The sequence below is a fragment of the Bacillus sp. B1-b2 genome (genome assembly GCF_009183415.1).
Lineage (GTDB): Bacteria > Bacillota > Bacilli > Bacillales > Cytobacillaceae > Niallia.
The window spans coordinates 1-57,671 of the sequence record NZ_WEHU01000014.1 but is presented as its reverse complement, the minus strand read 5'-3'; the positions used below and the strand labels follow the sequence as shown (position 1 = coordinate 57,671).

General features: G+C 35.5%; 55 protein-coding genes and 2 pseudogenes (1 of these 57 running past the window's edge). 7 read left to right on the top strand and 50 right to left on the bottom strand.

The annotated features are described in order from the left end of the window. The 7 genes from F9279_RS14530 to F9279_RS14500 all read right to left on the bottom strand — a co-directional run. A protein-coding gene (locus F9279_RS14530; RefSeq protein WP_152114254.1) for a PucR family transcriptional regulator ligand-binding domain-containing protein crosses the window boundary here: on the bottom strand, positions 1-180 show its 5' portion. It extends 87 nt beyond the left edge of the window; 180 of the gene's 267 nt are visible here — the first part of the coding sequence; it begins with the start codon at positions 178-180; its stop codon lies off the left edge, out of view. A gap of 343 nt (positions 181-523) precedes the next feature. Further along, entirely contained in the window at positions 524-946 is a 423-nt protein-coding gene (locus tag F9279_RS14525) for a hypothetical protein (protein WP_152114252.1), read from the bottom strand. Further along, a complete protein-coding gene (locus F9279_RS14520) occupies positions 933-1,259 on the bottom strand; it encodes a hypothetical protein (RefSeq protein ID WP_152114250.1) in 327 nt (108 codons plus the stop codon). The genes F9279_RS14525 and F9279_RS14520 overlap by 14 nt, the downstream gene beginning before the upstream one ends. 34 nt (positions 1,260-1,293) lie before the next feature. Further along, entirely contained in the window at positions 1,294-1,980 is a 687-nt protein-coding gene (locus tag F9279_RS14515) for a hypothetical protein (RefSeq protein ID WP_226793544.1), read from the bottom strand. A 186-nt stretch (positions 1,981-2,166) separates the two neighbouring features. Continuing rightward, positions 2,167-3,393: a Bcr/CflA family multidrug efflux MFS transporter gene (locus F9279_RS14510; RefSeq protein WP_152114246.1), complete on the bottom strand. Its 1,227-nt coding sequence runs from the start codon at positions 3,391-3,393 to the stop codon at positions 2,167-2,169. Between the two features lie 395 nt (positions 3,394-3,788). Next, complete coding sequence (locus tag F9279_RS14505; RefSeq protein WP_152114244.1) at positions 3,789-4,901, bottom strand: alpha/beta hydrolase; 1,113 nt, start codon at positions 4,899-4,901, stop codon at positions 3,789-3,791. A 226-nt stretch (positions 4,902-5,127) separates the two neighbouring features. Then, complete coding sequence (locus tag F9279_RS14500) at positions 5,128-6,480, bottom strand: MmgE/PrpD family protein (protein WP_152114242.1); 1,353 nt, start codon at positions 6,478-6,480, stop codon at positions 5,128-5,130. A gap of 523 nt (positions 6,481-7,003) precedes the next feature. On the opposite strand from F9279_RS14500, the gene F9279_RS14495 reads away from it, so the two are divergent. Continuing rightward, the gene (locus F9279_RS14495) at positions 7,004-7,381 is read left to right on the top strand and encodes an aminotransferase class I/II-fold pyridoxal phosphate-dependent enzyme (protein WP_152114240.1); all 378 of its coding nucleotides are present in this window, start codon (positions 7,004-7,006) and stop codon (positions 7,379-7,381) included. A gap of 199 nt (positions 7,382-7,580) precedes the next feature. On the opposite strand, the gene fni is transcribed toward F9279_RS14495, so the two are convergent. The 6 genes from fni to F9279_RS14465 form a co-directional block, all read right to left on the bottom strand. After that, positions 7,581-8,600 carry a type 2 isopentenyl-diphosphate Delta-isomerase gene (gene fni, locus F9279_RS14490; RefSeq protein ID WP_152114238.1) on the bottom strand — a complete coding sequence of 340 codons (1,020 nt, stop codon included), beginning with the start codon at positions 8,598-8,600 and terminating at the stop codon, positions 7,581-7,583. Between the two features lie 26 nt (positions 8,601-8,626). Next, positions 8,627-9,694 (bottom strand): phosphomevalonate kinase, encoded by a 1,068-nt coding sequence (locus F9279_RS14485; protein ID WP_193224583.1) that lies wholly within the window; start codon positions 9,692-9,694, stop codon positions 8,627-8,629. A gap of 34 nt (positions 9,695-9,728) precedes the next feature. Then, on the bottom strand, positions 9,729-10,721 hold the full coding sequence (gene mvaD / locus F9279_RS14480) for a diphosphomevalonate decarboxylase (RefSeq protein ID WP_152114234.1): 993 nt from the start codon (positions 10,719-10,721) through the stop codon (positions 9,729-9,731). 22 nt (positions 10,722-10,743) lie between these two features. Continuing rightward, positions 10,744-11,694 carry a mevalonate kinase gene (mvk, locus tag F9279_RS14475; RefSeq protein WP_152114232.1) on the bottom strand — a complete coding sequence of 317 codons (951 nt, stop codon included), beginning with the start codon at positions 11,692-11,694 and terminating at the stop codon, positions 10,744-10,746. A gap of 73 nt (positions 11,695-11,767) precedes the next feature. Further along, the gene (locus F9279_RS14470) at positions 11,768-13,117 is read right to left on the bottom strand and encodes a tripartite tricarboxylate transporter permease (RefSeq protein ID WP_152114230.1); all 1,350 of its coding nucleotides are present in this window, start codon (positions 13,115-13,117) and stop codon (positions 11,768-11,770) included. After that, entirely contained in the window at positions 13,117-13,362 is a 246-nt protein-coding gene (locus F9279_RS14465; protein ID WP_152114228.1) for a hypothetical protein, read from the bottom strand. The genes F9279_RS14470 and F9279_RS14465 overlap by 1 nt, the downstream gene beginning before the upstream one ends. A gap of 459 nt (positions 13,363-13,821) precedes the next feature. On the opposite strand from F9279_RS14465, the gene F9279_RS14460 reads away from it, so the two are divergent. Continuing rightward, positions 13,822-14,295, top strand: a complete 474-nt coding sequence (locus F9279_RS14460) for a hypothetical protein (protein ID WP_152114226.1) — start codon at positions 13,822-13,824, stop codon at positions 14,293-14,295. An 86-nt stretch (positions 14,296-14,381) separates the two neighbouring features. Here F9279_RS14460 and F9279_RS14455 read toward each other — a convergent pair whose 3' ends face one another. The 13 genes and pseudogenes from F9279_RS14455 to F9279_RS14395 form a co-directional block, all read right to left on the bottom strand. After that, positions 14,382-15,176 (bottom strand): uroporphyrinogen-III synthase, encoded by a 795-nt coding sequence (locus F9279_RS14455; RefSeq protein WP_319020765.1) that lies wholly within the window; start codon positions 15,174-15,176, stop codon positions 14,382-14,384. 126 nt (positions 15,177-15,302) lie between these two features. After that, positions 15,303-16,058 (bottom strand): sirohydrochlorin chelatase, encoded by a 756-nt coding sequence (locus F9279_RS14450; RefSeq protein ID WP_152114222.1) that lies wholly within the window; start codon positions 16,056-16,058, stop codon positions 15,303-15,305. A 13-nt stretch (positions 16,059-16,071) separates the two neighbouring features. Beyond that, complete coding sequence (gene cobA, locus F9279_RS14445) at positions 16,072-16,854, bottom strand: uroporphyrinogen-III C-methyltransferase (RefSeq protein WP_152114220.1); 783 nt, start codon at positions 16,852-16,854, stop codon at positions 16,072-16,074. A gap of 29 nt (positions 16,855-16,883) precedes the next feature. Continuing rightward, positions 16,884-17,723, bottom strand: coding sequence for a formate/nitrite transporter family protein (locus F9279_RS14440; RefSeq protein WP_152114218.1), 840 nt, complete (start codon positions 17,721-17,723; stop codon positions 16,884-16,886). Positions 17,724-17,744: 21 nt separating this feature from the next. Beyond that, positions 17,745-18,065 carry a nitrite reductase small subunit NirD gene (gene nirD, locus F9279_RS14435; RefSeq protein WP_152114216.1) on the bottom strand — a complete coding sequence of 107 codons (321 nt, stop codon included), beginning with the start codon at positions 18,063-18,065 and terminating at the stop codon, positions 17,745-17,747. 15 nt (positions 18,066-18,080) lie between these two features. Further along, a complete protein-coding gene (gene nirB, locus F9279_RS14430) occupies positions 18,081-20,492 on the bottom strand; it encodes a nitrite reductase large subunit NirB (protein WP_152114214.1) in 2,412 nt (803 codons plus the stop codon). A gap of 572 nt (positions 20,493-21,064) precedes the next feature. Further along, positions 21,065-21,442 carry an iron chaperone gene (locus tag F9279_RS14425; RefSeq protein WP_152114212.1) on the bottom strand — a complete coding sequence of 126 codons (378 nt, stop codon included), beginning with the start codon at positions 21,440-21,442 and terminating at the stop codon, positions 21,065-21,067. A 341-nt stretch (positions 21,443-21,783) separates the two neighbouring features. After that, positions 21,784-21,969, bottom strand: a pseudogene (locus F9279_RS14420) (recombinase family protein); the annotation flags it as partial. A gap of 392 nt (positions 21,970-22,361) precedes the next feature. Continuing rightward, positions 22,362-22,904 (bottom strand): T6SS immunity protein Tdi1 domain-containing protein, encoded by a 543-nt coding sequence (locus F9279_RS14415; protein ID WP_152114211.1) that lies wholly within the window; start codon positions 22,902-22,904, stop codon positions 22,362-22,364. Positions 22,905-22,922: 18 nt separating this feature from the next. After that, entirely contained in the window at positions 22,923-23,393 is a 471-nt protein-coding gene (locus F9279_RS26070; protein ID WP_319020768.1) for a polymorphic toxin type 15 domain-containing protein, read from the bottom strand. A 1,370-nt stretch (positions 23,394-24,763) separates the two neighbouring features. Further along, a complete protein-coding gene (locus F9279_RS14405; protein WP_152114209.1) occupies positions 24,764-25,072 on the bottom strand; it encodes a hypothetical protein in 309 nt (102 codons plus the stop codon). Between the two features lie 23 nt (positions 25,073-25,095). Then, positions 25,096-25,305, bottom strand: coding sequence for a hypothetical protein (locus tag F9279_RS14400; RefSeq protein ID WP_152114207.1), 210 nt, complete (start codon positions 25,303-25,305; stop codon positions 25,096-25,098). After that, positions 25,305-25,916: a DUF4176 domain-containing protein gene (locus F9279_RS14395; RefSeq protein ID WP_152114205.1), complete on the bottom strand. Its 612-nt coding sequence runs from the start codon at positions 25,914-25,916 to the stop codon at positions 25,305-25,307. Before F9279_RS14395 ends, F9279_RS14400 begins: the two co-directional genes overlap by 1 nt. An 855-nt stretch (positions 25,917-26,771) precedes the next feature. On the opposite strand from F9279_RS14395, the gene F9279_RS14390 reads away from it, so the two are divergent. Continuing rightward, on the top strand, positions 26,772-27,275 hold the full coding sequence (locus F9279_RS14390) for a hypothetical protein (protein ID WP_152114204.1): 504 nt from the start codon (positions 26,772-26,774) through the stop codon (positions 27,273-27,275). Positions 27,276-27,429: 154 nt separating this feature from the next. Here the strand turns inward: F9279_RS14390 and F9279_RS14385 are convergent, their stop codons facing one another. The 4 genes from F9279_RS14385 to F9279_RS25225 all read right to left on the bottom strand — a co-directional run bounded on the left by F9279_RS14385 (position 27,430) and on the right by F9279_RS25225 (position 31,325). Continuing rightward, positions 27,430-28,299: a phosphorothioated DNA-binding restriction endonuclease gene (locus tag F9279_RS14385; RefSeq protein WP_152114202.1), complete on the bottom strand. Its 870-nt coding sequence runs from the start codon at positions 28,297-28,299 to the stop codon at positions 27,430-27,432. A gap of 87 nt (positions 28,300-28,386) precedes the next feature. Then, positions 28,387-29,649 carry a plasmid pRiA4b ORF-3 family protein gene (locus F9279_RS14380; protein WP_152114200.1) on the bottom strand — a complete coding sequence of 421 codons (1,263 nt, stop codon included), beginning with the start codon at positions 29,647-29,649 and terminating at the stop codon, positions 28,387-28,389. A gap of 244 nt (positions 29,650-29,893) precedes the next feature. Beyond that, on the bottom strand, positions 29,894-30,874 hold the full coding sequence (locus tag F9279_RS14375) for a tRNA dihydrouridine synthase (protein WP_193224582.1): 981 nt from the start codon (positions 30,872-30,874) through the stop codon (positions 29,894-29,896). A 301-nt stretch (positions 30,875-31,175) separates the two neighbouring features. Then, entirely contained in the window at positions 31,176-31,325 is a 150-nt protein-coding gene (locus tag F9279_RS25225) for a hypothetical protein (RefSeq protein ID WP_193224581.1), read from the bottom strand. Between the two features lie 65 nt (positions 31,326-31,390). Here F9279_RS25225 and F9279_RS14370 point away from each other — a divergent pair, with 65 nt between their 5' ends. Both F9279_RS14370 and F9279_RS14365 read left to right on the top strand, forming a co-directional pair. Continuing rightward, positions 31,391-32,671, top strand: coding sequence for a phytoene desaturase family protein (locus F9279_RS14370; protein WP_152114196.1), 1,281 nt, complete (start codon positions 31,391-31,393; stop codon positions 32,669-32,671). Further along, positions 32,658-33,551, top strand: a complete 894-nt coding sequence (locus F9279_RS14365) for an RNA polymerase sigma-70 factor (protein WP_319020764.1) — start codon at positions 32,658-32,660, stop codon at positions 33,549-33,551. The genes F9279_RS14370 and F9279_RS14365 overlap by 14 nt, the downstream gene beginning before the upstream one ends. Positions 33,552-34,125: 574 nt before the next feature. On the opposite strand, the pseudogene F9279_RS14360 reads toward F9279_RS14365, so the two are convergent. From F9279_RS14360 to F9279_RS14315, 11 genes and pseudogenes are all read right to left on the bottom strand, one after another. Further along, a pseudogene (locus F9279_RS14360) lies at positions 34,126-34,583 on the bottom strand (DUF4274 domain-containing protein). A gap of 36 nt (positions 34,584-34,619) precedes the next feature. Next, the gene (locus tag F9279_RS14355; protein WP_152114194.1) at positions 34,620-34,994 is read right to left on the bottom strand and encodes an immunity 22 family protein; all 375 of its coding nucleotides are present in this window, start codon (positions 34,992-34,994) and stop codon (positions 34,620-34,622) included. Positions 34,995-35,006: 12 nt separating this feature from the next. Then, positions 35,007-35,408 carry a hypothetical protein gene (locus F9279_RS14350; protein ID WP_226793538.1) on the bottom strand — a complete coding sequence of 134 codons (402 nt, stop codon included), beginning with the start codon at positions 35,406-35,408 and terminating at the stop codon, positions 35,007-35,009. Then, a complete protein-coding gene (locus F9279_RS25715) occupies positions 35,335-35,631 on the bottom strand; it encodes a hypothetical protein (RefSeq protein WP_226793535.1) in 297 nt (98 codons plus the stop codon). Before F9279_RS25715 ends, F9279_RS14350 begins: the two co-directional genes overlap by 74 nt. Positions 35,632-35,795: 164 nt before the next feature. Then, on the bottom strand, positions 35,796-36,305 hold the full coding sequence (locus tag F9279_RS14345) for an ankyrin repeat domain-containing protein (protein WP_152114192.1): 510 nt from the start codon (positions 36,303-36,305) through the stop codon (positions 35,796-35,798). A gap of 26 nt (positions 36,306-36,331) precedes the next feature. Next, positions 36,332-37,498, bottom strand: a complete 1,167-nt coding sequence (locus F9279_RS25710) for an AHH domain-containing protein (protein ID WP_226793532.1) — start codon at positions 37,496-37,498, stop codon at positions 36,332-36,334. Further along, positions 37,471-38,163, bottom strand: coding sequence for a hypothetical protein (locus tag F9279_RS14335; RefSeq protein WP_152114190.1), 693 nt, complete (start codon positions 38,161-38,163; stop codon positions 37,471-37,473). The genes F9279_RS25710 and F9279_RS14335 overlap by 28 nt, the downstream gene beginning before the upstream one ends. Further along, positions 38,160-38,468 carry a hypothetical protein gene (locus tag F9279_RS14330; protein WP_152114188.1) on the bottom strand — a complete coding sequence of 103 codons (309 nt, stop codon included), beginning with the start codon at positions 38,466-38,468 and terminating at the stop codon, positions 38,160-38,162. The genes F9279_RS14335 and F9279_RS14330 overlap by 4 nt, the downstream gene beginning before the upstream one ends. 26 nt (positions 38,469-38,494) lie before the next feature. Further along, entirely contained in the window at positions 38,495-38,704 is a 210-nt protein-coding gene (locus F9279_RS14325; protein ID WP_152114186.1) for a hypothetical protein, read from the bottom strand. Continuing rightward, the gene (locus F9279_RS14320) at positions 38,685-39,155 is read right to left on the bottom strand and encodes a DUF4176 domain-containing protein (RefSeq protein ID WP_193224580.1); all 471 of its coding nucleotides are present in this window, start codon (positions 39,153-39,155) and stop codon (positions 38,685-38,687) included. Before F9279_RS14320 ends, F9279_RS14325 begins: the two co-directional genes overlap by 20 nt. Beyond that, positions 39,091-39,417, bottom strand: a complete 327-nt coding sequence (locus tag F9279_RS14315) for a hypothetical protein (protein ID WP_152114183.1) — start codon at positions 39,415-39,417, stop codon at positions 39,091-39,093. Before F9279_RS14315 ends, F9279_RS14320 begins: the two co-directional genes overlap by 65 nt. Before the next feature lie 792 nt (positions 39,418-40,209). Between F9279_RS14315 and F9279_RS14310 the strand changes: the two genes are divergently transcribed. Further along, positions 40,210-40,917, top strand: a complete 708-nt coding sequence (locus F9279_RS14310) for a hypothetical protein (protein ID WP_152114181.1) — start codon at positions 40,210-40,212, stop codon at positions 40,915-40,917. Positions 40,918-41,120: 203 nt separating this feature from the next. Here F9279_RS14310 and F9279_RS14305 read toward each other — a convergent pair whose 3' ends face one another. The 4 genes from F9279_RS14305 to F9279_RS14290 all read right to left on the bottom strand — a co-directional run bounded on the left by F9279_RS14305 (position 41,121) and on the right by F9279_RS14290 (position 45,846). Next, positions 41,121-42,491 carry a homoserine dehydrogenase gene (locus tag F9279_RS14305; RefSeq protein WP_152114179.1) on the bottom strand — a complete coding sequence of 457 codons (1,371 nt, stop codon included), beginning with the start codon at positions 42,489-42,491 and terminating at the stop codon, positions 41,121-41,123. A 63-nt stretch (positions 42,492-42,554) separates the two neighbouring features. Continuing rightward, positions 42,555-43,826 carry an SLC13 family permease gene (locus tag F9279_RS14300; protein ID WP_152114178.1) on the bottom strand — a complete coding sequence of 424 codons (1,272 nt, stop codon included), beginning with the start codon at positions 43,824-43,826 and terminating at the stop codon, positions 42,555-42,557. 153 nt (positions 43,827-43,979) lie between these two features. Further along, the gene (locus F9279_RS14295) at positions 43,980-44,561 is read right to left on the bottom strand and encodes a class II aldolase/adducin family protein (protein ID WP_226793529.1); all 582 of its coding nucleotides are present in this window, start codon (positions 44,559-44,561) and stop codon (positions 43,980-43,982) included. Next, positions 44,551-45,846, bottom strand: a complete 1,296-nt coding sequence (locus F9279_RS14290) for a four-carbon acid sugar kinase family protein (RefSeq protein WP_152114174.1) — start codon at positions 45,844-45,846, stop codon at positions 44,551-44,553. Before F9279_RS14290 ends, F9279_RS14295 begins: the two co-directional genes overlap by 11 nt. 252 nt (positions 45,847-46,098) lie before the next feature. Here F9279_RS14290 and F9279_RS14285 point away from each other — a divergent pair, with 252 nt between their 5' ends. Further along, entirely contained in the window at positions 46,099-46,719 is a 621-nt protein-coding gene (locus F9279_RS14285) for a GntR family transcriptional regulator (protein WP_152114172.1), read from the top strand. A gap of 518 nt (positions 46,720-47,237) precedes the next feature. Here F9279_RS14285 and F9279_RS14280 read toward each other — a convergent pair. The 5 genes from F9279_RS14280 to F9279_RS14260 all read right to left on the bottom strand — a co-directional run bounded on the left by F9279_RS14280 (position 47,238) and on the right by F9279_RS14260 (position 56,802). Next, positions 47,238-52,316 (bottom strand): 5'-nucleotidase C-terminal domain-containing protein, encoded by a 5,079-nt coding sequence (locus F9279_RS14280; protein ID WP_152114170.1) that lies wholly within the window; start codon positions 52,314-52,316, stop codon positions 47,238-47,240. 704 nt (positions 52,317-53,020) lie between these two features. Further along, a complete protein-coding gene (locus F9279_RS14275) occupies positions 53,021-53,758 on the bottom strand; it encodes a LytR/AlgR family response regulator transcription factor (protein WP_152114168.1) in 738 nt (245 codons plus the stop codon). Positions 53,759-53,772: 14 nt separating this feature from the next. Further along, on the bottom strand, positions 53,773-55,077 hold the full coding sequence (locus F9279_RS14270) for a sensor histidine kinase (RefSeq protein WP_193224579.1): 1,305 nt from the start codon (positions 55,075-55,077) through the stop codon (positions 53,773-53,775). Positions 55,078-55,329: 252 nt separating this feature from the next. After that, a complete protein-coding gene (locus tag F9279_RS14265; RefSeq protein ID WP_152114164.1) occupies positions 55,330-56,070 on the bottom strand; it encodes an ABC transporter permease in 741 nt (246 codons plus the stop codon). Between the two features lie 12 nt (positions 56,071-56,082). Further along, complete coding sequence (locus F9279_RS14260) at positions 56,083-56,802, bottom strand: ABC transporter ATP-binding protein (protein WP_152114162.1); 720 nt, start codon at positions 56,800-56,802, stop codon at positions 56,083-56,085. Positions 56,803-57,671: the final 869 nt, after the last annotated feature.

Genomic DNA, 57,671 nt, shown 5'->3' with positions numbered 1-57,671 from the left:
ATTTTGTATGGTATAAAAAGCTGTCAAAAAAAGCTCATTTCCCCGAAACCATTCATGTGCATCAGGTACTTCAATAACACTAACATGATTAATAATATTATTTAAGCCCTCATGACCAGCAAGCAACTTTCCATTTGTTAGTGCACCAATTCCCAACGCATCTCTCACCATTATCCCCATGACCCCACCTCAAAATTAGAAAATTCCCATTATTTATTTCATATTATATCATATGGAAGTTATCTTATTTAACATGTAGTGTCAGAATTATTAGTCATTTATAAAAGAAGAAAGATATGGGGTATTCCCGTCAAAGGTAATCCAAACACATGAAAACTTACAATCCATAGGCTTATTTTTTCCCAATGATGAACCAGAAGTTTTTACTGGAATATTCCTAATAATAATATGTCCTTTCACGCAAAAAATTGTTGATATAAATAAGTAGAGTATTGAATATAAGAAGGGGAAATTGCAGCTCTATCCACCCTCCCCTGCTATTCTAATACTGATAAAGAAATAATTATCGATAGATCTTCTTCCCATCCCAATTCATAGGCGCTTCTTGATTGACCGTTTTATAGGCTAACTCGATCTCTCCTGTTTCTTCTGGATACTTTTTCTTCTTCATCGTGTCATAATCGTCTAATGTTAAATCTTTTAAGAACGTATTTGTATAGTAGAGAGGCACATGATGTTGTTGAAACTGCTCGATCCATTGTTCTATTTCATCTGGATTTTTCAGCGGGAATTTTTTTAAAACTAGCTGACCATCAGCTGTGTATCCTTTCATTGCTAGTTCGATACTGAGCCAGTAGGTACCCGTACCATATTTTTTTGGTGTTATTAAATAGAGGAAACGTCCCATTGTCACACTGTCCATTTTTTCAAAAGGTAAATGAATTTCTTGTACCTGATTCGTTTTTCTATTCCTAATGGTTTGCATAAAACCATTTTGTGCTAGTTCTATGAAGACTTCGTGATTTATATTTTTTTCTGAACCCGGTTAATACAATGACGGCTATAGCTGACACCAATAGTGCTCCTAATCCAATAATCAATACTGGCCAAAATAGAGATTGCCAAAAGATGACGTAGAAAATATACCCAATAAGGGTAGCTGCTACACCAAAAAAAAATGCACAAACTGCAATACCTGCCCATTTCTCCTTCCATGTATGGCGATTAGAATAGGTTAACCCTTCTTCTTTTACATAGTAAGCATCAAAAGCATAATGCTCGTTAATATCATAAGCCAAACGAAATCCTCCTATCTACTGTTTTAGTAAGCTATTAATCCCTTATAACTTGCTCGATCATTTGATATATTTCCTTATCTTCTCTTCCATAACCCTCCTTTATCTCCATTTCATTAGGGGGTACATTTACCTCTTTAGGAATCCCCATTTCCCTAATCCTATCATCTACTAGCTTTAATTCATCTATATGCATTCTTGTTGATCCCCATATATCTAAAGTAGTATCGTCTTTAAAGTAAAGATAGTAATCAAAATCTTTAGACCGGTCACTCGCTTCGTCAATTACCACCCATTCAATATCTCCCCAGGCATATACCTGCTTCTCCCCAAACCAAAACGGGTCATAAGTAATGGTTTTCTCTGTAATATCCGTATAACTATAAAAGGATAAGAACAGAACACCAATAGTGAAAATGGCGATCGGTAAAAATATTTTCAAATATTGCTTTACAGTCCGTTTAAACGAATTGATAAAAATAAATTCCAAGAAAGTTGGTATAAGGAAAACACCAATTAGAATAACCATGAAAAAATCTAAAAAACTGATATTAGGAGTTGTAACAAGGGAATTATCTGTAGAAAATGTTTCTACTTGCAAGTATTCTAACCCCATAAATATTCCAAATGCTGAGCCTAATCCAATTACTAAGAAAAAAAACATTGGTACGTTTTCTTTCCAAGAACGCTTTTTCTCTTCTTTTTGTGCCTGCTCTAAAGTCATTCTATTCATCATTGATTCCTTTCTGAAAGTGTCTTTGTATTTGGAAATGCGATGATGAGTATCGAAAGTTTCTAGTTAAAAGGAACTGTTTTCAATGGTTATTTCTTTGAGATACTCCTCTTTGGCGCTAAAATACAAAAAAGACGCCTCCATAATGGAAAGCGCCTTTTCTAATTACCTATAAAATCAATGCTGATTCGTAACATGCTCTGCTGCATTCACCTTCACAGAACCCTTTCGAACCAACATAAAGTAAGACAGAGAAGCTAATAAACTAGATACAAATATAGTAATACCCATAGGCAGTGCTGTTTCTTCTCCTCCGATACCAACTAATGGTGCTGTTAAAGAACCAAGTAAGAATGGCAATAAACCTAATAAAGCAGAAGCACTTCCAGCCACATGTCCTTTTGTTTCCATTGCTAGAGAGAAGGACGATGTACCAATAATACTAATCGACATAACGAAAAGGAATATTGGAATTGCTACTGCAAGTAATGGCGCATGCATTAGAATGGCAAGTACTAATAAAGCAGCAGCAGATACGGATAAAATCAAACCACTCTTCAAGAAGGTTCTCTCGGAATATCTTGAAACCCTTCCAACAATTTGAGTTCCGATAATCAGCCCAACTCCATTTATTCCGAACAATAAACTAAATACTTGTGGAGAAACGCCATAGATATTTTGGTAAACAAAAGAAATACCAGATACATAGGCAAATATTCCGGCTGTCGTAAATCCTTGTGTAAAAGCATAACCCGCAAACTCACGGTCTTTTAATAACGTACCAAAATTGCTCACTACTTGTTTGAAATTACTAGGCACACGTTTCTCAGCTGGTAATGTTTCTTCTAGCATAAACGAAACAACGACCATTAAGATAACCCCTACCAATGTTAGAACAAGGAAAACCACTTTCCACTGTGCAAAGGAAAGAATCGCACCACCAATGATTGGTGCCACAATTGGACCTAAGTTTCCAACAAGCATCAATGTTGCGAAAAACTTGGTCAGTTCTTTTCCACTATAAAGATCTCGAACAACCGCTCTAGAGATAACAAGACCACCTGCTGCCGCGAAGCCTTGGATAAAACGAGCAACAATCAATAAGTAAATATTTGGTGCTACTGCACAAATTAAGGAAGAAACTAAATACAAGCCGAGGAAAATAAGTAATGGTTTACGACGTCCCTGTACATCACTCATTGGCCCGATCACTAATTGCCCTAACCCAAGTCCTAGTAAGCATGTTGTTAAACTTACCTGCACAAGAGAAGCACTTGTGCCAAATTCTTCTACAATTGTTGGAAACGCAGGCAAATAGGTATCAATTGTAAAAGGTCCTAAAAGCGACAGAGACCCTAAAAGGAGAGCAATCTGTAACCGTTTTGCGTTTGATATGGAATTCAAGCTATAACCGCCTTCTTTCTAATTGAATAAATATATATATACGAACAGAATAATATATGACTTACCTATTGTATTATGAATAGGAAATTATTTCATTAGTTATTCTAATCTTTTTTGAATAATCGTAATAGTGACTTGGCACTTCACTTATTTTTATAAATCTATTCCTTCCCAATTGATATGCATGTCCATTTAAACAAACAAAGTCAACACTCTGATTGCTCAAAGTATTGACTTTGTTAATTTCAAACATTATATAAAAGTGTTCCGAACATGATAAACCTAGCAAATATAAATCAGTAAATATTTTTTTCATTATAGAACTAGAATTCATCCTATTCATGTTAATTACAAGCAAAAAAGATTACTCCATGACTTCCACATTTCATCTAATTCTATAAATCCCTCAATTCATTCGCAATGACCATGCACAGATCTTCTGCTTGAGGCAAGTAGCCCAATTTATCAATAAAAGCATGGGTCATTCCCTTATACCGATAACAGGTGGTATCTACTCCCGCAGCTTGTAGCTGTTTCGCATAAGCTTCATTTTGAATTCGTAATCCATCGAATTCTGCTGCAACTATTATAGCTTTAGGCAATCCTTCATGAGATAGTGCAAGAGCAGGATTTACATAGGGATCCTTTAAATCAGTACTGGTTATATAGCTACTCAATATAACATCTTCTTCCACTTTTGATGGTCTTCCAAGAGAGAGACAGCGATTTTTAATAATATCTGCATGTTCTTCTGATACCTCAAAGTCGTCCTCTCTCCACTCATATCCATCCACTGAAACATCTCCCATTAGAACAGCTGGATACAGTAACACTTGCATAGCAATCATAGATAATCCTTCATCTCTAGCTTTTAAAGATAGTGCTGCAGCTAAATTCCCACCAGCACTGTCTCCTCCAACAGAGATTTTGTTAGGATTTACTCCATAGTCATTTGCATTATCATATACATGTTTAACAGCACTATAACTATCGTTAATTCCATTAGGATAAGGCTTTTCAGGAGCTAGAGAATAATCTACGTTAAACACTACTGCATCTGCAAGCTCAGCAATCAGTTTACAGAAGTTTTCCACCGTATAAACACTGCCACCTAACCAACCTCCACCATGAAAAAATAGGAAAGCTGGACGATTCTTGTTGTAAGACTTTCTCGGATAATAACGCCAAAGTCCAACCTTATTCCCACTACCGCTAGTTATTTCTTCATATTTTGTGTGTATCTCTACTGTATTTAAATTTAGATTAGGGAATCCCATACTTTCTCTAATCATAGAGACAATTTCTTCTATAGAAGGTGGTGAAGTGGGTTGTTCTCGTTGCTTTTGCCCAGCCCAGTGTTCTTCCATAATGCTCATTTCAATTGGATCTAAATAACCCACTCGCTCTTCTCCAGGACTTGGTTTTAAGATAATGCTTAATCCGTCATTTTCTATTATCTTTGTATCTTTTTGTAAGATTTCGATTAAACTCTTGTCATATCGAATCATGAAATCTACTCCCTTTATAGCAAAATGCAATACTATATTGGTACTATTATATTGAAAAGTAATTACCAGTATGAGAAACCAACAATACCTTTTATAAACATTTCTATAAGATAGCCTTGTTGTCCTTTTTTTCTATGACTCTTTTAACATTTTACTAGAAGATGTTCCTTGTTATTGGTCCCAAGCAGAGTACCTCTCACCGTGACATTTTCAACCCTAGAAGTAATTATTCTATTAAAAGCAACTGTTCTAACTCATTAAAACTAACGGTACCTTTCTTTGAAAAGACCTTGATTATTGAATTAGCTTGTTTCCCTAATATGGTAGTTGCTTTGCTAAAAAGATCTTCCATGCCAAGCGGTTTTCCTGGCGATCCAGTTGGAACATCTACTCTTGAAGCATACTTTTGCCCACTATTTAAGCTAATTTCCGCTATACAATATCTCCCCTTCGGATAACTAGTTTCGCTTATAGGGATTATAGGGTCATAGCTTCTTTTAACCTTTTTCATCATTCCAAGAACTTCTTCTGAAATACTGGTCGCTCTAAAGTTCTCTATTGATAAACCCTCCCCCAACAATAATAATGCAGAACAATATTCAGCACTAAAGCATCCTTGCTCACCGTTTGTTGGCTGGGTATAGACTAATGCTGCATCTCCGTTAGGGGGAAAATATAAATCAACAGAGCTAATTTCCTCTACTCGAAAAGAATGTACACTCTGAATTTCCTTTATCGCATCAATGACATGAACATTCGCAGAGCAACAAGGATACAATTTAAACCATAAACCTGGTTGATCCACTGACAAAGGTTCTCCCCAATTTTCAAAGTATTTCCATGCATCTATTTCATTCTCCACATACATAGATAGCAATCCATTTTTAGAAATAATCGTATTTTCACTACCAGTAATATTATTTTTCACCAAGTGTAGAATTTGCCATGCACTCTGGGCAGTTAAGCCTGCATGCAATGGTTTCATCAGCGACCCAAAGTGACTTCTTGAACCACTTATTTTCGAAACACATAAGTTAAGTGCTTGAGCAAACTTCTCTGTAGGAATCTCCAAGTAATGAGCCCCTGCAGCAACAGCACCATATAATCCAGCAGTTGCGGTTGTATGGAATCCTTTCTCATAATGTGTTGGTCCTAATAGTTTAGCAAATCTAGTCATGACCTCTACACCTATCAGATATGCTTCATAAAAGCGATTAGTATCCTGTTTTTCTTGTAATAAAGAGAATAATAAACTCAAAATAACAGCAGATGGATGTCCGCGAATCTCGGAATGAACGTCATCTAATTCTAATGCATGCGCAGAATATCCATTAATCAGGCAGGCATCATAAGGATGAACTTTTAATGAAGTGCCAATAACAACTGCATCATCATGATTGGAATAGATTGAAGAATGTAAAACATTTTGAAAGTTTGCATCAAATTTCACACTGGCATAACAGGAAATAATATAATCTAGAACTCCTTTTTTTAGATTACCTTTTGTTTCCATTCCAAACTGTTCATACCTATTAGTAGTTTGAATAAGCTCCACTATTCTTCTTGTTAAATCACTCATTTCTTCATACACTCCCAGCTACCATTTTAATGACTACCATAAAATACGTTTTGCTAGTACGCTTAACTACTCTGATACTTGTACAACACTTAATAAATTCCGATAAGTTCAATATGAATTGTTTTTATCCTAACACATTATACAAATCATATCATCGAAATCCTCTTATTCTTTATCATTCCTTGTCCTATATCCCTTTGCTGAGATTACATCATGAAGTACGGAGAAGAAGCATATCAGGCAGCAGAGTCAAGAGAGAGCAATGCAGATTTTTCCTAGAATGATAGATACCATTTTTGCACTATCTGGTCTTGTAGGCGGATTAGGTGAAAAATTCGGGCAAAGTGTTGGCGCACATGCATTCAATTACGGATATATAAGTTAGGAAAAAATGCACATTTACACGGAAGTGTAGTCGCATACGGGGTATTATTTCAGCTTAGCCTGGAAGAAAAGTTTACAGAAATTCAACCATTACTTTCTCTTTATAAAAAAATTAAACCTGCCAATAAGCTGGGAAGAAATGAATATCTCTCTTGAAGATGGCGAAATAGAAAAGATTGCTGAAGTCATCTTAATAGTTGCCTATGGAGATCTTTATTATACCGATGAGAAACCGCATAGCTTCTTATCCATTCCAGGAGCAAAGGAAGTGGGCGTAGAAATTTACAGCCTTTCTAAAACATTTAACATGGCAGGCTGGCGTAGTGCATTTACAGTAGGTAATGAATCTATTATTCGGTACTTAGGTTCTTATTTACAAAATGCGGTTGGAGGGGTTTTTGGTAACATACAGGATGCCTCCGCATTTGCTCTCTCTCACCAATCAGCAGAAAGAGCAGCACTTAGAGAGCAATACAAGAAAGAAAAAGCTTTGCTTGGGATCGATAAAAAGAATTGAACTGGGATTACGGTAGTTTCTTTTTACGGGCTAAAGTGCCACTACAAATGAATTCCATCGATTTCGTTCAACAATTATTGGAGAAAACATACACCCCATCATTGCTGCCATGCTAGAAGTAATGTAATCTCTGATCCGTCCAAAATCACATTATTAATCTAATTTCACCAAAAAAGAGGCACAGGAAAACTCCTGTTGCCTACTTAATCCGATCTGTTTCTTTCAATTGCCTAATAGTGGCCGCACCAATTCCGAACATGCTCATTCGCAATTCTAACTCTCTTGTTTCAAACAATTCGATTAGATCTTCTGGTGATTGAGTAGCCTCTTTTAATATAGCACGAGCATATCCAACCATATCTGCGCCAAGTGCTATTGCTTTGGCAGCTTCTACACCGTTTTGGATACCTCCACTTGCGATAATTGGTTGATCCACTGCTTCTTTCACAGATACAATACTTTCTGCTGTTGGAATTCCCCAGCTGCTGAAAGCTTCAGCTGCTACTTTTTTGATTTTGTTCTTAGAGCGTAGTTTTTCAACCTGGCTCCATGATGTACCACCTGCACCTGCCACATCAATAAAGGAAATGCCTACATCAGCCAATGTTTTCGCAGTGGTGCCATCAATACCAAAACCAACCTCTTTTACCCCAACAGGAATATCTAATTGGCGACATACTTGCTCAATCTTCCCTAACAGATCCTTGAAATTATGATCTCCCTCATCTTGAATAATTTCCTGCATACTATTCAAATGAAGAACGAGCATATCAGACTCTGTCATCTCAATAATCTGGCGACATTTATCGACTCCAAAGCCATAATTAAACTGCACGGCCCCTAAATTAGCGATGATAGGGATGGTTGGTGCATATTTTCGAATCTGGAAGGATTCTCGGTATTTTTCATTTTCAATTAATGCTCTTGTAGATCCTAAAGCAAAGGCCCAACCTTGCTCCTCTGCAGCAATAGCAAGGTTTCGATTAATTGTTTCTGCCATTGCTGCTCCACCAGTCATCGAACTCACTAAAAAAGGAGCTTTAAGCATCTTTCCTAAAAACTGTGTATCGATGGAAATATCATTAAAATTAATTTCTGGTAAGGCATTATGTATAAAACGATAGTTTTCAAAACCAGTTGTGATGTTATCACCTGTTACTTTCTCATTCAGTACCAGCTCAATATGCTGTGCCTTCCTTTTATCAATGGAATCTGTCATTGTTCAACCTCCTATCTCCTTAACGTTTACTCCGAGGGCTTGATTTCTAAAGGAATAACGTCCACATCACGCCATTCTTTATGTAACAGTTCCTTCTTCTCTTTGCTTGTAAAAGCAATTCCACAATCACCGCCACCAGCTCCAGAAGATTTTCCCGCACCATAGCGCTTGGCAATGTTGATCATTTTCTCGAGTGAAACAGTTTCAATGACTCCACCTGTTTCTATACTTAAGTCCAGTAGTGCAGAGCGATTAGCGGATACACTTGCCTTTATCTTCTCTATATCGTTATGCTGAAAGCCTTCTACCATGGAAGACACAGCATCACGAGTACGACGAAGAAACTCTTCATAAATAGTGGGATTTTCGTGTTTCAGTGGCTCTATCTTTTTAATCAGAGAAGCTGTTTTAGCAGAACTACCTGTCCATCCCACTGCAAGCACTAGTTCTGTTGGCGCTTCTAACTCTTCTATCTTTAAATATGGCCAATTCTGTTCTACTAACTCCAAAACAGACTTATTACCTTTTAGCTTCTCTTTTAACCAGCTCGCTTCAAAAGCGGTATAGTGAATATACCCACCATATGTGGAGGCAGCTACATCTGCACAAGAGCCACTACCCTGTGTTTGGAAGTGCGCGATCGAGGCTAGTTTATAAATAAGCTTCTTTGTGACCGTCAACTGCTCTCCATACAGCTTTAGTATGGAAGATACGACTGCAACCACTACTGCCGCACTGGAACCTAATCCATATTTTCTACCAGAAGCATCATCATCTAATTCACTGCTGATGGTAAAACTGAAGGGTTGGGTTTTCACCGACTTTTCTAGTAAATAGTTATGTACCACTTCAAAGGTATTTTTAATAAAATCTAGTCTAGCATCTGTATCTTCTATGATCACTTTTCCCTGTTCAAAACGACAAGAAACGTCGGGAAGACCTAGTTGTGGTAATGATAAAGTTTGTACTTCAGCAATGGCTATTTTTGCTGTAAGATACCTGTTCACTGCAACAACAATCGCTGGATACCCTGGTTCTAGTACAGCATATTCACCTGCGATAAAAAGCTTCCCTGGAACTTTGATTTCATGCATACAGGCTTCACTTCCTTTATCCCTCGGGTGGTTTCTACTTTCCATTCCATTCTGTCAAATATTGAATACCTGGGCCTGGGTGACAGACAATCACATCACGGACAGAAGGGATGGCGGCTAACTTATCTTTAATGCTTTCTTCCTGATTCCGTTCACACAGCACTTTTACATTCGGACCAGCATCAATGGTGAAATATGCTTCTAAGCCTTGCTGGCGCAATTCCGTCACCTTCTGCATAACATCAAGTGTGGCGCTTTGCCAATATAAAACAGGTGGCTTTGCTCCAAGCGATGTAGCATGCATTTTCATGGCATTCGCTTCGGCAATAGTCCCTAATTTCGTAAAATCACGAGCTGCAATAGCTTCCTTGATCTGCTTTAAATCTTCTTCTAGTGTTGCCAACCAACCCTCGTAGAAAGGAGAAGTCTTCACTGTTCGTTCCATTCCCTCTCGGCTAGAAATTGATTTCGGACCAGCTTCCACCACTACCGAAAGAACACTAAGATCCCATGCATTTTCGTCTAAAATATGCTTAGCATAAGAGTCCGTTCCATCTGGGTTATTCCCTTTTTGCCATTCCACAAATCCTCCATAAACTGAACGAGAAGCAGAACCAGAGCCTTGTCGAGCTAACATAGAAAGCTCTCTCTCTGTTAAATCTAACTGTAATGCTTTACTTGCAGCAGCAGCCAATGCTGCATATCCAGAAGCAGAAGAAGCAAAACCAGCCGCTGTTGGTACATGATTAACAGACGTTACTTCTGCAAACACTTCTTTACCTGACAGGTTTCGTACATGCTGAAGAAATGCTGTTATTTTAGCCGCTTCACTATCCGATACTTTTTCTCCATCTAAAATTAATGTATCCTTTTCAAACTGGTCCGAAAACTGTACCTTTGTTTCTGTATAGAAATGATCCAATGTAATGGATAAACTACTATTCATCGGTAAAAACAACTTAGAATCCCGTTTTCCCCAGTATTTTATTAGTGCAATATTCGTGTGCGCTCGAGCGATCGCTTCCATTCACCACACTCCTCCTATACTATTAGCATTTCTCTATCGTGTACTGCCATGTTTGAGCAGCACCAGCTTGTATTAATGCCTCTGCTACTTTTTCACCTAGCTTCTCTGTTTCTACAAGAGCAATAATACAACCACCACGGCCGCCACCTGTTAATTTCGCTGCAACCGCTCCTGCGGATACAGCAACTTCTACTAAGTGATCTAATACTTCATCACTAACACCTAACAAAGAAAGAAGTTGTTGTGCTTGGTTTAACTGGCTGCCAACTGTATGAAAGTCTCCCTCTGCAAGCGAAACCCTTACTTCTTTTGTCAACTTACCTAACTGAGTGATCGATTTCTCGATAAGCTCTGGTTGTACTTCATACTTGTCTCGAATGGATTTAACTGCTGCATATGTATCACCAATTCTACCACTATCTGCGACAACTAAATGAAAAGGTGCACCTATTTCGACGTTTTCAACTTCTTGCTGTTTTTGAAACCAAATTGGATTAGCACTAGATGCTGTTACCATATCGATCCCACTTGGCGTTCCATGTGCAAATTTTTCGGCACGCTCCACCAATGTCATCAACTGACTATTGCTTAGTTTCTGATGAAAATAAGCAAAAAGACCGCGAACAAGGGCAATTGCAATCGCAGCACTTGAACCTAAGCCCCGTCCAATGGGTATTGTGGAAGTTATTTGGATATTTAAGCCGGAAGAAGGTTGCTGTAGAACTTTTAGTGTTTGAATAATACAATCACCAATGCCCTCCATCTTCTCGGGGATTTGATGTAATGGTCCTACATAGAAGGGACTTTCCAATTCTATTATATTTCCTTCCATCTCACCTACAATTACCTTTACTTCCGTTTGTTTAAAAGGAAAAGCAATCGCCGGTTGTCCGTAAACAACGGAATGCTCTCCAATTAAAATTAATTTACTATGTGCTCTTCCTACCGCAATTTTTTGTGGAGTTTCAAGCATAACTATCCCCACTTTCACAGAAATATTGGATGTTCCAAGCGAGGAACATCCAGTAGAACTTTTTTATTTATTTTTAAAACCAAGAAATAATCCAAGGTGCTGAATATAGAATCATAAATTGAACGCCATAATTTACGCCCAAGCGATGAAGCATACCAGCAAATAATCCAATTACTAGTACCCCAATCACATTGATAAAGCCAGCATCCATAAAAGCCAATAATATCACAAGCCCAAAAAATAATCCTAGAATTGCTTCATGGGGAACCCAACGAAAGACAAAGGCACAGATTTTGTTGGCATATCTTACCGCAATAAAATAGGTGAATACAAGGGCAATGGTTGCACCAATAAGCGTTGCCCAGACAAAGTCTGCATTTGATAGTATATGATGCAAGTTATGTTCTGGTGTAAATACTGGTGGTGCATTAAATAGTGCATTAGCAGGACCAATGGCCATTGGAGACAATGGAATACCCAGTGCAATAAGTGGAATTAATGTTCCAGAAATGTATGTAGCATTCGTTAACCCTTCCATAGAAGCAATCGCAACAGATGCTTTTTTCACCGGATCCTTCACTCTACTAGAAAATACTTCTCCAAGGAAAATGGTCATCCCAACAGGGCTCATGATAAACGTAATAGAGCCTATGAAACTGGCAAGCATACTTGATCCTGCTTCCTGCTTAGTTAATAATTTAAACGGATTCGGGAATCCTTTCACTGTATTCGTTTCTGCAAAACGAATCGTTTTCTTCGGATATCTCGGCATATTTTCTCGTTTTTCTTTATGTAATAGATCGAATAACGTTAGAATAACTGGGCCAATCGTAATTCCTAAGAAAAAGGAAATGAAGACATTTGTCCCCTCTGGTACAACACCAATTCCCCAATATAAATAGCGTAATCCTTCAATTAATAATGCAAAAGGAAGAATTGCTACAAGTGCTAAAATCTTATTTTTCGTCATAAGCGCAAGTAAAACAGCACCCACGAAAAAGAGTGGATCTGCATATTCTTTAATAACATCCGCAAATGGAATAAGTGCTTGTGCCATCAGTAAGCTAACAGGAACTGCCACTAGTGTTCCGATAACAGAGCCAGATGCCATTTTTCGAATACTTATTTCTGGCATGCCATGTTTCTTTAGTACAAGGGCATGCTCCACCATCGGGGTCGCCATGACACCGCCTGGAATCCCCGCAAGTGCAACGGGAATGGAATCCGTTACTTTATTGGACACAATGGCAGACATGAAAAAGGTTAGAACCACAATTGGCTCCACTCCTGCCAAAACAATCGCTAATGTCACCGGTGCTAATACAGCCGTTTCATCTGTTCCTGGCGCTACTCCGATGATTGTATATAACACAGCTGCTAATACAGCTGCTCCTATCATCTGTATAATTAGTACAATATCCATTATTTTTCTCCTGTTTTCTCAAAGTTTCTTTTTGGTTTAATAATAATGCTACAAATGATAAAACCAATTATTGCTCCTGAGAGTCCGAAAAACAATGGCTTTGGCGGTTCATTTGGCGCTATAAAATAGGCACCCATAGTAGTTATACCACAAATCACTATCGCAATAACTAAATCTTTTATTTGTACAAGATCTTCCCACACTTCAATATTATTATTTTCATCTTGATTATGTTTATTTTCCATGTAATCAAACTCCTTCATTCTTGTTCAAATCTGAACATGCTTATAATCCCACAACGCCTAAGAAGATTATACATTAGATCAGCTTAGTTGAAAATCATTCTCATTTGAATCTCATTATTCATACATCTAGTATATTACTACAAGGTCCAATTTCACTAGAATATAATTCTTCAAACCTTCGTAGACAATTGTGTTTGGTTAGCTAGGTTATTGCACTTGATTTATTTAGATAAATAGTTGGGTGTGTAGTATATTTTAGCATAGGTAATACATTGTTAAATAAGTTGACTTTTTGTTCTACAGGGCGAGCACCGTGCCGCTTCGTTGCTCCGCTCTGTACTGCCCCCCAAGACTCATATGAAACCTTGAAGTTTTTATAGCGAGGTGCTTCTTTGCAGAAATCTTCCATAAGCCCTATAATTTTATTAAAAATTATAGGAAGGAACTGGAGGAATAACAGTGTCAATCAGTATAGATGCATCAAATGAATTAAAAGATTTCTTCTCTGCCATCGAGTACTATACTATTATTGACTTAGATATTAATTATTGGAAGGAAAGTGTGATACTTAAACTAATTAGTGTACATGAGGAGGATTTCATTAAAATCACTACCCATTTCCAACAAGTACTCAGCTATTATATTTACCAGGAGCCAGAATATGAAAATTATAGACTGAATGATTTTGCTGAAGAAGATAACTTTTTGCTAACGGAATCTAGTTATTTCCCTAGAGGATTTGGAAAAATAACCATCAAGAGTGTTGATAAGGAATGGAAAGAAATAGAAGAACTATCTTCTACAACCAATTTTTATTTTCAAGTTAATAACAAGGATTACTTTTTTATCGAAGCAAACTCAGTAAGAATTAACGGAAAAGAATACAAGAATTTAATTGTAGATGAAAGTGAATTAAAGAAACCGATAGAGTAATAAATAAACGAAGAAAGCTAGGATCCCGTCTGGATCCTAGCTTTCTTCGTTTGATGATTTGGGGGCGGAGAGAATTGCCCAGAACATCATTTAAGATATTCCCGAAGTTCCACAATCATCGCACCCATTTTCTGAACGGTTGGTTGAAATAGGTTGTTGATCCCTTTTTCCTCAAGCTCACTAGCGGTTACTTTTCCAACCGCTACTGCTAAAACTTCTTCATTAAAGCCACGAATCATTTCTTCTGTATGTGTGGAATCGTTAAAAAGGTTTTGAACTTGTGTTTTGCTTGTGAAAACGACTGCATCTAGTGTTCTTTTGGAAATTTCTTTTTGGAGATTTTCTACTGTTAAGGGCGACGGAGCGATAAAAGAATACGGTTTGGATAGATAGACATCATATCCTTGCTCTTCTAGCTTAAATTTTAATACTTCATCATCTAGATTATACGCTTGTAAAAATACTCTTTGTCCAGATCTTTCTCCTTCGCTTGCTATATTCATTAGTAGATTTTCCATTGTGCCATCTTCCGAAACATATTTCACAGACAAGGAATGTTTTTTGATCCAATTGAGTGTCTTTTGACCACGAACTGCTAAACTAGTATTTCTCAGTTTCTCTATAAATTCCTCATGAAGATTCATGCTTATAGCTGTTTTTTCAAGTGTCTCAATACCAATGCCAGTGGTTAGTAGCACGATATCAAAAGGGTTGCTATATAGAAGCTCCCTAATATTTTGTTCACAAATATCATCATTTAATTGCTGGTCACCTTGTATAGAAAAAAGAGATGGAATACCTCCATTTTTTTGAATAAGTGTGGCAATGGCATCTGCTTGACGAGTTGCCGCCACACCAATCTTCTTACTCTCTAATCCCATTATTCGTACACCCCCTTCTTCGAAATTGCAACGTTTTTTCCTATTCTATCACAGATTTTCAGAAAGTGATTGAATAATACAAAAATTCGTTAAGTGGAGGGGGAAGGACAACGACTATTAGATTAACTATGAAGCTATAACTCTCCCGCTTTCTATCGTTTCTAGCACTCTAGCTCGTAATAGCTCACAAACATGATGATGATTCCCAAGATGATGACAAAGAACTACTTCTTGATTAGGATGTACGTGTAGGAGCTGAACAGCTTTTTCCATGCCATTCATTAATAGTCCTGTAAACAATAAGTAAGGAAGTATGACAATATGCTTGGAACCAGATGCTACTTTTTCTGAAAGTAATGTTTCAAACTTTGGGGTAGCTGCCGTCAAAAAGCATTTACTAACAGAAGATACATGTAATCTCTGTTCTAGTAACTCCGCGATTTTTTGTGTATCATTTACTGCATCCAAATCACTACTTCCCCGCCCAACAAGAAGGACTTCCGTTTCCTTTCTAGCCTGAGTTTGTTCTGCTATTCTTTCTACTAAAATATCCACTAACTTTTCTTGTACACCTAGTGGTTTTCCATATTGGAATTCTATGTTTTCGTATATTTTTTTTGCTTGTTCCAAAACGTCGGGAATATCTTTTTTGGCGTGGACTGCTGTTAGAAGTAAGATGGGAACAACTGCAATTTTTGTAGCTCCCATTTGTATACATTGATCAATCCCCTCTATTATAGAGGGACTCACTAGCTCTAAAAAACAGTACTTTTGAACGGGGACATCCACAAGTTCCATCGTCCTTTGCACAAAATTAATTGCTTCCTGTGCACCCGATTTCTTTCTCGTTCCATGACAAACATAAAGAACTGCTTGCATCATTAACACACTCCATTTAGTTCGCTTCTTGAAATTGTTCCATGGTGACTTTTTGGTTCGCTTCTTGTATTTGTTCTATTCTATGTTTGAAGCTTACAACTTCTCCAACCACAATCATAGCGGGATTCTTTATCTTGGTCTCTTGTGCAATACGTACAATCGTTTCAATGGTACCTACTATTGTTTTTTGTTGCTGTGTTGTACCTTCTTGAATAATGGCGACAGGCGTATCCGCTCGCTTTCCATGTTTCACAAATTGATCACATATATAGGGTAAATTTCCGACTCCCATATAGATGGCTAATGTATCCACCCCATGGACAAGACTTTCCCACTTAATATCTGGTGGTTCTCCTGATTTGCAATGGCCCGTAATGATTGCGAATGAATTCCCAAGTTCCCGGTGTGTGATGGGAATTCCTGCATAAGCTGGAGCTGCAACCCCAGCAGTTATACCTGGTACGACTTCATAAGATATATTGTTTCTTACCAATTCCTCTATCTCTTCTGCCCCTCTGCCAAACACAAAAGGGTCTCCCCCTTTAAGTCTAGTAACCACTTTACCTAAGAGAGCATGTTGCACCAATAGTTGATTGATCATTTCTTGTGGCATTGTGTGAAATTTAGGCTGTTTTCCACAATAGATAAATTCTGTGCCCGCTTTTGCTTCCCGTAACAATTCTTTATTCACTAAACGATCATAGACAATCACATCGGCCTGCTGTATACATTTCAACCCTTTAATGGTAAGTAAGTCGGGATCACCAGGGCCCGCTCCAACTATATATACCTTCCCCATCTTCCTTCTCCCCTTTGAAAAGCCCCATGTTATGTTTCAGCAATATACTCTTCCTTCTTTGACACAACCGTCCTATTTTTCTTTTTCACCTTATGATGAGTATAGTATAATGCTAGACCTGTAAACACCACACCACTTGCTAGATTTCCAAATAGCACTGGGAGCTGATTCCATAGCCACCAATCTGCTAAAGTAATATCTGCACCTAACATCATCCCTGCAGGAATTACAAACATATTGACGACAGCATGTTCAAATCCTTGTGCAAAGAAGATTAAGATCGGTAACCACATAGCGACTATTTTTCCCATTGTGTTTGTGGATGTCATTGCCATTACGGCTCCTAATGTGACCATCCAATTACATAGTATGGCTTTAACAAAGACCACGATCAAACCATCACTGCCTAGATTTGCATACATAAGCGTTTTTGCTTCTGCAACTGCCATAATTTTCGTCGCAATCGCATTGTCTGTGACATGGCCAAGTTGTGTTATGGCGATAACATATAGAAAAGCATACAATCCTGCTCCTATTAAATGACCAACAATAACCCAAAACCAGTTGGAAAGCATTTGAGAAAACGAAACCCTTTTTTCTAAAACTGCTAACGGGATAAGGGCAAAATTTCCGGTTACCAATTCAAGACCTAGTAGTATAACTAATACAAAACAAGCCGGAAATAATAGTGCTCCAAAAATCCCCCAACCTGTTTGGATTTCAGCAGTGAATGCCAATGTTGTACCAAACCCAAGAAGGGCCCCTGCAAGCCCCCCTCTAATTAACATGTCTTTAACAGATAATTTTGCTTTTGCCTCACCAGCCTCAATCATGCTCTGCACTACTTGATCTGTTCTTACAAATGACATGGTATACCTCCTTTTGGACAATCACATGATAATGTATACAAGGTTCTCTTCTACTTCCACTTTATATGTTTTGACACAACCAGAATCTGGATCTTGAACCTGACCGTCACATACATTAATCTTCCAATCATGCATCGGACAAAAAACATGGTCTCCGCTAACCATTCCCTCGGCAAGTACCCCGCCTTTATGTGGGCATCGATTCTCTATTGCACGAACATCCCCATTTGCTAGCTTAAATAAGGCAATTTCTTCTTTTCCAATGAGTGCCGTTTTCCCTAGACGTTCTGGTAGCTCTGAATATTTTCCAATTAATACTCTTCTTATTGTATTTTCCACCATTACTCCCCCTACCTATCATTTAGAAGTTACTGGAACATGAACTGTTTCATATAGTTCTTTTACTAAGCTTTCATCCTTAAGTGTTTCACTCCATGGTTCTTGAACTGTTTCTAACGTTATATCCATTCGTTTATTTAACTCTTCACGAGTACCCTTATCCTCCAGTACTTCCTTCACATGATCTAAACCAACACGATCAACCCAGACAGACGTTCTTTCTAAGTAAACCGCTGTTTCTCTATAGTACTGTAAGAAAGCACTAGTCCACTCCAGTACCTCTTCTTTTGTTTTAACTTTTACAAGCAAGTCACCTTCCCTAAGATCTGTACCTGCATTGCCTCCCACATACAATTCCCAAACTCCATCTAAACCAACAACACCAACATCCTTAATACCACTTTCCGCACAGTTTCTTGGGCAAGCGGATACAGCCATTTTCATTTTATGTGGTCCATTTAACCCTTCGAATTTCTTCTCTAATTCAATCCCCATTCCTACTGAGTCCTGTGTACCAAAACGACAAAAGTCTGCACCAACACAAGTTTTTACCGTACGTAGTCCCTTCGCATAGCCATGCCCTGATGGCATACCAAGTTCTGCCCAAACACTTGGTAAGTCTTGTTTATTAACACCGAGCAAATTAATACGTTGTCCACCCGTTAATTTAATCATTTTCACCTTATATTTATCTGCCACATCTGCAATCTTTCTAAGGTCATCGGCATTTGTAACACCACCATACATTCTTGGAATTACACTAAATGTTCCGTTATTTTGAATATTCGCATGCAATCTTTCATTAACAAAACGAGATTCCCTTTCGTCCTGATATTCCGTTGGATAAAGCATGCCTAAATAATAATTTAATGCTGGTCTGCATTTAGAGCAGCCTTCCTCGTTACTCCAGCCCAATACATTCATTACTTCTCTTGTATGGGTAAGGTGCTTTTCCTTTATTTCAGCAACCACTTCATCTCTTGTTAAAGTCGTACAAGCACAAATGGATTCCTTTTGATCCTCACTATATTTATCACCAAGTGTGAATTCCAATAGATCTGCAACCATAGACTTACATGTACCACATGAACGTGATGCATTGGTACATCCTTTCACTTGTTCAACGGTTGTAAGTTCCTTCCCTTTAATAGCAGATACAATCGTTCCTTTCGTGACCCCATTACATCCACATACCACTTCATCATCAGACATTTGGGCTACTAAGCTAGTTCCAGACTCTTCTGTTTGATTAGATTCCGTATATTCCTCTATATTCGCACCATTCTTAATTAAGTTTAGTAATCTATTACCTTCCTTGGTATTTCCAAATAGGACTGCTCCCGTTATTTTCCCTTGCTCTATCATGATCTTTTTATAGATCCCATTCCAATCATCTAACATTTTAATCGCCTTGGTATTTTCATCCTCCACAATTTTTCCTGTCGAGAAAACATCGACACCAGACACTTTTAATTGAGTGGAGAGAACAGACCCAGTATAACCCTCACTGTGTATACTACAAATATGTTTAGCTAATACTTCTCCTTGTTGATACAGTGGAGCAACCAATCCATAAGTCATTCCCCTGTGCTCTGCACATTCACCAACTGCGAATACATTAGGGGTTTCCGTTTCCATATAATCATTTACAACAATACCCCGATTTACAGGAATGCCAGATTTCTTAGCTAATTCCACATTAGGTCTTATTCCGACAGCCATCACTACTAAGTCTGCTTCCACCTTTTCCCCGTTTTTAAAACGTAATCCTGTTACATTCTTTTTCCCAAGAATTTCAGAGGTCTGTTTATTTAATAAAAAATTCATTCCTTGATTTTCCAACTCTTTTTGTAATAGTTTGCTTGCCTCTCGGTCTAATTGCCGTTCCATAATATAGTCATGAATATGAATGACATCTACCTTCATACCAAGATTAAGCAACCCACGAGCTGCTTCCAGTCCTAATAGACCTCCACCGATAACCGCTGCTTTCTTATACTTTTGTGAGTATTGCACCATTGTTTCACAATCTTTGATATCACGAAATGCCGTCACACCTTGTTTATCTGAACCAGGTAAAGGCAGCATAAATGGATGAGATCCTGTCGCAATAATTAACTTATCATAGTGTTCCGCTCGTTCTTTATCTGTAAAGACAATCTGCTTTTTTGTATCTATATTAATGACACTTTCTCCTGGGTATAAGCGAATATTATTATTTTCATACCAATTCCAATCATTCAAAGTAATATCTGCAACAGTTGTATCCCCTTGCAAAACCTTTGATAATTGAATCCGGTTATAATTTGGATATGGTTCAGTTCCAAACACAGTAATGTCAAATTGATCAGGATCAAGTTTCAATATTTCTTCTATCGTTCTAATTCCGGCCATTCCATTTCCAATCAAAATTAACTTTCGCTTTAACATAACTGGCAGCCCCCTAGAAAAGTTCGATTATTCAAACAATTTATCTACCTCTAGTTTACGCAGCTACCAAACTATTTAGCAAGCAACGTGTTAGATTTTCTGACATGGTCCTATTTGCTACATTCCAGTAATAAAGAGCTTATCACTATATTGATAGTTGTTAGATTTATTGACCAGTTCTGGATTGGAAACGTTGTCATATTTTATTTATTCTTTAACTTTTGTAAATAAAAATAAGCTTAAAGACCTATCGTTAGTTTTCGTAAAAATATATGGCAAAGGAGCAGAAAAGCTGAGACTTTTCGAGACAGAATTTATAAGTTTAGTTGAAGCCAAAATTGCTGTCATACAATAAATATACCTTCTCTAGATATCCGCAAAAATGGCGGCTAATTTAATCCGTGCAAAAAAAAGTAACTCACACTTCAGAGTGGGTTACTTTCTTTTAATAAATACTTTATTTTATTTACATAAATTCTTTAATGATATGTGTGATAATCTCACATGTAAATCTGCAAGACCTATCATCATTCCATAATCGCTTGGTAAATTTCTTATTTATTCATTCAATATTAACAAGCTGTATCTTCACCAGCACACCACATATCAACGGTTTTTTGGATAAATTGTTCCAATCCCGTATCTTCCATTTTTAAAGATTTTTTGACGCGAATACAGCCTTTTCCATAATTATAGCCCGCTAATAGGGCTTCTGCATTTTTCACTTTATCAATTGTTCCCACATAGAGACTCACATAATGCTTTTGCGCGTTTAATGCGAAGACATAGTTATCATCTTTTCCATAATTCAACATCTTATAGCGAATCTCCTCTTCCATTTCGGGTGCATAATCAACTATCATTTTTCGGATTACGAGCAGTTTCTCTTTCCGCCAATCGTCTTCAAGCAATTCTAAATATTCCTCAGAATTCTTTGCATCATATTGCATGTGGAAGTCTCACTCCTACATCTTTTCAATTTTACTGTTAGTTTACAGGAAATTTGTCATCTATGCATCTTCAAGGTTTTCTATTATCTTTCAAGAAAAACAAAAAATATGAGCAACATTCTCACTTTATTCCGAAGCATAATATCTTTGTTAAATCAAGAATGTATTAGACGTCCAAGTATGCCTTCAATCTGTTGCTTATTATATCTACTTCATGCCTTTAATTTACACAGGCGCTATGCCCGCGAATCGCGCTAATTTGTTGGAATGCGGAAGCTGTAACGAGGTCAATGCCTAGCATGGAGTCTAAAGCTCATTAACTCTTTTAATTCTCTTTCCACCCTGTCTATTTCCAATGCTTCTTCATTTAGTTTTGCTCCACTAATTCCTTCATCTCTAAAAATATGTATCAAGTTTAAGTCATTTCCTTCACACTATGCTTTAATTTCATCTTCTTGATATCTCAAGCTATATCCATCTTTGGCTTGTCCTTGTGTTGAAACTCGTATATACCCAACAACATTCAACTTTGACCCTCCCGTTACGGAAATTACAATTTATGTAACGCTTTTTAGCGAATATTATACGGTTGTCTCCAAGAAATTACAACTTATTTTTATTTAATCTGTTTTTTAATGCATCCTTTTGGGTTACTTTTTGTTAATCGCCACGAGCCTTGTCATTCTCATTAGTTTAAGTTCTTTGCAGTATCATAAGTATCCCAGCCTTATAAAATATCATCTCGTTCGGTTCTCGCACCTTTTTAATAGTTAGTATCACAACCGTACTCCATGATGGTATAGCCATCATGGGGTCTTTATTTCAAGCAGGTATTATTTATTGCGCTCAACTAATCATATTACATACAAAAAAGCACTTGATACCTAAATGCGATCAAGTGCTTGTCTTGAAATTAACTCTATTCAACCGGCCCCATAAATTCTGTAATTATAAGAATATGTTCTCTTATTTTTACCTTTTTTAGATTTTCCACTTTTTCAGATCCACCTAGACCTAGTAAGGGAGTGTATCCGAAACATTCGTCATAATCAGGTCTACCATATTTACTATAAGCTTCAGGATATGGTTCCCACATAAATTCATCATTCATAAAATCATTATCCTTTAAATCATCAAGAAAGAAATCAAAGCCAGATGAAACAACGTGAACGATTCCTTTCCTAAAGTTCAACAAGTTAACATATTTATCTTTTTCCCACACTATAATATCACCCATCGAGGTCGTAAAAATAGGAATTGCTTGCTCGTACCTTTTATAACACCTTTCCAAAATATCCAAATACTCATCTGGGTTAATCAATTTTAAAAAACCGTTTAATAATGTTCCAAAACCATATTTATCCCATACTTCTATCAGTTCTCCAGGAAGTTTATCTTTATACTTTAAGATAGTTCTTTCATCAACTGAATTATGTTTTAAAAAGTTCTCAAAGGTATCCAATTAAAACGCCCCCTTTATTTATTGGGTCAACTTTACATTCAAATAAGTATTCTTTATTTCTTCAGGTGACATATTCTTTGCCATTTCCCTAATTTGCTCATCAACAATATCAATTCTATATTTCCATTGTGATCCCAAGGAAGAATTAACTCTTTTATCTCCTAAACCACCAATATTGTCTGCCCTTCCTCCGGCAATTTGATCTGGATTGTGAAGCGCAGCTTGTGTATCCATCCACTCTGAAGCCTGCTTAGTCGCATCAGCTCTTGAAAGTCCTTGCTTTCGTAGTTCAGTAATTTTATCTTTAAGTGCTTCTTGTCTAGCCATTTTTTGAGCAGCATTTCCTTCAATAGCTCTACCTTCAGCAATATACTTCTCTCTATTTCTCAAATATTCGTCAACTGTTAACTCATTCATTCCTTTTTCTTGGTCTTTTAATTGTCTCGCAAATTCTTCAGGATCGTGTTTTATATTTCTTTTAAATCTCACTTCTATTGCATTTATTCTAGCTACATCGTCCAAATGCCTTACATTACCCGTACCCTTACTACCATCCCCAGATGCCTTCCCATCAAACCGATAAACAACCGAATCAATCCGATCCTCCACCACCGACCTACTAAACACATTAATCGGAACTTGATTAGCCATGCTCACTTGAAGGTTTTGGTTAGGGAATAACGTTCTTCCAATAAAGTGATTCACATCTTGAACCAACTTGTTTCCACTATATTTTACGTCTCTATACCATTGTACCGTTTCTCTCTTGATTCCTTCAAATACTTTGTTGTTTTGAACAAGTTCTTTTGTTTTTATCGCAATGGAAGGGGATACTCTATTTGATTTAATAGGGCTGTCTTTATCTACTTTTAATAGTTTAAGATATTTCGTCTGCCCTACATACGGAATCAGAGAAGTTGCTGCCCCTCCAGCTACATACATAATCCCATCTTTTTCTGCCGTGTCTGATATGGATTGAGCTACGGATTCCAGGACGAGGATGGGATCATCTATAATCTGTTCGAGCGTTTCGTTAAAGGTTTCTATTCTGGTAGTAGAAGCATTCTTTAGAAATGCCGGTTCCACGGAGTCTGGAATGATGCCTGATGTGGCAATGATTCCTGCATCTACCACGAGGCTGACAAGCCCTTCTGCTATTTCATAGATGGCTACCCCCAGCCCTTTTACGAAGTTCCAAGCTCCTTCAGCGGTTCCCGAAACTACATCTCCAATTCCTTCTAAGAAACTTGTATAGGACTTTTTGACGGCATTAGCTTTACTGGCATAGTCATCATCTACGTTTTCAAACTTCTTTACTTTCGAATCATAAAGATCCCATAAGTCTTCCATACTCTTCTCTAGTATTCTCTTACTTGATTTCAGATCCCCTCGTATGCCTTCAATCTGTTGTTTATTATACCTACTTCTTTCCTTTTCTTCTGGCGTCACATCGTCAAACATACTGAATAAAAAGCTCGGGGACTTATTTGTTTCCATTGTTACACGATATAGATGATTATTTACTCCTGATTCCATCTGCGAAAGATTCCACCATATATCATTCCGATTTACTCGCATCATACTGTTTCTAGAAAGGGGGCTAATATAAGTAGTAGAATCACTCACATAGTTCTCAAATAAATTTAGAAGATCATCTATCTGATTTTCATAGCTTTTAATATGCTTCTTTGACTTCTGCATACGATCATCCCATGCATCGAGACTCTTTCCTTCATTATTCTCAACATACACAGCGATAGTCTTTAGGGAATCATCCATCTGATGTAGAGCATTCTTGTATGTATGTAGCTGTTCGATAATCTGATCCAGAACGCCATAGTTTATTTGTATATCTCTCTTCATGACTGACCACTCCGAATCATCTCTCCCACTTCTTCGTCTGCCTTTTTCATTTCATCCAGTATCTTTTTGCCCGCTCTATGAATATCCTCTAAATTTTTTAGTAAATCACTATTAATATCGTCATTCATATTTTCTAGAACCGCATCTACTTTTTCGATAAAGTCAGAATTAAAGCTCTTTAGCTGATCTCTTGTGCCGCTTCGAAAGTTGTCTGTATAACTCCTAAACTCATCCATACTGGATTCTAGCTTTTGTAAAGTGGCTTGTAAATCGTGAACATCCATCTTTATGTTTGTTGTTCCCAATTGTAATCTCCTCTCTACCTTTTTTATCTAAAATGAACCGATTGAATGCTGGAAATGAGTTGATTAATCTCCGAGATCATACTTTCTACTTTTTCACTCATTTCTTCTTGTACAGAAGCATTTTCCAAGTCCATTTGGTCAAAATTTTTCTTTATTTCGTGTTTGACATCCTCCAGAGAGAAGACAATATCGGAGACCATTCCATAAGAAAAGCTAGATGTATAGAGTGCCATTATCTTTCACCAGCCCTTTCCTTTGCTTCCATTTCTGATTGAAGTCCTTTCATGTCTTCTGTGGAAAATTCGATGGATCTTCTATTCTCTTTTACTAGTAAATCTTCCTTGATCAGCAACTCAAACGCTTCTTCCATTTCATCTCTATACCCAGTATGGACCACATTCGTAATCAGCGGCTCGGTAAAATAAATAGTCGCATCTTTCTTGAGCTCTCCTACAGGGTAAATCACCCCACCATATGGAAAATACGTTTGATAACCTGTTGGGACAATAAAACGCTCGGTGATAACCACTTTGGTCGGAGAAGAAGTAGACTGTTCTGGAAGAAAGTAACGTGGATTTAGTTCCACAACCGTTCCTAGTGGTAACATTTCTCGCATAATTTCAATGGAGAACATAACAAGGCGGAAGAAAGGCTCTTCCTGTAGTCGGAAGTATTTTTTTTCAAACTGAATTCCATGATCCCCTTCTACTCTTCTGTATTGAATTACTTTTCCTTTTGTACTTTGAATGTCGTAAGAAGATAGCTCCTGCTTATACGCATAATAAAGTTCTTGAAGAACAAGCTCATCCTCCAGATATAAATCTGCAAACTCATTGATTGCCACATGGTATCTAACTTTAGATTCATTTGGTAAAGAGTCTACTATTTAAGCAACTTTCTTCAAAGCCAGTGTTTTTAACTGCAGTTTATGATTCAACTCGCTCACTTCCTTTTTATGTATATATGTCATTATAAACAAACGAATTGGAAATCGTATGGTAAAAAGGATCTAAATTCTTTTTCTATTTTCTTTAAACTTCTAGCGGCTTCTTCTTCATATTCATTATTTTGCTTGGATTCTTCCATTTTTCCAACATAATATGATACTTGTACATACCTTACTGTTTCTATCTATTCGCACCTTGTTTAGAAAGATGATCAGCTTTTATCTAAAAGTATGACAAAAAACCACTAATCTTTTTTAGTGGCTTCTTCTTTGTAAAAAAATGCTTATATCATGTTATTTTTCAAAACAACTAGTTATCAGTAAAGAAAACTAATAAATTTATATGAAATGGTCTGAACGCTGCAGCAATCAAATCTTTCAGTATGTCTAGTAAATGATTAAAAGCAAAATACGTATACCATTTGAAAAAGTTTTAAATGTGTATGCTTGTTTTTATATGCTTTCACATGCGGACATACCTGCAAATAATAATTTGGAGGTTGATTAGATATACAGCAGAGTAATATTCATTCGTTTAAACATTTATCACAATTTAGAGATATTCAAGATTTTAATAATCAAATAGAGCAATGGATGGTGGATCTAAAATCTAAATTTACGAAGTCAGAAATAATTGGATTAAAAAGGCCTATCCGTTTTTTGTGCAAGCGTACCTGGTGTTAGCAATGCCAAGATAGCTACTATTACGAAAGCAACTCATGATCACAATCTATTCGCTCTACATTTAAGAGAATGACTTCCAAGGCACAGTCACTTGGTTTATTAAGCATACATAGTGCAGTACGAAAAAATGGCAGTAAATCAAGCAATGTCTATGTGTTCAATCGCTTTGAACCATCCAACAAGCAACAATTGAACCATGCTAAAACTAGTAATTCTCAAACTACCAAAATAAAAGATAAAGAAATACGTACAGAAGAACCGTATTCTAAGAATCACATAAAAGTTGTATCGAATTTTGTTCATAAAGATTTTGCAGACTATGCTAACTATTTCTTTCCTGTGCAGCAAACTGAGGAGCTATACAGGATCTCCCATATTCACTCGAAACAGCTAAAACTGCCTTCCTGTGAACTAGAAAAAGCTTCAAATGAGTCCTTGAAGCTTTTAGTAGCAAAGGTTAGGAAGAAGAAAGTGAAGAAAGTGAAGAATGTAAATGGATATTTTAATGGAATTGTCAAAAAGGTATTTAAGAAATATCAGATTTGTTATTTGTTTCATGAGGTGTTTGAATAATTTTGTTAGGGTTCATGTTTCCTCATTTAACTTTGTAATGGTTGTAGGTTGTTTTAGCGAAATAGCCATAACTTTAGGTCACTCTGTTCAACACTAATCGTTTAAATAGGATAGATAGCTATGTTTTTCACTGAATCAACATTTCTAAGACACTTCAATTAACCCTATAACTAGGCCCACGAAACACTTCCTTCACATGCCAATTTAAAAAGGTATGATTGGGAGTATAGTAAGTTTGAATAGGCTCCCTAACTTTCTCTCCATTGAACCTCATTAACCATTCATCAAAACCATGTGTGCCATGGGCTTCCTGAGAAACAATCATGGTGCGCTCTGGTGTGAGAGTAAACACACCTCTATCAAATAACTTATGATGTAAGGAGCATAAAGCAATTCCATTCTCCTCTATATCCGGTCCGCCAGCTTGATGCCACTTAATATGAGCCGCCTCAACACCTACTAAAGTATGTGCTAGTCTAACGTTAAATCCACAAATAGCACAGCTGTAACCATATGCTCTAAGAATTTTATCTCTAAATTTCGGATCTCTTTCCTTTCTTGTATAAACAGTAAAATCTAGTCCAACTGCATCTAAAATATCCTCATGAATAGTATCAGGAAAATGTTCTTCTAGTATTGCCTGAGAAATTTCTTGAATGAGTCTTGGCTTCCCATTCAATAAGTCATAAACTTCAGGAGTAAAACCAGCAGACACCTGATCATTCAATAACTGTCGATTACTTGGACTTTTTTCATTTACTTCTTTATCTAGCAACCAAATGCCATCCCTTTTCAAACGAACATACGGTTCTTCTGGATGATAAGACTTTCGGATTGGGCCAAATTCTCTTAGTAAATCTGTTAACTTCTCTCTTGTAACTTCATATGATAGGAATCTTTCATTTTTTGTTTGAAGTTGGCCTAGTGCATATAATATTAATAGAGGTTTGTGTGGGGCGCGTTGGTCGCCTTTCTTCCAAATGGTTAGATTGCTTATTTTTTCTTTTAGTTGTTCGGAATTCATTTGGCCTGCCTCCTCTTACAGAAAATAAAGTTAAGCTATTCCTTTGTAGATAAGATTTATTCATTCTGCCTTTTAAATTTAACCGTTTTAGTTATAGTAATCACCATATTGCATAGGTGCCGTTCCTTTTACATCTAATACTTTAGGCTTTAGAATAGATTCTCCTTCTGAAATGGCAAGTACTTCTATATCAAACTCCCATTCATCCCCAAAATCAAATAGATATAAAAATCGTTGTCCTTCCATTAATTGCAAGCTTCTAATTTGCATTTCATTCACAAACGGTCCTATTGCATCTTTAGGACTATTATAATAATCTTTGCTATATTTCTTTCCATCCATATAAAAGGAATAAAGATGATCGTCATCAAATTCAAAACTTTCTTGAATTAATTCATGTAAGTCAAGTAACGTATGAGAACTAGAAATTTGAAAAGTTCTTGAGCAGCTTTTACTCAGGCTAACCTTCAAAGTGAATAATCCAGTGACAAACTTTTTCTGATTGGATAAAAACGAATTTCCCATGTCTATTTCAGGAAAATATGGTTTTAGCAAATCCATTAAAGGAATTATTTCTTCTTCCACATTTTCCGGTGGCTTCGCAGTCGACTGAGTAGCATCAATCATACTTAAAAAGGTCTCTAAAGTAGTATCCCTTCTCCATTTCTCATCTTGATGTTCTATCCAATTTGTAATCAAGGCACCTTCTATTTTTTTAAAAAAAGGAGTTAACTCTAATGTTTTAGCCATAAAGTTTACCCTACTTCGTTCCCTATTCTCATTCAGTTCCACCTTCCACATTCCAAAGTAACTAAAATAGAAAAGGAAGTGATCATATTGATATAGAATTGTCTTTAAATGAGTATTAGTTTCCATATTAATGACCGTATTAGCTTCATACTCCTCTAAGGCTTCAAACAGAAAATCCGTATTTTCAGGAGAATCAGCACCATTCCTTCTTTTGAAAATAGACCAATCTGTTTTTTCCCAGAAACATTGTAGAAGGACTAAATATTGCTCTGTTGCCGATAAATGATAATATTCCTCTAGTAGCTTAGGATTGACAGAAGCATATACCCCATTCGACATTGTATTCTTTTTTATTAATTGAAGTTTAATAGAAAGAATATAGAATAAGTGTAAAAGAGGATAATCTTCCTGTGTTTTCTTAATTGGAATCTCTATCTTTGGCTCTGACATTAGTGCATATATTTCAACCAAAGACTTTCTAGTTAAAAATTCTTGCGTCTTAGTTAGCTTAACAGGATTATTTTCTATGTAACTTAAAAATGTTCGAAAGTCTTTTATGAGATTTATGGGAATATCGATTTCTTCCTTCTTATCACTCATTTTTTGTTCTCCTTTCTTCCTATTTTGAAAGTAATATATTGTTCTATTATACCTTTTAAAAAAGCACCTGTCTTTCCAACCCAAATGTTAGAGACTAAGTGAAAGATTAAATTGTTCATTCCTAATGTCTAATAGTTATAGGGGTATTTATAATCATGGACGATTTTTGACGAAAAAAAAGATGAATGAGTTCTTAAATTCCTAACTCAACCATCTTTTTATACGGTATATTTTTTTGTTTACATCATTCTACTGCACTCTCAAAGTCCTCATCATAAGTATCAAGCAATGCACGCACTTGATCTGTTGTCTTGGTGTTCATCAGTTGATTTCTTAAAGCACCTGCTCCACTAAACCCTTTAACATAAATCTTAAAGAAGCGATGAAGTGCCGTAAATGGACGAATTTCTAGTTCACTAGAATATTTATCATAAAGATCAAGATGCAATCTTAAAAGGTCAAGCAGTTCCTTACTACTATGCTCTCTAGGTTCTTTTTCAAAAGCAAATGGATTTTTAAAGATACCGCGTCCAATCATAACTCCATCAATACCATATTGCTCAGCAAGCTTCATGCCGGCTTGGTAATCAAGAATATCTCCATTGATTGTCAAAAGTGTATCAGGTGCCACTTCATCACGAAGTTTCTTAATCTCAGGAATTAACTCCCAATGAGCATCTACTTGGCTCATTTCTTTTCTTGTACGTAGATGAATAGAAAGATTCGCAATATCTTGTTGCAAGATATGTTTTAACCATTCCTTCCACTCTTCTATTTCCGTGTAACCAAGTCTTGTCTTCACACTTACAGGCAATCCACCTGCCTTTGCAGCTTGTACTAATTCAGCAGCAACTTCTGGGCGAAGAATCAGACCGCTTCCTTTCCCTCTAGTTGCCACATTAGGAACCGGGCAGCCCATGTTAATATCAATCCCCTTAAACCCAAGTTCAGCCATTCCAATACTCATTTCTCGGAAAAACTCAGGCTTATCTCCCCATATATGAGCTACCATTGGTTGTTCATCTTCCGTAAAAGTTAAACGGCCTCGAACACTTTGTTTCCCCTCTGGGTGGCAATAACTCTCAGTGTTCGTAAACTCCGTAAAAAATACATCTGGTCTAGCCGCTTTACTCACAACATGGCGAAAAACAACATCCGTCACTTCTTCCATTGGTGCAAGTATAAAAAATGGACGTGGTAAGTCACGCCAAAAATTCTCTGTCATAATTAAACCCAAATCCTTTCATTATGTGGCACTAATTTAATTTCTCATCTAAATGAAAAAACAAATATGTTCTTAATTCTTTGTACTACCATATTTACTCACTTTTTATCTACAACTGTAAGTTTTTGATGATTAAGTGTCCTTAGAAATTTTAACACATTTGGTTCTAATGATTGATACTTTCTTTATAGATAATTTGCATTTACAAAATGCCTTTATATTTGTTATTTATTTATATTAAGTGAGTGCACATAACAATGTAATAATCTTATCTCAATATAAATGCGCTCCTTACAAAAATTCAAGAGGTAAATTTTGAGGCATTGATTAATTCTTTGGCTAGAATTTCCCTTGATTGCCATAAAAACCTGATATTCCAATTTAAGCGATATGCATCATCCACGATAATTACATCATATTCACTTATTAATAAATTTTCTTTTTTTCTCATTGATGTCACAAATACCAACCTTTCTCGTCTTGAGTTATGAAGGAACATCATTAGGAGGTTATCTTATGACACAAAAATGGGATGTTGTGATTGTTGGTGGAGGATTAGCAGGATATGTGGCAGCCAATTATCTATCAAAAACCAATTTATCTATTACACTATTGGAAAAAGGAAAAAGTATTGGTGGAAGGGCTAGAACAAAAAAGGTAAATCAACAGTATTTTAATCTTGGTCCACATGCACTTTATAAGAATGGAACAGCTAAGCTAATTCTCGAAGAGTTAGGAATTAATCTACGTGGTAAATCACCTAAATTAAGTGGTAAAATAGTGGGAAGTGATACCGATTACGCTACTCCATTTTCTCCATTTGGAGTCCTTACAACTCGTCTATTTAATACAAAGGAACGGTTGGAGTGGATAGGAGTTCTGCTTAAAATGATGAGGATAGATCCTAAAAGTTTAACAGAGCAGACATTTCAACAATGGGTTAATCAAGTATCACAATCTAGAAATATAAAGTCCTCCCTATTTACACTTAGTAGGCTGGCAACCTACTGTCATGCTCCAGATAAAACAAGTGCAGAAGTGACGCTATCCTGTATAAAAAATACAATGGGAGGTGTACTTTACCTAGATGGTGGATGGATGACAATGATAGATCAACTCCATCATAAAGCTATCCTTTCAGATGTTCAAGTTCAACCACATATGCTTGTTAAACAAATAGAACCCTCCCATCAAGACCGAATTAAATTATTTCTATCAGGTGGCGAGGAAATTCTCGCTAAGTATGTTATTTGTACAACTGGCCCTCATGAACTAAATGAAATGCTTAGTAAAAAAATAGAGTTTCCTCAAAGGGATTTTTTATCTCAAATTATTCCTGTTCGAGGAGCAACATTAGATGTTGCTTTAACTCAGCTTCCTAACCAAAAACAACTTTTCGCTATGGATAACACAAATTCGCTCTATTATTCCGTGCATTCGAATTACGCGTGTCTTTCAGATAACCCAATGAACGCCATTCTTCATGTATTTAAATACCTTCATCCAGATGAACACATAGACGGAATCATTATAAAAAATGAGCTTGAATTACTTCTAGATAAATTACAGCCAGGCTGGCAACAGTTTGTTATTTCAAAACGTTTTATTCCTAATATTATAGTTAATCAGCGCTTGCCTCAAGTGGGAGATGAACGTATGTTATTAAGTGCTAAAACAGGAATTCCAGGATTATATATTGCCGGGGACTGGGCATCACCGCATACTATTTTAGCGGATGGAGCAATAAGCAGTGGAAAAAAAGCAGCAGTGGAAATTATCTTAAATGAAAAGAGGTAAAACCTTGCATATTACGAAAGAGGACTACCAACTATATAAACCATTGTTATTTTCATTAGGATATCGAATGTTAGGCTCCGTAACAGAAACGGAAGACATGATCCAAGAAACATTTCTTAAAGCATTCCAAATAAACGAAGAGAAAATAATAAATAAAAAAGCATATCTATGCAAAATAATGACAAACCTCTGTCTTGATTTATTAAAGTCTGCACGGTATAAGCGAGAACAATATGTGGGTCCATGGAATCCAGCACCTCTATTACTAGAGAAGATACATGACTTAGATCCAAGTGAATTGGTAATTCAAAAAGAAGGTTTGAGTATTGCCTATCTCCGTATGATGGAACATTTAGTAGCAGATGAGCGAGTTGTCCTCCTTTTAAGAGAAGTGTTGAATTTCTCATACTCAGATATTGCTAATATCATAGAAAAAAAAGAAGATAACTGTAGGAAAATTTTTAGTAGGGCTAAACATAAGATGTCCGTTATAAAAGGTGAAAGTCTAAACTATGAGAAAAATAAGTCAATCATTGATAGCTTTATTGTAGCATTCCAAATTGAAAATACAGAAACATTATTAGAACTTATTTCAAATAATGTCACCCTATATTCCGATGGTGGTGGGAAAGTCACCGCTTCCCTACGCCCAATTGTATCCGCTACTAATGTTCTGGCTCTATTATACGGAATCATAAAAAAAGCGCCAGAAGACTTTTATTTCGAGATGGAAAATATCAACTATCAACCAGCAATCATCTTTTACATGAATGGAACGTTTCATAGTGTCATTAGTTTTTACATTAGTCATGAAAAAATTAACGAGATTTATATAACCATGAATCCAGAGAAATTACCTGTTCATACAAAATATAAATAGTGTAATAGAATTGATCATAATCTTGTTCCCATTACAGGTCACTTAGAACCGTACCTGGGTATTTAGCCGTTGGAAGCTACGACATTCCTGTTGTTTAGATTTAAAATCGCAAGATTAGATGAAATGAGGAAATTCTAAAAAACAAAATGGCTTTTGATTAGTAGTACTGTTAGGATGGTTTGTTAGAGTTTGCAGGAACTTTATTCCCGAGGAAATTTCAAAAATTGAAGTAAATCGAGGTGGAGTATTCCTCTCGTTAAAATAATCGTCTGTTGTACGTAAAAGTTGCAAAAATAAATTTAAAAGGCAGGGAGAAAACAAAGGTATTGTATTTGAGAATATAGATGATGGTAACTGATGGTTTTGTGATTACTTCTAAGAGCTAGAATACATTAAATAGGGCATATGTTTTATAGGTGTTGTACGTACTTTATAATTTGTTAAAACGTTATATATGGCTTACAAGGCTTATCTCCACTCTGAAAATAATAAGTCGCTTATTCGGCATTAGGTAGCCCACACAAAAAAGAAACCTTGAAATATTTTTGCCAATCAAGGTTTCTAATAAATCACATCATATCTTAGGTATATCAATCTCTTTGCCAGGAGACTTACTAATTAAAACATCAGGAAGGTCTGGATTATTCTTTTTTAACTTATACTTTTGAATTTTTGTTAATTCAGGGTCAAAGGAAATGTCTTGTGATTTAAAGTCTAAGCTTAATAGTTTATTATAAATCTTTCTCAAAAAAACTTTCCATTCCTCTAATGAAGAACTTGAAATTTCATCTGAACTCTCTAACAAACGATAGCCGTCTGCATAATGGAACATTAGTAAACCTGTCCCTAAATCACAAGCCTCATTGTCTAAGATGACTGTTGGTACATCAAACCCACTATTCCAATTACAATTTGCAGCAAAGTAATGGAGTATTAGTGAATTATCTACTTTTTTTTTAACTGGCTGATTAAAATATTCTTATCTGTATTATAAAGCAACCCTACCAGATATGTAATTTCTGAATTAACCATCAACTAAATCAATTCTCCATCCCTTTAAAATTTCTCTTATTCATAATTTGTAGCAGCAATAAAATCAAAAGCACCTGTTGAACTAATTTCATTTTTATATTCAAAATTATATATTAAAATTACTGCATTATATGATTTCTTTAGGTTTATACTTTTCTGGATTTTTGGGATGACAATTTCTTCATACGAACACCCATCTAATAGTACTGAAATATCACTACTACTATTCTTATAGACCGCTTTTTCTATAGTATCCTCATCTGTTTCATCCATATCAATATTAAAATCAATAAAGAATTGGGATGGGACAGACTCGCCATCCTCATCATACGTTAAATCAACATACTCTCCTATTGAGTCCCCATCGTTAATATTCCCTAACCAAATTGAAACCCATCCTTGTTTTTCCATTATAGTATCCCCCTACTTTAATCTTAGACCTTGTGGTAAAGACGAAACTCCACCCTCTAATCTATAATTAGCCCAATTATTAAGTCGTCTAACAAATGTATTATAGTCGCTAGAAGTATCTATTATTGCTAACAATCCATTATGTGCTTTAGTTGAGCCTAACCCTCCATGAACACCATATGGATTGACAAATTTGATATCGGATATAACTGTTCTTAAATCTTTAATCTCTTCAGCACCAATATTCCAATACTTAAATTGCGGAGCCCTTGAGACTAAGTGCCACTCATGTAAACCTCCAGGTTCTCTAAGTTGACGTTCAATTTTCTTTCTAATCTTTTTATCTTTCCCTACTTGTAAGGGAATTGAAGAATTTATTAAAATTCCCACTCTTTGCAGTTGGTATATCATCAACAGTTAATTTCGGTATATCTTTAGCATTATCTATACCCTTAGTAACATTCCCTATTTCTTTACTCTCACCCTTCCCATCAAACCGATAAACAACCGAATCAATCCGATCCTCCATCGCCGACCTACTTAACACATTAATCGGCACTTGATTCGCCATACTTACTTGAAGGTTTTGGTTAGGAAATAAGGTTCTACCAAGGAAGTAATTCACTTCTTGAACCATTTTGTTTCCGCTATATTTTACGTCTCTATTCCATCAAAAACAAAAGCACTTGTTGCCTAAAAATGCAATCAAGTGCTTAATTAATGATACTATTTATAATCTCATTTCTAATCTGCTGAACATATCAATCTTAAAATTTCAGCCTACTAGTCTTTAATGACTTTTTATTGTTTTTCCTCCATCTTCTGTTTTAAATATTCAGCGATTTCTGTTTGTCCAAATTGTCTAGCGTATTCATATGCATCCACATTCTTAATATTCTCTCCATTATATCTAATTGAAATATCTATTCCTTTTTCAACTAGAAACTCCGCTACTTCTTTATGCCCGCCATAAATTGCTCCAAATAATGGATTTCTTTTTGCTAAGCTTACATCTATTTCTGCACCATTCTCTATTAAATACTTTACTATCTCCAAGTGCCCCGCTCCAGCAGCCACTCTTAAAGGAGAAGCGTCAAATATATCACCTTTTGTATTAACATCAATTCCTTTATGGATTAGATATTCTACTATTCCAAAATGTCCTTTTTTTGCTGCAACATGTAACCAAGTACCAAATGGTGTCATTGAATGTAAAGATTCTGGATTATCGCCTATTAATCGCTTTACTTCGTTAGTATCACCAGCCTTAATAGCATTTCTTATAGTTTTATTTAGACTTTTTTCCTCCATAATATTACATACCTCCTATATTCCTGCTACCTTGTACTAGCTATGTCTCCTAAATCTTCAAGCGCTTCAACAATATCATCAAAGTCACCACCCATTTCTTCAATAGCTTTTAATCGATTAACTACTAACTCTAAAGCATCAAGACTATGTTGTCCTACTACGGCATTTGGTGCCCAGACAAGGTTTTCTTCCCCAATTATTGGATCTATCCCATACCTTTTTAATATTTCCTGGCCTTCTCGAACCAACTCTTGCTGCTTCGGACCTAGACCTTTTTTAAATAGAATATGATGTGCATGTGGATTTATCATATCAATAGGTGGCTCACCTATTAGTCCTCTGAGATACTTACCAAAATCCATTTTAATTAATGCTTCTTCATATTCTTTAGTAATGCCTAATTCAGACATCTTTTTTCTAACCTCAGACAGCTCATCTACACTAAAAGTATTATTCTGTATAGCATTTTTAAGCTTATTCACCCTAACAGCATCTACTTTTCCGTTCACAATTATATCATTAATATAATCACTTACAGTATTCCCCGTCTTCTTTGTAACCTTCCCATCAAACCGATAAACAACCAAATCAATCCGATCCTCCACCGCCAACCTACTTAACACATTAATCGGCACTTGATTCGCCATACTTACTTGAAGGTTTTGGTTAGGAAATAGAGTTCTACCAAGGAATTGATTCACTTCTTGAACCATTTTGGTTCCGCTATATTTTACGTCTCTATACCATTCTACCGTTTCTCTCTTGATTCCTTCAAACACTTTATTGTTTTGAACAAGTTCTTTTGTTTTTATCGCAATGGACGGGGATACTCCATTCGATTTGATAGGGTTGCCTTTATCTACTTTTAATAGTTTAAGATATTTCGTCTGCCCTACATACGGAATCAGAGAAGTTGCTGCCCCTCCAGCTACATACATAATCCCATCTTTTTCTGCCGTGTCTGATATGGATTGAGCTACGGATTCCAGGACGAGGATGGGGTCATCTATGATCTGTTCGAGCGTTTCGTTAAAGGTTTCTATTCTGGTAGTGGAAGCATTTTTAATAAATGCTGGTTCTACGGAGTCTGGAATAATTCCTGATACGGCAATGATTCCTGCATCTACCACTAGGCTAATGAGCCCTTCTGCTATTTCATAAATCGCTACCCCAGCCCTTTTACGAAATTCCAAGCTCCTTCAGCCGTTCCCGAAACAACATCCCCAATTCCTTCTAAGAAACTTGTATAGGACTTTTTGACGACATTAGCTTTACTGGCATAGTCATCATCTACGTTTTCAAACTTCTTTACTTTCGAATCATAAAGATCCCATAAGTCTTCCATTTTCTTCTCTAGTATTCTCTTACTAGATTTCAGATCCCCTCGTATGCCTTCAATCTGTTGTTTATTATATCTACTTCTTTCCTTTTCTTCTGGCGTCACATCGTCAAACATACTGAATAAAAAACTCGGGGACTTATTTGTTTCCATTGTTACACGATATAGATGATTATTTAAACCTGATTCCATCTGCGAAAGATTCCACCATATATCATTCCGATTTACTCGCATCATACTGTTTCTAGAAAGGGGGCTAATATAAGTAGTAGAATCACTCACATAGTTCTCAAATAAATTCAGAAGATCATCTATCTGATTTTCATAGCTTTTGATATGCTTCTTCGACTGTTGCATCCGGTCATCCCAAGCATCCAGACTCTTTCCTTCATTATTCTCTACATACACGGCGATAGACGTTAAGGATTGCTCCATTTGGTGTAGGGCATTCTTGTATGTATGCAGCTGTTCGATAATCTGATCTAGGACACCGTAATTTATTTGTATATCCCTTTTCATGACGGACCACTCCGAATCATCTCTCCGACCTCTTCATCTGCCTGTTTCATTTCATCTAGTATCTTCTTACCAGCTCTATGAATATCCTCTAAATCCTTTAGTAAATCACTATTAATATCGTCATTCATATTATCTAGAACCGCATCTATTTTTTCGATAAAATCAGAGCTGAAACTCTTTAACTGGTCTCTCGTACCAGAACGAAAGCTGTCTGTATAACTCCGAAACTCATCCATACTGGATTCTAGTTTTTGTAAAGTGGCTTGTAAATCGTGAACATCCATCTTTATTTTTGTTGTTCCCAATTGTAAACTCCTCTCTACCTATTTTTCTATCTAAAATGAACCGATTGAATGCTGAAAATGAGTTGATTAATCTCCGAAATCATACTTTCTACTTTTTCACTCATTTCTTCTTGTACAGAAGCATTTTCCAAGTCCATTTGGTCAAAATTTTCCTTTATTTCGTGTTTGGCATCCTCCAGAGAGGAAACAATATCGGAAACCATTCCATAAGAAAAGTTAGATGTATAGAGTGCCATTATCTTTCACCAGCCCTTCCTTCGCTTCCATTTCTGATTGAAGACCTTTCATGTCTTCTGTGGAAAATTCGATGGATCTTCTATTCTCTTTTACTAGTAAATCTTCCTTGATCAGCAATTCAAATGCTTCTTCCATTTCATCTCTATACCCTGTATGGACCACATTCGTAATCAGCGGCTCGGTAAAATAAATAGTCGCATCTTTCTTGAGCTCTCCTACAGGATAAATCACCCCACCATATGGAAAATACGTTTGATAACCTGTTGGGACAATATAACGCTCGGTGATAACCACTTTGGTCGGAGAAGAAGTAGACTGTTCTGGAAGAAAGTGGCGTGGATTTAGTTCCACAACCGTTCCTAGTGGTAACATTTCTCGCATGATTTCAATGGAGGACGTAACAAGGTGGAAGAAAGGCTCTTCTTGTAGTCGGAAGTATTTTTTTTTCAAACTGAATTCCATGCTCTCCTTCTTCCCTTCTATAATAAATCACTTCTCCCTCTGTGCTTGGGATAGTGTAGGAAGAGAGCCCCTCCTTATACGCATAATAAAGTTCTTGAAAGACAACCTCATCCTCCAGATATAATTCAGCAAACTCTTTGATTGCCACATGGTATCTAACCTTTGATTCATTTGATAATGAATCCATTATTTGTGTTATTTTCTCTAAAGCGAGTGTTTTTAACTGCTTTTTATGATTCAAATCTCTCACTTCCTCTCCTCTTCATTCTTTCGTATATATGTCATTATAAATGAATGAATTGGAAATTGTATGGTAAAAATTATCTAAATTCAATGGACACAGCCTCTATAAGTAGATGGAAATATCTAATTTTCGATGAAGAAATGGTTATCCTTGAATTTGACAATATGTCTTATTACATCTTTTCCCCTGTAAGTATATTAAATTTGGAGGTTGATTAGTTATGCAGCTATGTAACATTAAGTCTTTTAAACATTTATCACAATTTAAGGACATTCGAGACTTTAATAATCAGATCGAGCAATGGATGGTTGATGTAAAATCTAAATTTACGAAGTCAGAACTTGTGGGCTAAAAAGACTTATCCGTTTCTTTTCAAGTGTAGTTGGCGTTAGCAATGCCAAAATAGCTACTACAAAAGCGACGCATGAACAAGATCAATTTGCTATTAGTCGCTCTACCTTCAAGCGAATGATTTCAAAAGCCCAGTCACTTGGGAGAAAAGAAATCAACATCAAGTAATTTCCCTTCCCTATATTTCATGAAAATATTAACTTGTTGTTAGTCGGTTAAAGTTGTGTAATTGGGGTTGAATATACTGAATAAAGTCATTCTTATCCTCGAATACATGTAAGTTTATACATTAATTAATTAATTCTACTAGTAACTCATTTACATCTTTTGACTCAATACCAACCCATTATTTGTAACATAATAATAAAAACTGGAAAAAACAATAGTCTATAATCATTCAATACGGTAATATAGACCTATAAAACATAAAACAAGGTGGCATAAATAATGGGATTCTTAAAAGGACTAGGAGAAGGCGCTGGTTGGTTAGTTGGAAATGTAACAGGTGGGCTTATAAAAGGTGTAGGCGAACTAACTAATTCAGAGTTTATTAAAGATGTTGGAGATGGTGTTAAACATTCTACTGAATTCGCTGGTAAACAGATTGGTAATGTAGCAGAGGGCGTTTGGAATGTAGGTAGTGGACTAATTACGAAAGACAATCAAAAAGTAGATCAAGGATTTGACGATTTAGGAGAAGGAATTGGAAATACAGCTAAGGCTGTTGGTCATGGTATCTCCACTACAGTTAGTAATATTGGAGACGTAGCTGGTGGGCTAATAGATGGAGATTCTAACCGTGCTTTAGAAGGTGCGAAACACTTAGGTAAAACAGCACTTATTGCTACTCTTGGTGTATCTGTTTTAGATGCAGCTGATATTGTTGATATTAATGGTAATGAGGGTGGATTAGATACTAACAGCAATCTTACTGCAGATTCAACCAATAAATTAGTCGTAGAAGAGAATATAGATTATGTTCAAGCAGAGAACCCTAATTCACATTCAGTAGAACCTCATTGGCGAACTCTTCCTGATGGCCGTGAAATATGGGTAGATGGTGATGGTGATTCAAGTATTAATAGTAGCGTTGAAGAAGGTGGTGGGTGGAATCAATCTAACCCAAACTACCGCATTCCAACAGATGAGGCTTGATACAAGTCACTTCTCATAATGTCCTAACCGATTTTCATACTGTTAATAGAAGTAAAGACAAGCTACTTAATGCTTGTCTTTTTTATGTGTTTCAGATAAAACAACCCATATTACTACTAATAATAACTTGTTAATAATCGATATGTACGTTAGAAAAAACACTAACCCCAGTCACGGAGTTAGTGTTTCATCAATACTATTATCTACTCTACCAATAAACCTTTTTCATAAATTTCAAATGCGTTATTTTGAGTCGAAGCATCTTCAATATCCTCGAAACAAATTACATCCCCTTTATTCACATTATTTTTCAATGTTACATTATTTAGTAAATAGAATGGAACAGCATCTTTCGCTTCTTTTCTTTCAAATAATTGAGGTTTAACATTTTTAATTTCATGATGATGTCCATATACGGTAAAGGTATGTCCTGCTTGCATATCTTCCTCGGCAACTCCTACCATAACGGATACTTGGCGAGTATCATTGCGTGTTCCTACTCCTAGACGTTCTCCAAGTATGATTGACAATGGTGCTTCTAGTCCCATCATGTGGAATGGATGATAAATACAACCGTATTTTCCATTCTTACTAATAACATGACCTTTTCCTCTTAACAGGTCAACTAGAGTTTCGTTATTAAGCTCAAAAACAATAAATACGCCACCCGCGAAACTAGGTTCATGCTTTTCTCTTAATTGATAAAAGACATCTACAACCCCAGATCGATCTAATATCCCACCATCTTCTTTCGGTACAAAAACATCTGCTAATTCGTTAGCTTTTGCAATTGGATAATTAAGTCCTGCAGCTGCTGGTATTAAACCAGTTACGTTAGATACTAAATTTATTTCGCAAACATCTGCCGCAATTGTTCCAGTAAGTTCTTTTAAAACTTCATATCTTTGTTGTAATGTATTTGTATCTTCATATTCCCAAGCATTCATTATCTCAGGTGCATTATAGTATACTTCTTTTCCGTCTGTATAGGTGATTTGGCCAGAGTCTCTATCATATACAAAATCATATTCACTAGATTTACCAGCTGCTACAATGTTTAGACCCAGTAGTTTTCCCCAAGAATATAAATCTACTAAATTGCGGGGTTGATCTCCATTTACTAGAGCATAAACAGCGTCATTTTCATGTGCTAATTGGTTAAAATAAGTTCCACTGAAACTATCTGTTTCCTTAGAAACCATATAAACATTAATTCCTTTTGTTAATGCATTTTCAGCAATGTACGTTCCAACATCTATGTTACCAGTTGCCTCTAATACAGAAGAGATACCTGATTCCAAAACCAATTTATAATCATCTACTACAATTATATCGCTTTCATTTGTTTGCTTCATTTCCTCTACATTATGGCAGATAACGATTTTCTCTTTATTGTATCCGCTCTCAATTAATGCATTGTAGCTTGCATCCATATCTATGGAACAAACGATGTGAATATCAATTTGCTCTACATTTTTTATTTGAACCAATGATGTATAGCCAAAACCTTGAGAAGCTCCAACAATACCTAGCTTAATCTTTTTATTATAATCAAGTAACTTCGTATAATCCATTTCTTTCTACCTCCGCTTTCCATAAATTTCACCATATATCTACTTAACCGTTTTCATTATCTCTTAGAAAAATGCTACATACACTAACCATGCTACGAGAGGACCTACAGCAATAATAAAGACGGAAGCTTTTAACAAATGATTATAGAATGTTGCTTTTGCTTCACCTTGAGCATTCGCTACAAAAATGGCTCCTGTCGTTGAGAATGGACAGATATCAACTATACTTGAAGCGATACAAACAGCTGCGATCGCTCCCATAACCCAGATATCTCCTGTAGCTAACATTGGAATTAATAATGGCACCACAGCACCAAGGAAACCTGTCGTTGAAACAAATGCTGAAATAACTCCACCAATATAACATGTCACTAATATGGCAATGATCGGATTTTCTACTTGTGAAATCATATCTGTAATGTACTCTGTTACACCGATTTGTTCCAGTACTCCCACATATGTCACTATCCCCGAAACCATTAAGATGATGCTCCATGGAATTTTGCTTACAATTTCTTTTTGTCGCTTCGTATCAAATAACGCAAGTAAAAGACCAAGTGTTAATCCGGCAAATCCCATATTCATTTCAAAAACCATACCTAAAATGATTAAAGTTACTAATGCTAATAAAGATACTATACGATAAGTTGTAACTTCAATAGTTGGATTTAAAATTGCTTGTAATTCTGCATTTTCTTCAGAAATTTTGCTTGTGTCATTTGCTTTTGATTTTCTAAATCCGCCAAAGATGATAAAAGTTAGTAAAGCTAATCCTACCGAGAATAACGTAGAAAGTAAGTATAGTGTATTGGCATTAAATGCAATGCCACTCTCTTCCACTACCCCTCGAACGATAATTCCCATAACGTTTAATGGTGAGAAGATTCCTCCAACCATCCCCCAAGCAACCATTAAGGACATTCCTAACTGATTAAACCCAATTTTATGAGCTAAACGTAAAGCAATCGGAGCTACTATGATAATAGCTGCAGTTCCCTGTGTTCCAATACTCGTTAATAATAATTCTAGGAAAAACATAATCCAAGGAATAAGCATTCTTTTTCCTTTTACCAGTTTCAAAGAAGACGCTGTAATTAAATCAATTGTTCCATTATCTTGTAAAATACCAAAAAAGTAGGTAACCCCTGTTAAAATGATGAATAAGTTTACTGGAAACTCTCCGAAAATCGTATCCTCAGAAACACCAGTAATAATGGCCAAAATAAACGTAGCAACGAAACCTAATATCCCCATATTAATAGGTAACTTTGCATTTATAACAAACATTAATAGTAATACAACTACTGAAATAATTGTTAAAGTTTCAATTCCCATAATAACTTCTCCCTAAGTTCATAATGTTATAATTGGTGATTTACTTAAATTAATATTATTTTACATACACACTACAATACTGAATTCAGTGACAGCTCAATAGAATAAAAGTAAATTTCCCCCCACTAATTCTATTAACTTAACAACATCCCCCTATAATGTTTTAAGTAAGTACGCATTTTTTGAAGCCTCTTCTAATTCCTCTATAGCATAAAAAGCATCTAACATTGTTTTATCAGCTAAGATTGGTCCATGATTTTCAAGTAAATAACAATTTGTCTCTTTTAGTGAGTTTTCAAATGCCTCAAACAATCCTTGCGTTCCTGGAGGAGCATATGGAACAAAGCCTACCTCTCCTACTTTCATTTTTAAATATGGTGTAGGAGTAGGTATTAATTCCGATAATCCATCCCATTTTTGACAAGACCAATATGTTGCATAAGTGCTATGAGTATGAATTACTGCCTCAGCCGATTGGTCTTTTTGAAATAATGCTAAATGTAATGGCCACTCTTTACTAGGTTTGATCTCATTTAACACAGTTCCATCTAGTGACAAAATCGAAAAGTCATCTATGTCTAATCTACCAAAACAAGAACCACTTCTAGTAATGTAAATCTTATTATCATATCTGAAACTTAAGTTCGCAGCAGAACCACTTACTTTACCTCGTGAGAATAAATTTTTTCCGACCCAAATGGCATCATCCATCATTTGCTTTAATTTATCGTCCACTATCGTTCCCTCCATTCATTTTTTCTAATGCTTCAACAAAAAAGTTGGCTTCTCCGAAATTCCCAGATTTCAAAACAACTTGCAAATTCTGATAATTATTTGGGATTAACACAGGCACTCCCGGACTAATAACCTCTCCGATATAAAAAGTATTAGGATTCATATTTTTGACTACAGCTCCAGATGTTTCTCCCCCTGCAACTACTAAACTATTAATTCCTTTATCTATTGAATATTCCCCTGCAAATGATAATACTTCTTCTACAAGAGCACCCACTTTATTATGAATCTCTGGATTATCATCTTTATTTTTTTCACTATAGATAATAAATACATTGTCTAGATTCTCATCAATAAAATACATAATCTCTTTTTTTACTGTGTCAATAGAGTTTAATAATTCTCTTACTTGAATGGAATAACTAGCATAGCCTTTGTTTATAAAGGTGGCTATCTGACTTTGAGTAGCTTGAGATAAACTTCCTGCTAATACTCCACCCCTTATTGTAGTTGATTTATCTTCATTAGTAGAGTAGTCAACTGGAACAAAGTCTTTTCTAGATTGAGCTAAAGTTTTATATAACCAAGCCGGCAGTGCCGAAGATCCACTAAACAGCTTTAAATCTCCAAATAATTCAGCGATTATTTTGCCATGTTCCTCTTTAAAATAATCCACAGCAAGATAAAACTTTTCATTTTCTTCCGATTTTTCATTTATATACTTATCGAAGGATTCTACATCTGATAAAAAGTTCTCCATTTGAGAAATCGTTAATTTAAATACTTTATATTTACTCTGTCTTTCTAATAATATCTTTAAATCACTTTCATCCATTGGATTTAGTGGATGAAATCTCATATGTGTTTGGTCAATTGGTAAACCATCTACGTATAAAATACCATCTTCTACTTTTCGATTATTTATTGGTAAAGCTGGCGAAAGAAGCGTATATTTTACATTCATTTTCTCTAGTAAATGATCTAATACTGGACCTATATTTCCGTCAGCTGTTGAATCAAATGTTGAACCATATTTAAAATAAATCATTCTAGTACCGATTTTATTCAAAAAATCATATGCCTGATTTACCTCACTAATTGCTTCTTCTTTAGATACACTTCTTGTTTTTAACGCAATGACAACAACATCCATATTATTATCTAATTTAAAATCTTCTTTAGGAACACCATTAACTAAGATACAATTTGCATTTTCTAATTTTAAGAATGAAGCAGCATCTCCGGCTCCTGTAAAATCATCAGCTATAATACCAATCTTAATCAATTTTCCATCACCCCACTGTATTGAGACATACTATATATATTTCTCGTATACTTCGTGTATACAAGAAATATAATACCAACTGATTGATATAATGTAAACCCTTTCTTTAAAAGAATATAAAATATTTTTTCCCTATTTATATTCAAATTCCCTTGAAAAACTATTTAAAGTTAATTTTTATTATTTTTTTAAAAATATGGTACAATAAGATAACCGTATTTTAAGGTTAACAAATAGAGTTGGGTGAAAAGTATGACACAAAGCTTAAAACAAAAGGTGTATACACTATTAAAAAGTAAAATTCTAAATAATGAACTTAGTGAGGGTGAATATTTAGAGGAAACTAAGTTAGCTGAACTTTTTGGTGTAAGTAGAACTCCAGTAAGGGAAGCAATTAATGCATTAGAAACTGAAAATTTAGTACAAATTATTCCTAAAAAAGGAACATTCGTTACTACCCTAACCACTCAAAATATTAAAGAATTGTTCCAATCAAGACATATTGTTGAACCTGTTGCATTTGAACTCGCATTTCCTCACCTAGATTCCGAAACATTATTAAAGTTTAAAAATGAATCTATTATCAATATTGAGAATAAAGATTATAAAAAGCTTCACCAGTTAGACTATGAATTTCACAATTATATAAATTCGATGTGTCGTAATAAGTATATAATTAAATTTTTAAATAGCCTTTCTGATGACTTTCAACGAGTTCGTACCCAAGATTTTTTTACTGAAAGAAGAACTCTTGGTGGAGCAGAAGAACACCTTTTGCTTATTGATCAAATAATTGAGGGTGATCTTAACAACGCCATAATTCAATTAAAAGAACACATCTCAAATACTGAAAAATATTATTTTCAAAGCTAGATCTAACTACATAATCGTATTGGAAAATAAATCTGCTCCTTTCATAGTGGACAGTAAGACAAACTGACTACCTGAAACGAGCTTATTTTTTTCCTCCATATTATTGGTTTCCTTTATTATCAACAGTGCAACATACTATAATGAAGTTATAATCATATACATAATAGAAATAAGACCTAAATCCTTTTTCGAACACAAAAGGGTTTAGGTCTTATTCTATGAAAAAATTGTTGACCAATTGTCTTCTATCACTATCGATATTTTTTCTGTAGCTTTAATCAATTACAAATATCTTTCTGTAAGCTTTTTAGATTCCTATCTTGGGATATTCTTTCCCATAGAAAAGATGACCCCTTTTACAGAGATCATCTTCTTCAAGCTAGCTAACCCCTTATAACTTCCCTTAGTTAGCAGGGCCTTTTCATTTACTTCAGGATAGAGTGGGTTTTCATTGCCTCCCACCTTCACCCTATGAATTAGGATGAAGATGTGGAAAATCAAAACTCTCTATTTATTACTTAAGAATTAGTTTTAGCATTTCTTCTCTTAACAAAGTATAAACCAAAACCAACTATTAGTAACATAAATCCTGCAAGTAACATATTAAAACTGTTTGTTGCAGTATTCGGAAGCTCATTAGAAGTTTTTCCTGAGTCTTGTCCTGAATTTTGGCCTGATCCTTTTCCTGGTGTTTCGCCTGATCCGTTTCCTGGTGTTTCACCTGATCCGTTCCCTGGCGTTTCACCTGATCCGTTTCCTGGCGTTTCACCTGATCCGTCTCCTGGCGTTTCACCTGATCCGTCTCCTGGTGTTTCACCTGATCCGTCTCCTGGTGTTTCACCTGATCCGTCTCCTGGTGTTTCACCTGATCCGTCTCCTGGTGTTTCACCTGATCCGTCTCCTGGTGTTTCACCTGATCCGTCTCCTGGCTCTTCTTCAGTAACTTGAGTCACATCAAGAATTCTTCCTTCCACTTCTGTAGGAATTCCATCAGATCCAATACTAATTAAATGATCACGGAAGTTTTCCCAATCAGAAAGTCCTAAATCAGTTACACGTCCTTCTGCATATGCTTTAGCAAAAACATCATAGCCATCGCCACCTTTAGCAGTAAAGGCATTTGTTGCGATTGTGTACGTTACATCATCTTGAACTTTTACATATTTACCATCTTCATTTAAATAAGAAACAGATACAATGCGCTCTCCTGCTGCTTTTGTTTTATCATATACTACTTTTCCACCTGCTACATGTAAGAAGCCACCGTTTTCTTTTGGATATTGACCTAGAGAAATTTCAAATGCTTCTTTTAATTCTGCACCTGTTACATCCATAGTTGCTAGTGTGTTGTTGAATGGTAGTACTGTGATTACTTCTCCAACAGTGATATCACCTTTGTCAATTGATGCACGGATACCACCACCATTTTGTAATGCCATAATGACATTTTTACCAGTGAATGATTTTGCTTTCTCAAGCATTCCATCTGTAATTAAGTTTCCTAAGATTGTCTCATTTTTACGAACACTTGGTTTTGTATCATCACCGTTTGTACGTGGGCTTTCTAAAGCATACTTTGTAGTCACGCCAATTTTTGATTGAGACAGTTTATCAACTTCTGCTTTGTAAAATGCTAATTCTTTAACTGCTTCTTCATCCTCTACTTGAGAACCGATAGCAATTAAGTGCCCATCATAAGAGTCCACAACACCATTTTCATCAAAGCTTACATTTAATACGCCAAGGTTACTATTTGAGTTACCAGTTTGAACAATAACAGTAGGTGTTTCATCTTTGTCCACAATATCTGGTTTGCTTAATGTTGTATGACTATGTCCACCAACGATTACGTCAATGCCTTCCACTTTTTCAGCAAGAATTAAATCATTATCAATTGCTGCGTTGTCGTCATATCCAATATGAGTCAGTGCGACAATTCGGTTAACACCTGCATCTTCAAAAGCTTTAACTGCTTTTTCAGCTTCTTTCAGATAGTTTTCGAACACAATGGATCCTGGACTAGAAATATCAGCTGTTTCTTCTGTTGTTAAACCGAAAATACCGACTTTCTCTCCGTTTACTTCTTTAATTATTCCATTGTAGATATTGCCCTTTTTTGCATTAGATTCAAAAGAATCGTTGTATATTTTAGCAAATTTATCATCTTTCGAGAAATCAACGTTCGCACTTACAAATGGGAAATTTGCTTTATCAATAAAGTTAGCCAATGCCTGGTGGCCTTCTGCTGATGATCCTAAATCAAACTCATGGTTCCCAAAAGTCATCGCGTCAATATCCATTAAGTTAAGTAAAGCTAAATCAGCTTTTCCTTGGAATTCATTAAAGTATAATGTTCCTGTAAATTGATCTCCTGCATGAAGAAGAAGTGAATTAGGTGCTACACCTCTAATGTCTTTCAGAGCTGTTATTGTTTTAGGGACATTATCTAAAGCAGAATGAATATCATTTGTATGAATGATTGTTAAATCAGGTAAATCTACTTGAATTAATACTGGATCATGGTCAGATGCTTGTCCAGTTGCTTCTGTAAAGTTTGCATTAAGGTGAATCATATCTGCTGTCGTTTTATCTGCTAAGTTATTTGATACTAAAATATGATCTAATACTTGGTTGTTTCCTTGGAAGAAATAAGAGAATCGATCTTCGGCAGGAACTTTCTCTACCATATTTGTTAAAATATCACCTTTTAATGTATCAAGAGCTGGTGTGAATTCGAAATCATTCATATCTCCAGCAACAACGACATTTAGTCCAGGATTTTTTTCAAGTCCTGCTTTAATGAAGTTATTCACTTCTTGTGCTAGTTTAATGCGTTCTGCTTCTGAGCCTAATTTAGGTGGTTGGTTAGAACCCCATAAAGACTCATCTCCGCCTTTAGAATTCAAGTGATTTCCGATAACAACAACTCGTTGACCTTTGAATTCAAATTCTGCAGCAATTGGTTTACGTGTATCACTAAATGCATCTGGATTAACAACACCTGGGTTTAATGTCAAGTTACCAGCTTCTGTCCATCCGTTAGCTTCAGTAGCTGCACCTTTTGTACCTTCAACTAATGACACACGTTCAGGGTTATAAAGGTAACCAACTCGAATATTTCCACCAGGAGCTCCACCGTTTGTATTGTTAACTGGAGCTACATCTGTCCATTTATATGTTGGACCACCTGCAGCAACAATTGCATTGATTAAACGTTCATAGCTTTCTGATGCATCTGAATTTCCAGAATTAGTTTCTCCATCATTATCTTGAACCTCTACAAGAGTAATAACATCAGGAGATTTCATGTTCTCCACAAATGATTTAGCAATTTTCGCTACCTTTGCATCTGGAGTGTTTGATTTGTTATTAGAGAAGTTTTCAATATTGTAAGCAGCAACTGTTAATTTATCTTCTGCTGGCACAATATGAGTAACTTCTTGTGTTAAGTTTGATTTTGTTACGCTTGGTAATTCGTTCTTATCAACTGCTAATTGATATCCATTGCTTGCATAAGTAATAACACCTACTACATCGCCATTAAACTGATCACCAGGTTGGAAGTTACTTCCTACATTATCTAAAAAGATTTTTTCAGGGTTATAATCATCTTTTGCGATATTTAATCCACCCTGATTATTTAACGTATTATTTGTTGTGCTTTCTACAATAATTGGCACATCATTAGAATAAGGAGCTCCAACTACAAGAGCATCTGGGAATGAAACACGCATATATTCAACAGATTCCCAGAAGTCAATTCCATCTTCTTCTGGATCAAAAGATTTCATTTCATCATTATCAATTATTTTATTTGGAGGGATGATATCTTTCCCAATTACAAGTGGAGCAGGTAGTTCAGCTGTACCATTTTTTACAATAGTCGCCTCAGTAATTTGGGTTTTAGATAATGTAGCTCCACCGCCATATTCTGTTACTGTTCCACTAACAGATACTAAATCTCCAACAGCTACACCATGAGATGATTTATACACTTCAATAGCTTCAGATGTTTCTTTATCTGTATCTGCACCTTCAACATCTTGCATAACAAAACTGCTTCCACTGATTACATGAGTTACTACACCAGTAACGTTATTAACGGAAGCTTTATTATATTCGGAAGTATGTCCTTTTCCTTGAATATCATGGATTTTAATATTTTCAGTATTTAGAATTTTAAACGTAAAGCTAAATACATCACTTACTGTACCATCAACAACAGCAATTGCTTTAATAGTAGTTTCACCTGTTTGTAGCGCGATTGGTGCTGTGTATTTTGTGCTTGTTTCAGTTGGTGTGGAACCATCTGTTGTGTAATAGATTACCGCATTCTCAAGACCAGAATTTAATTCAACCTTTGTATCGGCTGGAACAACACCTTGTGTTTGTGTTGTAAAAACAGCTGGCTTATTTACTAAATCATAGCTTTCAAGTCCAGTAGTTTTTAGATGGAAACCAGTGTCATCAATAGATCCAAGTCCTGTAAGATGAACTTTATCTCCTTCTTTGTAATGCTTAATTAAATCATCATAAGTAGAGCCTGTACGATTATCATGAATAACTGTTACCTTTTCTCCTGTTTCAAATACAGCTTGGAATGTAGCTGTTCCATAGCTATCTTTCGACATTTCAGAAATTGTAACATTTTGTAACTTCAACAATTCACCTTGTGTAGAAGCAGTTACTTCCTTAACAGACTCCGCTGCTGGTAGTTCATTTTCGGATGAAAGAATATCAAGGCTTGTTGGTACAATTTCAAGTTCATTTTTATATGTCTTTAATTCACCAGTAATTCTTACTTTCTCTCCTGGCTTAACAGATTTAGGACTAGCATATACAAACATCCCTGCAGATTCATCTTGCATATAGAATGTGGAGCCGCCCCAAAGACCAGTATTCGTTGTTGCAATTCCTTCTATCGTTACAGTATTACCTGCACCAAGTTCACGAGCATCTGCAACAGAAATAGCAGTAACTGGTGGTGTTGGCTCTTCAGGAATAACTGTGCCTAACGTATGTGTTCCAAGACCATCAAAGAAATTAATTCCTTTGCTCTCCCATTCTGTACTACTGTCAAAAGCATCTGTAATGTTGCTATCTCCAGTTAGAACATCGCTATTTCTAATTAGAGTCACATCTTTAGCAAAATCAGCTGCTGAGCCAACTTGGCCAATAGAATCAATGATAGTTTCTCCTTTTAATAGAACGATAGGATCATTACCATTAAAATTAATAACAGATGAGTTTTCAAGATTACCTTTTGCTTTTATTTTATCATCAGCTTGATTATTATAGACTACGTATGTTTCGCCCTTTTTTAAAGTACCAGATAGAGTAAGTTTAGACTGATTTTCCTCTACACCATTTGTATACTTTACAAGGCTATACTGACTTAAATCAAGATCAGCTCCCGTTCCATTATATAACTCGATAGCTTTATTATTACTAGACCCCTCTATATATTCAGAGATAAGTAGATCTGTAGCTACAACTGTTTCAGCTTTTACATTCAGATTAGCCACTGGTGAGAATAAACTAAAAAATATAGCAATTATCGTGATAATACTAAGATTTCTCTTATTTCTTCTTTTCATGTTTTTTCTCCTCTTAATTTTTTCAAATTAGCTTCATGCTTCGGACGTCTCGAAATGACAATATTTTGATAATGATAGGCACCATTATTCAAAAAAATGCCTCTGTCATTAAAAGATTGAACCACGAGGGGAATTCGCTATTAGCGATCATCTAAGTAGAATAGTAAGTTTAATATATGTATTTTCCCACACATGATTTTTTACAAATCAAATTCTTAAATCTAAAATCTACTAAAAAAGCTATTCTCTTTTTTCACATCCTTTGTAAAGAAATAGTGTTGTAGTTTTGAATAAGTATAGGTTTATATACATATCTATTTCTTATGTATATACTTGCTTGTTTTTTTACTATCGAGATATAACAAACCTACCCATAATCATTGTATATTGTTATAAAACCGTTAACAAGCAGATTATAGAAAAAATATAGAATTTACAAAAAATTATAGAATATTAATATTTATTTACATTTTGTAAATGCTCAGAGTGATTCTAAACCCTCTTTTTTCTTAAGGGACGAACAGTATATATGTTTTAGGGAACTAGAAAAGGAAATTAGTAAAAGCACATCTTAAAATTAGAGATGTGCTTTTTATTATGGGTTTTTATGGTATTTATAAGCAGACAGTATATTACCAAAAGCTGTAATAACATACGTGTATCATCCTTCTTATACACCTACGTTTTTGTTCCTTGTTCCTATCCTAATTCTTCTCCCAAGCTTTATATAACCCTTTAAGATAACGACTAGATGAATAACAAACCTCTCCATTAACCATGGTAATCTCACGTGTTTTTTTATCTATACCCGAAATATTTTCTATATTGACGACAAATGAATTATGGCACCGGTAGAACCTAGAATCAATCTCTTCTACTTCCTTTAGTTTTCCATAAAATTCTACCTGCCTGGAATCGGTATGCATAATAATTTTATGCAGTTTGGAAGATGTTTCGAAAAATAGGATATTTTCGTAATCCTCACTTATCACTTTATCTCCGCTTTTAATCTGAAACCGTTTTTTCATCTCGCCACTATCAGACAATAAGCGCTCGTTCGCCGTAACGATACAATCAATGACACGCTGCTGTAGATCAGTAAAATCATCTTTAATAATATAATCAAGTGCTTCCACTTTATATAAAAACGTCAAATAAGTGAGCTCTGAATGAGTGGTAACAAAGACTATAGATCCTCTAGCATCATATTTTCTGATTTCTGCACCTAACACAATTCCACTTTTTTCATGCTTTAAGTCTACATCAAGAAAGTATAATCCATTCACCTGGTTAGACTGCAAATAGTCCATTATTTCATCGGGATTATCTGTAGAGAGGGCTACTCTCATGTCTAATTGCTCGATCATGATATAGTTTTTAATATAGTTTGTGATTCTTTCCTTTTGTTGTTGATCATCTTCACAAATAAAAATCTCTAGCATAGTAACACCTCCGTTCAATCAACATCGGCAATTTCCAATTCTTGAAAAAACATCCTTCCCATTATTTTCGTATCTAATGTAACATTCTCACATTTTGAAATCATTTCTTTTAAATTACTTAATCCTAATCCTCTATTTTCTCCTTTGGTGGAGTATCCTTGTTCAAATAATTTATATAGCTTTGGGATCTCTCCACCAATTGTATTGGCGACTACAATAAGTACGGCTTGCTGTTTCTTAATAAAGGCAATATGAATACTACTTCCTTCATATTGCTCTGTTTCTTCTATGGCATTGTCTAGAATAATTCCTAAACAACGGCACAAAGAGATATACTCCATCTGTATTTGATCGACAGACTCTATAGCCTCAATCGAAATATCAATACCTAAATCCTGGGCCTTAATAAGTTTAGAGACAAGTACTCCCTTTACCTCGATTACTTTCACATTTTTTAATGCACCAAGCTTATAATTATCTTTTTTTATCCCCTGACTTGTGGGCATGACCTTTTCATTAAAATATACTTCTAATCGATCCATATCTTTCAATCTGATATACTCTGACATGGAAGATAATATGTTTATGTAATCATGTCGAAACTTTTGCAACTCGCCATACATTTCTTCTAGATTCTCTGAATACATACGTAATTGCTTATATTCTTCCTGCTTACTTTCTACTTTCACTTCTTTTATAACAGAAGAAAGTAACAACCCTAAAATCGTAATAAATAGAACAAAATACGCCAAAAATATGTAACTATTAAACTGGATAACCTCACTTGAGAAACCCGTCCTATTGGATATAAGTATATTAATATAAATGAATGCTATTGTCATAACAGTTAAGGCCATCAGAAATAAAAAGTAATGCTTAAATATATGTATGTAATGCTTCATTTGTATGTTCACTATTTTAGTAATCAAACAGAGAACTGCTGAAAAGAAGAGAAAGAAAAGCAGATGCAAACTATAATAGGAAAGATGTCCATTTATCATTTCAAAAGATAGATCAAAAAGATAGGCACCAGCTAAGAAACTTAAATGATCACTAATAACGAGAATCATAACAGAGAAAAGCGGTGCTGTAATACTAATCATTAGATCCTTTTTGTACCTATAATTAAAAAACATTAACAGAACTACTGGAATAAAAATACCGATAATACCTATATAATTAAATAACAAGAATGCACTACTTGATAAGATTAATACGAAATAAAAACTCTCTTTTGCATGATCAAACCCTCTTACGAAGAAAAAGTTAATCAAACAAAGGATAGTAACTTGTACGGAACTACCGATAAATGTAATCAAAACAATAATGCTCCTCCAAGACTCTTTTAGGAACATTTTACCACTTTTTCAAAAATTAAGTAACCTACTAATTATTTAACCTTAGGCTTGTGCATAAATAGTAAATAGTTTTCCTTTCATACAGGGTTTCCACAGGGAATGGCAACTGTTGAAAAATCGTCCAGCTCCTATCCCTGCAACTATAGCTTGAAAGATCCATCTTCGTTTCATTTCTCAAAAGATACTGCTAATTTGTTGTTTTTCCCTTTATGCTTAAACCTTCTTTCTATTAAAGCGGATGATAACTAATGCTGCTATAAAAACTGCCAGCACGAATGAAATAGAAATAATTGTTTGATTATCAAACTGAACTTGTTGATTCCACACATCAATAAAAAGGTGGTTCATGTGATACATCGGGTTAACCTTTGCTTTCATTTGAATGAAATTTGGCATTTGTTCGACTGGAATTGAAAAATCGCCTGTGAACATAACAAATTGGAAGATTAGGATGGAAAAGATCAATGCACTTTTCATGTCTTTGAACAAAGAATAAATGGCAGATGAGATGACTAACAGTACAGCATTCAGGATAATAAAGAATCCATATGACCCTAAGAACATAAGGACTTCAAATTTTAACTCAAAGACAAATATTCCAATTATGTTTATGAGTAGAAAACCAAAGCTAGTAATTATGATGGATTTTATGATATTGGAAAGAAGTAATGTTCGCTCATGTACAGGCGATATATTAATCCTTTTTTCCACCCCTGTGGAGCGGTTCATTACCTGGTCAAAACCGAACGCAAAGAAAACAACAGAAAACGTAATCAATAGAATAAAGGATGGAGTGTATGTTTGGGCATAGCTCAAACCACCTGCAAAAGTACCATCACCAACTAATTGTCCCAAAAATACATATGTTACTGGTGGAACAACAATGGAGAAAATTAAATAAAAAAGCTCCCTCGAAAACATAATTAAATCGTATTTTAACTGTGTTGCTAACATATTGATTTCCTCCTATACCGATACTTTTGAAAGGTAAAAGTCATTAATCGATCTATACCCTAGTGACAAGATGTTTTCCGTACTCTCAAACATTTCATTCTTTCCATCCTCAATTAACATCACTTTATCGCAATACATTTCAATTTCATCCATATAATGGGTTGTTAAGATAACTGTTCCGCCTCTGCTCTTGTTATAGTCGACGATGTAAGACCATAAAATATTTCGCATATGAGGATCCAAACCAGTCGTTGGTTCATCCAAGATAATCAGTTTAGGCTCTGACAAAAAGGCAATCGCAAGGCTCACCTTCTGCTTCCATCCACCAGATAATTTTTCAAAGTACGTTCTTCGATGAAGCTCCAGGTTGAAATCAGCAATAATCTCCTCAATCTGTTTATTAGACTTATAGTAGGATTTAAACAACTTTAATAATTCTTCTACCTTTAAAGACTTATAAAATTGTGTAGGCTGTAATACCACCGAAATATCTCTTCTTAATTTCCCCAGTTTATCAATAGAGATGTTTTGCAAATTCTCATTAAAAAGGACAACCTCACCGTGATCAAAGTCTTTAATGGTCATTAAAATTTCAAGAAAGGTGGATTTACCAGCACCATTTTTTCCAATGACTCCAATAATTTCTCCTTCATTTGCCTCGAAATTTAACCCTTTGAGCACTTGGTTCTTTCCGTAAGATTTTTTTAAGTCTTTTACACTTATAATTTTCATAATCTAACCTCCACTGTATCTTTCTGTATAACCAGAACAGCATGTTCGAGTTTTCCACCGTGTATTAAACCATGAATTCTTTTAGTAGTATCTGCTTTCCTGGCAATGCTTCTTCTATATACATGTTTGTAATAATGTAAGTATATCCACTTCTTCCTAAGAACAATGTGATTACTCATAACTCATCTTTATATCCACATTGGCGTGCATTTTGGACTTATACAAATACACTTGTGCATTCATAGGTGTATGTTTTTTTCTATTGAACGTTGTATCACCATTCGGCAAATTCATACGTGAAGATATTTTTTATCAACTAATTTACGGAGCTAGATTCCTTTTTCTGAAAGTATTTCTGGTAAATAGGATGAAGCTATTATTAAGGAAAATCATATGTGATTGTTGTAATTACCCTATCAATACTGGATTACAACCTACTACTAGTTTCTAGGAATCTATTCCCAGAAAAAGTCCAGATCATTCCACCATCTCTATGTTTCTTTCCCAAAGTCTACAAGGTAAGACGTTTTGGGAGGAGCTTTTTCAGCATTGTCTACATTTGATTCATGAGGAAGGATAATATAAAAAAGAAAAAAATTTGTGGCACTTTCATTTTTTTTACTTTGTAGGAATCATCAAAAATAAGCGGAGAATTCCGACTAATGATAATTATCATGTTAATTTCCTTGCTAATAAGCGTATTTTTCCGGTTAAGTAAGGAAAATGTCTCCAATTTCATGTAATTCTGGTCTTCTGTCAAGAAAGTAGACACAAAAAAATGAGATATTTTTCTTCTCCAGCTACTACCGCACTTCGTTTGGTGGGGTGTTAGAAAGAATCACTCAAAAATCATGACTGATCCTTTCTAA

Excerpts from the sequence above, each read along its gene's own strand:
- F9279_RS14525 (WP_152114252.1), bottom strand. The coding sequence starts at position 946 with ATGCAAACCATTAGGAATAGAAAAACGAATCAGGTACAAGAAATTCAT.
- F9279_RS14515 (WP_226793544.1), bottom strand. The coding sequence starts at position 1,980 with ATGACTTTAGAGCAGGCACAAAAAGAAGAGAAAAAGCGTTCTTGGAAA.
- F9279_RS14505 (WP_152114244.1), bottom strand. The coding sequence starts at position 4,901 with ATGATTCGATATGACAAGAGTTTAATCGAAATCTTACAAAAAGATACA.
- F9279_RS14500 (WP_152114242.1), bottom strand. The coding sequence starts at position 6,480 with ATGAGTGATTTAACAAGAAGAATAGTGGAGCTTATTCAAACTACTAAT.
- F9279_RS14495 (WP_152114240.1), top strand. The coding sequence starts at position 7,004 with ATGAATATCTCTCTTGAAGATGGCGAAATAGAAAAGATTGCTGAAGTC.
- fni (WP_152114238.1), bottom strand. The coding sequence starts at position 8,600 with ATGACAGATTCCATTGATAAAAGGAAGGCACAGCATATTGAGCTGGTA.
- F9279_RS14485 (WP_193224583.1), bottom strand. The coding sequence starts at position 9,694 with ATGCATGAAATCAAAGTTCCAGGGAAGCTTTTTATCGCAGGTGAATAT.
- mvaD (WP_152114234.1), bottom strand. The coding sequence starts at position 10,721 with ATGGAAGCGATCGCTCGAGCGCACACGAATATTGCACTAATAAAATAC.
- mvk (WP_152114232.1), bottom strand. The coding sequence starts at position 11,694 with ATGCTTGAAACTCCACAAAAAATTGCGGTAGGAAGAGCACATAGTAAA.
- F9279_RS14470 (WP_152114230.1), bottom strand. The coding sequence starts at position 13,117 with ATGGATATTGTACTAATTATACAGATGATAGGAGCAGCTGTATTAGCA.
- F9279_RS14465 (WP_152114228.1), bottom strand. The coding sequence starts at position 13,362 with ATGGAAAATAAACATAATCAAGATGAAAATAATAATATTGAAGTGTGG.
- F9279_RS14455 (WP_319020765.1), bottom strand. The coding sequence starts at position 15,176 with ATGGGATTAGAGAGTAAGAAGATTGGTGTGGCGGCAACTCGTCAAGCA.
- F9279_RS14450 (WP_152114222.1), bottom strand. The coding sequence starts at position 16,058 with ATGATGCAAGCAGTTCTTTATGTTTGTCATGGAACGAGAAAGAAATCG.
- cobA (WP_152114220.1), bottom strand. The coding sequence starts at position 16,854 with ATGGGGAAGGTATATATAGTTGGAGCGGGCCCTGGTGATCCCGACTTA.
- F9279_RS14440 (WP_152114218.1), bottom strand. The coding sequence starts at position 17,723 with ATGTCATTTGTAAGAACAGATCAAGTAGTGCAGAGCATGATTGAGGCT.
- nirD (WP_152114216.1), bottom strand. The coding sequence starts at position 18,065 with ATGGTGGAAAATACAATAAGAAGAGTATTAATTGGAAAATATTCAGAG.
- nirB (WP_152114214.1), bottom strand. The coding sequence starts at position 20,492 with ATGTTAAAGCGAAAGTTAATTTTGATTGGAAATGGAATGGCCGGAATT.
- F9279_RS14425 (WP_152114212.1), bottom strand. The coding sequence starts at position 21,442 with ATGCAATATGATGCAAAGAATTCTGAGGAATATTTAGAATTGCTTGAA.
- F9279_RS14400 (WP_152114207.1), bottom strand. The coding sequence starts at position 25,305 with ATGGCACTCTATACATCTAGCTTTTCTTATGGAATGGTCTCCGATATT.
- F9279_RS14390 (WP_152114204.1), top strand. The coding sequence starts at position 26,772 with ATGACTTCCAAGGCACAGTCACTTGGTTTATTAAGCATACATAGTGCA.
- F9279_RS14385 (WP_152114202.1), bottom strand. The coding sequence starts at position 28,299 with ATGAATTCCGAACAACTAAAAGAAAAAATAAGCAATCTAACCATTTGG.
- F9279_RS14380 (WP_152114200.1), bottom strand. The coding sequence starts at position 29,649 with ATGAGTGATAAGAAGGAAGAAATCGATATTCCCATAAATCTCATAAAA.
- F9279_RS14375 (WP_193224582.1), bottom strand. The coding sequence starts at position 30,874 with ATGACAGAGAATTTTTGGCGTGACTTACCACGTCCATTTTTTATACTT.
- F9279_RS25225 (WP_193224581.1), bottom strand. The coding sequence starts at position 31,325 with ATGAGAAAAAAAGAAAATTTATTAATAAGTGAATATGATGTAATTATC.
- F9279_RS14370 (WP_152114196.1), top strand. The coding sequence starts at position 31,391 with ATGACACAAAAATGGGATGTTGTGATTGTTGGTGGAGGATTAGCAGGA.
- F9279_RS14365 (WP_319020764.1), top strand. The coding sequence starts at position 32,658 with ATGAAAAGAGGTAAAACCTTGCATATTACGAAAGAGGACTACCAACTA.
- F9279_RS14355 (WP_152114194.1), bottom strand. The coding sequence starts at position 34,994 with ATGGAAAAACAAGGATGGGTTTCAATTTGGTTAGGGAATATTAACGAT.
- F9279_RS25715 (WP_226793535.1), bottom strand. The coding sequence starts at position 35,631 with ATGGTTCAAGAAGTGAATTACTTCCTTGGTAGAACCTTATTTCCTAAC.
- F9279_RS14345 (WP_152114192.1), bottom strand. The coding sequence starts at position 36,305 with ATGGAGGAAAAAAGTCTAAATAAAACTATAAGAAATGCTATTAAGGCT.
- F9279_RS14335 (WP_152114190.1), bottom strand. The coding sequence starts at position 38,163 with ATGAAAAGGGATATACAAATAAATTACGGTGTCCTAGATCAGATTATC.
- F9279_RS14325 (WP_152114186.1), bottom strand. The coding sequence starts at position 38,704 with ATGGCACTCTATACATCTAACTTTTCTTATGGAATGGTTTCCGATATT.
- F9279_RS14310 (WP_152114181.1), top strand. The coding sequence starts at position 40,210 with ATGGGATTCTTAAAAGGACTAGGAGAAGGCGCTGGTTGGTTAGTTGGA.
- F9279_RS14305 (WP_152114179.1), bottom strand. The coding sequence starts at position 42,491 with ATGGATTATACGAAGTTACTTGATTATAATAAAAAGATTAAGCTAGGT.
- F9279_RS14300 (WP_152114178.1), bottom strand. The coding sequence starts at position 43,826 with ATGGGAATTGAAACTTTAACAATTATTTCAGTAGTTGTATTACTATTA.
- F9279_RS14285 (WP_152114172.1), top strand. The coding sequence starts at position 46,099 with ATGACACAAAGCTTAAAACAAAAGGTGTATACACTATTAAAAAGTAAA.
- F9279_RS14280 (WP_152114170.1), bottom strand. The coding sequence starts at position 52,316 with ATGAAAAGAAGAAATAAGAGAAATCTTAGTATTATCACGATAATTGCT.
- F9279_RS14275 (WP_152114168.1), bottom strand. The coding sequence starts at position 53,758 with ATGCTAGAGATTTTTATTTGTGAAGATGATCAACAACAAAAGGAAAGA.
- F9279_RS14265 (WP_152114164.1), bottom strand. The coding sequence starts at position 56,070 with ATGTTAGCAACACAGTTAAAATACGATTTAATTATGTTTTCGAGGGAG.
- F9279_RS14260 (WP_152114162.1), bottom strand. The coding sequence starts at position 56,802 with ATGAAAATTATAAGTGTAAAAGACTTAAAAAAATCTTACGGAAAGAAC.